This is a genomic window from Streptomyces prunicolor NBRC 13075 (genome assembly GCF_000367365.1).
GTDB classification, from domain to species: domain Bacteria; phylum Actinomycetota; class Actinomycetes; order Streptomycetales; family Streptomycetaceae; genus Streptomyces; species Streptomyces prunicolor.
Map to the genome: position 1 here is coordinate 57396 of NZ_BARF01000085.1, position 55901 is coordinate 113296.

At 70.8% G+C, this 55901-nt stretch carries 53 protein-coding genes (2 of these 53 cut by a window edge); 24 read left to right on the top strand and 29 right to left on the bottom strand.

Features of this window, described 5'->3' with window-relative positions; genetic code table 11:
- A protein-coding gene (locus tag SPR02S_RS36130) for an FAD binding domain-containing protein (protein ID WP_019061893.1) crosses the window boundary here: on the top strand, window positions 1–875 show its 3' portion. Its footprint begins 100 nt before the window's first position; 875 of the gene's 975 nt are visible here — the last part of the coding sequence; its start codon lies beyond the left edge, outside the window; the stop codon is at window positions 873–875.
- Window positions 875–3016, top strand: coding sequence for a xanthine dehydrogenase family protein molybdopterin-binding subunit (locus tag SPR02S_RS36135; RefSeq protein WP_019061894.1), 2142 nt, complete (start codon window positions 875–877; stop codon window positions 3014–3016). The genes SPR02S_RS36130 and SPR02S_RS36135 overlap by 1 nt, the downstream gene beginning before the upstream one ends.
- 85 nt (window positions 3017–3101) lie before the next feature.
- On the opposite strand, the gene SPR02S_RS36140 is transcribed toward SPR02S_RS36135, so the two are convergent.
- Window positions 3102–6020, bottom strand: a complete 2919-nt coding sequence (locus tag SPR02S_RS36140) for a CHAT domain-containing protein (protein WP_019061895.1) — start codon at window positions 6018–6020, stop codon at window positions 3102–3104.
- Window positions 6021–6153: 133 nt separating this feature from the next.
- Between SPR02S_RS36140 and SPR02S_RS36145 the strand changes: the two genes are divergently transcribed.
- From SPR02S_RS36145 to SPR02S_RS36160, 4 genes are all read left to right on the top strand, one after another.
- On the top strand, window positions 6154–6576 hold the full coding sequence (locus SPR02S_RS36145) for a hypothetical protein (RefSeq protein WP_019061896.1): 423 nt from the start codon (window positions 6154–6156) through the stop codon (window positions 6574–6576).
- Window positions 6573–7472, top strand: a complete 900-nt coding sequence (locus SPR02S_RS57150) for a hypothetical protein (RefSeq protein ID WP_019061897.1) — start codon at window positions 6573–6575, stop codon at window positions 7470–7472. Before SPR02S_RS36145 ends, SPR02S_RS57150 begins: the two co-directional genes overlap by 4 nt.
- A gap of 309 nt (window positions 7473–7781) precedes the next feature.
- Window positions 7782–8990, top strand: coding sequence for an AAA family ATPase (locus SPR02S_RS36155; RefSeq protein WP_019061898.1), 1209 nt, complete (start codon window positions 7782–7784; stop codon window positions 8988–8990).
- 20 nt (window positions 8991–9010) lie between these two features.
- Window positions 9011–10630: a vWA domain-containing protein gene (locus SPR02S_RS36160; RefSeq protein WP_019061899.1), complete on the top strand. Its 1620-nt coding sequence runs from the start codon at window positions 9011–9013 to the stop codon at window positions 10628–10630.
- 346 nt (window positions 10631–10976) lie between these two features.
- Here SPR02S_RS36160 and SPR02S_RS36165 read toward each other — a convergent pair whose 3' ends face one another.
- The 5 genes from SPR02S_RS36165 to SPR02S_RS36185 all read right to left on the bottom strand — a co-directional run bounded on the left by SPR02S_RS36165 (window position 10977) and on the right by SPR02S_RS36185 (window position 15215).
- Window positions 10977–11960, bottom strand: coding sequence for an AraC family transcriptional regulator (locus SPR02S_RS36165; protein WP_019061900.1), 984 nt, complete (start codon window positions 11958–11960; stop codon window positions 10977–10979).
- A 339-nt stretch (window positions 11961–12299) separates the two neighbouring features.
- Window positions 12300–12467, bottom strand: coding sequence for a DUF4235 domain-containing protein (locus tag SPR02S_RS61900; protein WP_019061901.1), 168 nt, complete (start codon window positions 12465–12467; stop codon window positions 12300–12302).
- A complete protein-coding gene (locus tag SPR02S_RS36175; protein ID WP_019061902.1) occupies window positions 12464–12844 on the bottom strand; it encodes a DUF3618 domain-containing protein in 381 nt (126 codons plus the stop codon). Before SPR02S_RS36175 ends, SPR02S_RS61900 begins: the two co-directional genes overlap by 4 nt.
- Complete coding sequence (locus SPR02S_RS66275) at window positions 12841–12990, bottom strand: hypothetical protein (protein WP_019061903.1); 150 nt, start codon at window positions 12988–12990, stop codon at window positions 12841–12843. Before SPR02S_RS66275 ends, SPR02S_RS36175 begins: the two co-directional genes overlap by 4 nt.
- 1055 nt (window positions 12991–14045) lie before the next feature.
- Window positions 14046–15215, bottom strand: a complete 1170-nt coding sequence (locus SPR02S_RS36185) for a magnesium and cobalt transport protein CorA (protein ID WP_026151167.1) — start codon at window positions 15213–15215, stop codon at window positions 14046–14048.
- Window positions 15216–15365: 150 nt separating this feature from the next.
- On the opposite strand from SPR02S_RS36185, the gene SPR02S_RS36190 reads away from it, so the two are divergent.
- The gene (locus SPR02S_RS36190) at window positions 15366–16517 is read left to right on the top strand and encodes a winged helix DNA-binding domain-containing protein (protein WP_019061905.1); all 1152 of its coding nucleotides are present in this window, start codon (window positions 15366–15368) and stop codon (window positions 16515–16517) included.
- Between the two features lie 60 nt (window positions 16518–16577).
- On the opposite strand, the gene SPR02S_RS36195 is transcribed toward SPR02S_RS36190, so the two are convergent.
- On the bottom strand, window positions 16578–17225 hold the full coding sequence (locus tag SPR02S_RS36195; protein WP_026151169.1) for a LysE family translocator: 648 nt from the start codon (window positions 17223–17225) through the stop codon (window positions 16578–16580).
- 65 nt (window positions 17226–17290) lie between these two features.
- Between SPR02S_RS36195 and SPR02S_RS36200 the strand changes: the two genes are divergently transcribed.
- Both SPR02S_RS36200 and dmpI read left to right on the top strand, forming a co-directional pair.
- Complete coding sequence (locus tag SPR02S_RS36200) at window positions 17291–18157, top strand: LysR family transcriptional regulator (RefSeq protein WP_019061907.1); 867 nt, start codon at window positions 17291–17293, stop codon at window positions 18155–18157.
- 91 nt (window positions 18158–18248) lie between these two features.
- The gene (gene dmpI, locus SPR02S_RS36205; RefSeq protein WP_019061908.1) at window positions 18249–18431 is read left to right on the top strand and encodes a 4-oxalocrotonate tautomerase DmpI; all 183 of its coding nucleotides are present in this window, start codon (window positions 18249–18251) and stop codon (window positions 18429–18431) included.
- A 105-nt stretch (window positions 18432–18536) separates the two neighbouring features.
- On the opposite strand, the gene SPR02S_RS36210 is transcribed toward dmpI, so the two are convergent.
- The 3 genes from SPR02S_RS36210 to SPR02S_RS36220 all read right to left on the bottom strand — a co-directional run bounded on the left by SPR02S_RS36210 (window position 18537) and on the right by SPR02S_RS36220 (window position 23331).
- A complete protein-coding gene (locus tag SPR02S_RS36210) occupies window positions 18537–19328 on the bottom strand; it encodes a S1 family peptidase (protein WP_019061909.1) in 792 nt (263 codons plus the stop codon).
- A 201-nt stretch (window positions 19329–19529) separates the two neighbouring features.
- Window positions 19530–22346 carry an ATP-binding protein gene (locus SPR02S_RS36215; RefSeq protein ID WP_019061910.1) on the bottom strand — a complete coding sequence of 939 codons (2817 nt, stop codon included), beginning with the start codon at window positions 22344–22346 and terminating at the stop codon, window positions 19530–19532.
- A 151-nt stretch (window positions 22347–22497) separates the two neighbouring features.
- The gene (locus SPR02S_RS36220) at window positions 22498–23331 is read right to left on the bottom strand and encodes a helix-turn-helix transcriptional regulator (RefSeq protein ID WP_026151170.1); all 834 of its coding nucleotides are present in this window, start codon (window positions 23329–23331) and stop codon (window positions 22498–22500) included.
- 124 nt (window positions 23332–23455) lie between these two features.
- Here SPR02S_RS36220 and SPR02S_RS36225 point away from each other — a divergent pair, with 124 nt between their 5' ends.
- Both SPR02S_RS36225 and SPR02S_RS36230 read left to right on the top strand, forming a co-directional pair.
- The gene (locus SPR02S_RS36225; RefSeq protein WP_019061912.1) at window positions 23456–25126 is read left to right on the top strand and encodes an AMP-binding protein; all 1671 of its coding nucleotides are present in this window, start codon (window positions 23456–23458) and stop codon (window positions 25124–25126) included.
- Window positions 25123–26736: an AMP-binding protein gene (locus tag SPR02S_RS36230; RefSeq protein ID WP_019061913.1), complete on the top strand. Its 1614-nt coding sequence runs from the start codon at window positions 25123–25125 to the stop codon at window positions 26734–26736. The genes SPR02S_RS36225 and SPR02S_RS36230 overlap by 4 nt, the downstream gene beginning before the upstream one ends.
- Before the next feature lie 454 nt (window positions 26737–27190).
- On the opposite strand, the gene SPR02S_RS36235 is transcribed toward SPR02S_RS36230, so the two are convergent.
- Window positions 27191–27910: a hypothetical protein gene (locus SPR02S_RS36235; RefSeq protein WP_026151172.1), complete on the bottom strand. Its 720-nt coding sequence runs from the start codon at window positions 27908–27910 to the stop codon at window positions 27191–27193.
- Window positions 27911–28082: 172 nt separating this feature from the next.
- On the opposite strand from SPR02S_RS36235, the gene gcl reads away from it, so the two are divergent.
- Window positions 28083–29867: a glyoxylate carboligase gene (gene gcl, locus SPR02S_RS36240; protein ID WP_026151173.1), complete on the top strand. Its 1785-nt coding sequence runs from the start codon at window positions 28083–28085 to the stop codon at window positions 29865–29867.
- A 175-nt stretch (window positions 29868–30042) separates the two neighbouring features.
- On the opposite strand, the gene SPR02S_RS36245 is transcribed toward gcl, so the two are convergent.
- From SPR02S_RS36245 to SPR02S_RS36260, 4 genes are all read right to left on the bottom strand, one after another.
- The gene (locus tag SPR02S_RS36245; protein ID WP_026151174.1) at window positions 30043–30279 is read right to left on the bottom strand and encodes a hypothetical protein; all 237 of its coding nucleotides are present in this window, start codon (window positions 30277–30279) and stop codon (window positions 30043–30045) included.
- 414 nt (window positions 30280–30693) lie between these two features.
- Window positions 30694–32157: a catalase gene (locus SPR02S_RS36250; RefSeq protein WP_019061917.1), complete on the bottom strand. Its 1464-nt coding sequence runs from the start codon at window positions 32155–32157 to the stop codon at window positions 30694–30696.
- A gap of 134 nt (window positions 32158–32291) precedes the next feature.
- Window positions 32292–33206 (bottom strand): 2-hydroxy-3-oxopropionate reductase, encoded by a 915-nt coding sequence (locus tag SPR02S_RS36255; RefSeq protein WP_026151175.1) that lies wholly within the window; start codon window positions 33204–33206, stop codon window positions 32292–32294.
- A 38-nt stretch (window positions 33207–33244) separates the two neighbouring features.
- Window positions 33245–34075, bottom strand: a complete 831-nt coding sequence (locus SPR02S_RS36260; protein ID WP_019061919.1) for a TIM barrel protein — start codon at window positions 34073–34075, stop codon at window positions 33245–33247.
- A 178-nt stretch (window positions 34076–34253) separates the two neighbouring features.
- Here SPR02S_RS36260 and SPR02S_RS36265 point away from each other — a divergent pair, with 178 nt between their 5' ends.
- The 7 genes from SPR02S_RS36265 (at window position 34254) to SPR02S_RS57160 (ending at window position 39985) form a co-directional block, all read left to right on the top strand.
- A complete protein-coding gene (locus SPR02S_RS36265; protein WP_078623106.1) occupies window positions 34254–34505 on the top strand; it encodes a YkoF family thiamine-binding protein in 252 nt (83 codons plus the stop codon).
- Window positions 34502–34870, top strand: a complete 369-nt coding sequence (locus SPR02S_RS36270; RefSeq protein WP_019061921.1) for a helix-turn-helix domain-containing protein — start codon at window positions 34502–34504, stop codon at window positions 34868–34870. The genes SPR02S_RS36265 and SPR02S_RS36270 overlap by 4 nt, the downstream gene beginning before the upstream one ends.
- A gap of 146 nt (window positions 34871–35016) precedes the next feature.
- Window positions 35017–35532 (top strand): 2-oxo-4-hydroxy-4-carboxy-5-ureidoimidazoline decarboxylase, encoded by a 516-nt coding sequence (gene uraD / locus SPR02S_RS36275; RefSeq protein ID WP_019061922.1) that lies wholly within the window; start codon window positions 35017–35019, stop codon window positions 35530–35532.
- A complete protein-coding gene (gene uraH / locus SPR02S_RS36280) occupies window positions 35529–35939 on the top strand; it encodes a hydroxyisourate hydrolase (RefSeq protein ID WP_019061923.1) in 411 nt (136 codons plus the stop codon). The genes uraD and uraH overlap by 4 nt, the downstream gene beginning before the upstream one ends.
- A gap of 7 nt (window positions 35940–35946) precedes the next feature.
- A complete protein-coding gene (gene pucL / locus SPR02S_RS36285; protein WP_019061924.1) occupies window positions 35947–36879 on the top strand; it encodes a factor-independent urate hydroxylase in 933 nt (310 codons plus the stop codon).
- Window positions 36880–37014: 135 nt separating this feature from the next.
- A complete protein-coding gene (locus SPR02S_RS36290) occupies window positions 37015–38394 on the top strand; it encodes an 8-oxoguanine deaminase (protein ID WP_019061925.1) in 1380 nt (459 codons plus the stop codon).
- 226 nt (window positions 38395–38620) lie between these two features.
- Window positions 38621–39985 (top strand): nucleobase:cation symporter-2 family protein, encoded by a 1365-nt coding sequence (locus SPR02S_RS57160; RefSeq protein WP_019061926.1) that lies wholly within the window; start codon window positions 38621–38623, stop codon window positions 39983–39985.
- On the opposite strand, the gene SPR02S_RS36300 is transcribed toward SPR02S_RS57160, so the two are convergent.
- Both SPR02S_RS36300 and SPR02S_RS36305 read right to left on the bottom strand, forming a co-directional pair.
- Window positions 39970–40788 carry a chitosanase gene (locus tag SPR02S_RS36300; protein WP_019061927.1) on the bottom strand — a complete coding sequence of 273 codons (819 nt, stop codon included), beginning with the start codon at window positions 40786–40788 and terminating at the stop codon, window positions 39970–39972. The genes SPR02S_RS57160 and SPR02S_RS36300 overlap by 16 nt on opposite strands.
- A 178-nt stretch (window positions 40789–40966) precedes the next feature.
- Complete coding sequence (locus tag SPR02S_RS36305) at window positions 40967–41758, bottom strand: helix-turn-helix domain-containing protein (protein ID WP_019061928.1); 792 nt, start codon at window positions 41756–41758, stop codon at window positions 40967–40969.
- 93 nt (window positions 41759–41851) lie between these two features.
- Here SPR02S_RS36305 and SPR02S_RS36310 point away from each other — a divergent pair, with 93 nt between their 5' ends.
- Window positions 41852–42715, top strand: a complete 864-nt coding sequence (locus SPR02S_RS36310) for an NAD(P)H-binding protein (protein WP_019061929.1) — start codon at window positions 41852–41854, stop codon at window positions 42713–42715.
- Here SPR02S_RS36310 and SPR02S_RS36315 read toward each other — a convergent pair.
- Complete coding sequence (locus tag SPR02S_RS36315) at window positions 42712–44202, bottom strand: MFS transporter (RefSeq protein ID WP_019061930.1); 1491 nt, start codon at window positions 44200–44202, stop codon at window positions 42712–42714. The genes SPR02S_RS36310 and SPR02S_RS36315 overlap by 4 nt on opposite strands.
- Window positions 44203–44304: 102 nt before the next feature.
- Here SPR02S_RS36315 and SPR02S_RS36320 point away from each other — a divergent pair, with 102 nt between their 5' ends.
- Complete coding sequence (locus SPR02S_RS36320) at window positions 44305–44697, top strand: winged helix-turn-helix transcriptional regulator (protein ID WP_019061931.1); 393 nt, start codon at window positions 44305–44307, stop codon at window positions 44695–44697.
- A gap of 15 nt (window positions 44698–44712) precedes the next feature.
- Here SPR02S_RS36320 and SPR02S_RS36325 read toward each other — a convergent pair whose 3' ends face one another.
- The 4 genes from SPR02S_RS36325 to SPR02S_RS36340 are packed head-to-tail and all read right to left on the bottom strand — an operon-like array spanning window position 44713 to window position 48344.
- A complete protein-coding gene (locus tag SPR02S_RS36325) occupies window positions 44713–45987 on the bottom strand; it encodes an ABC transporter permease (protein WP_078623103.1) in 1275 nt (424 codons plus the stop codon).
- The gene (locus SPR02S_RS36330; protein WP_019061933.1) at window positions 45984–46676 is read right to left on the bottom strand and encodes an ABC transporter ATP-binding protein; all 693 of its coding nucleotides are present in this window, start codon (window positions 46674–46676) and stop codon (window positions 45984–45986) included. The genes SPR02S_RS36325 and SPR02S_RS36330 overlap by 4 nt, the downstream gene beginning before the upstream one ends.
- Entirely contained in the window at window positions 46673–47830 is a 1158-nt protein-coding gene (locus SPR02S_RS36335) for a peptidoglycan-binding protein (RefSeq protein ID WP_019061934.1), read from the bottom strand. The genes SPR02S_RS36330 and SPR02S_RS36335 overlap by 4 nt, the downstream gene beginning before the upstream one ends.
- Window positions 47823–48344: a hypothetical protein gene (locus SPR02S_RS36340; RefSeq protein WP_019061935.1), complete on the bottom strand. Its 522-nt coding sequence runs from the start codon at window positions 48342–48344 to the stop codon at window positions 47823–47825. Before SPR02S_RS36340 ends, SPR02S_RS36335 begins: the two co-directional genes overlap by 8 nt.
- A 197-nt stretch (window positions 48345–48541) precedes the next feature.
- Here SPR02S_RS36340 and SPR02S_RS36345 point away from each other — a divergent pair, with 197 nt between their 5' ends.
- Together SPR02S_RS36345 and SPR02S_RS36350 are read left to right on the top strand one after the other, a co-directional pair.
- A complete protein-coding gene (locus SPR02S_RS36345; RefSeq protein ID WP_019061936.1) occupies window positions 48542–49198 on the top strand; it encodes a response regulator transcription factor in 657 nt (218 codons plus the stop codon).
- Window positions 49195–50616 (top strand): HAMP domain-containing sensor histidine kinase, encoded by a 1422-nt coding sequence (locus SPR02S_RS36350; RefSeq protein WP_019061937.1) that lies wholly within the window; start codon window positions 49195–49197, stop codon window positions 50614–50616. Before SPR02S_RS36345 ends, SPR02S_RS36350 begins: the two co-directional genes overlap by 4 nt.
- Here SPR02S_RS36350 and SPR02S_RS36355 read toward each other — a convergent pair.
- The 5 genes from SPR02S_RS36355 to SPR02S_RS36375 form a co-directional block, all read right to left on the bottom strand.
- Complete coding sequence (locus SPR02S_RS36355) at window positions 50537–50959, bottom strand: acyl-CoA thioesterase (protein ID WP_019061938.1); 423 nt, start codon at window positions 50957–50959, stop codon at window positions 50537–50539. The genes SPR02S_RS36350 and SPR02S_RS36355 overlap by 80 nt on opposite strands.
- Before the next feature lie 75 nt (window positions 50960–51034).
- On the bottom strand, window positions 51035–51709 hold the full coding sequence (locus SPR02S_RS36360; protein ID WP_019061939.1) for a hypothetical protein: 675 nt from the start codon (window positions 51707–51709) through the stop codon (window positions 51035–51037).
- A 60-nt stretch (window positions 51710–51769) separates the two neighbouring features.
- Entirely contained in the window at window positions 51770–52369 is a 600-nt protein-coding gene (locus SPR02S_RS36365) for a histidine phosphatase family protein (RefSeq protein WP_019061940.1), read from the bottom strand.
- A gap of 10 nt (window positions 52370–52379) precedes the next feature.
- Window positions 52380–52922 carry an HAD domain-containing protein gene (locus SPR02S_RS36370; protein ID WP_019061941.1) on the bottom strand — a complete coding sequence of 181 codons (543 nt, stop codon included), beginning with the start codon at window positions 52920–52922 and terminating at the stop codon, window positions 52380–52382.
- 48 nt (window positions 52923–52970) lie between these two features.
- A complete protein-coding gene (locus tag SPR02S_RS36375) occupies window positions 52971–54179 on the bottom strand; it encodes a pyridoxal phosphate-dependent aminotransferase (RefSeq protein WP_019061942.1) in 1209 nt (402 codons plus the stop codon).
- Between the two features lie 88 nt (window positions 54180–54267).
- Between SPR02S_RS36375 and SPR02S_RS36380 the strand changes: the two genes are divergently transcribed.
- On the top strand, window positions 54268–54897 hold the full coding sequence (locus tag SPR02S_RS36380; RefSeq protein WP_019061943.1) for a winged helix-turn-helix transcriptional regulator: 630 nt from the start codon (window positions 54268–54270) through the stop codon (window positions 54895–54897).
- Between the two features lie 61 nt (window positions 54898–54958).
- Here SPR02S_RS36380 and SPR02S_RS36385 read toward each other — a convergent pair whose 3' ends face one another.
- Window positions 54959–55768: a hypothetical protein gene (locus tag SPR02S_RS36385; RefSeq protein ID WP_019061944.1), complete on the bottom strand. Its 810-nt coding sequence runs from the start codon at window positions 55766–55768 to the stop codon at window positions 54959–54961.
- A protein-coding gene (locus SPR02S_RS36390) for a VWA domain-containing protein (protein WP_019061945.1) crosses the window boundary here: on the bottom strand, window positions 55768–55901 show its end. It continues 1132 nt past the right edge of the window; only the last 134 of its 1266 coding nucleotides appear in the window; its start codon lies beyond the right edge, outside the window; its stop codon occupies window positions 55768–55770. The genes SPR02S_RS36385 and SPR02S_RS36390 overlap by 1 nt, the downstream gene beginning before the upstream one ends.

A 55901-nucleotide genomic window follows, 5' to 3' on the forward strand; every position in this document is an offset into this window, starting at 1 on the left:
ACCTCATGAGGGAGACCGTCGAGCGCCCCGCGCACGTGGTCGACATCAACGCGCTGCCGTACAAGGACATCACCGTCACCCGACAGGGGCTGCGCGTCGGTTCCCTGGTCCGGATGAGCGAGCTCGCCGCGCATCCGGAGGTGCGCGTCACCTACCCCGTCCTCTCGCAGGCCCTCGAACTCGGTGCCTCGGCCCAGTTGCGCAACATGGCCTCCATCGGGGGCAACATCATGCAGCGGCCCCGCTGTCCGTACTTCCGGGACGTCCACTCCGCGTGCAACCGCCGTGACCCGGGCTCGGGTTGCGACGCCCGGGGCGGTGACAACCGTATGCAGGCGATCCTGGGGGCGAGCACCCACTGCGTGGCAACTCACCCCTCCGACCTGGCAGTTGCCCTCGTGGCACTGGACGCCGTGGTCGAGGTGCGAGGCCTCGACGGCCCTCGCTCCATCCCCGTCCAGGACTTCTTCCTCCGCCCCGGAGACACCCCGCAGAAGGAGCACTCGCTCAGGTCCGGCGAACTCATCACCTCCCTCACCGTCCCCGCCGGAGCGCACACCCGCCGCTCGGGCTATCTGAAGGTCCGCGACCGGCAGTCGTACGAGTTCGCCCTCGCGTCCGCGGCGGTGGCGCTGGACATCAGGGGCGGCGTGGTGCGGGGCGCCAGGGTGGCCGTCGGTGGTGTGGCGACCGTGCCGTGGCGGCTGCCCAAGGTGGAGGAGGCGCTCGTCGGCAGGCGGCCGGGGCGCCGGACGTGGACGGAGGCCGCGGCCCTCGCGGCCGAGGGTGCCGTACCGCTGTCCGAGAACGCCTTCAAGGTGAAGCTGGTCGAACGGACCGTGCGCCGCCAGCTCATGACGATCGGAGGACAGTGATGGCGACGCCCGTCGTCGGGCAGCGGCTCTCCCGCGTGGACGCCCGCCGCAAGGTGACCGGCGCGGCCACCTACTCGGCCGAGCACCGCGTCGAGGGCCTGTTGTACGGCGTGATCGTCAACGGCACGGTGGCCCGCGGCACGGTGAGCCGGATCTCGGTGGACGCGGCGCTCGGCCACCCGGGCGTCCTGCACATCCTGACCGACTTCGGCAGCCTGCGACTTGCCCACCCCGTCGATCGCATCGCCTTCTACGGCCAGCCCATCGCGGTCGTCGTCGCGGAGACCCTGGAGGCGGCGACCCACGGCGCCTCGCTGGTCGAAGCGACGTACGAACAGCAGGCGGCGGTAACCGACTTGGACGCCCCCGGCATCCCCTCGCAGACACCCGCCGACGAGCCCGACTACAGCCGCGGCGACCCGGCGGGCGCGCTGGCCTCGGCACAGGTGAAGGTGGACCTGGAACTCACCAGCGCCCGCGAGAACCACAACCCCATCGAACTGCCCTCGACCATCGCCCGCTGGCAGGGCGGACAGCTGACGCTCTGGGACAAGACCCAGTGGTCACAGGGCGCCGCGCGCACGGTGGCCGGCGCGCTCGGCATCGCCGTCGGCGACGTACGCGTGCACAACGAGTTCGTCGGTGGAGGCTTCGGCAGCGGCATCCAGACCTACGACCACGTCAGGCTGGCCGCGTTCGCCGCGCGAGAGGTGGGCAAGCCCGTGAAGGTGGTGCTGACGAGGCGTCAGTTCTATTACGGCGCCGGATTCCGGCCGGCCAGTCGGCACCGGATCGCCCTCGGCAGCAGCACGGCCGGGCGCGTCAACGCACTCGCCTACGACGTCCGGATCGAGAACGCGCGCTACCAGTCCTACACGGACGGCCTGACCGACCTCCCGCAGTTCCTCTACGGCGTCCCCAACACCCGTACCGCCTACCGGGTCACGCCCGTCGACGTCCACTCCCCGTGCTCCATGCGTGGCCCGGGCGTGGTGCTCGGCAACTTCGCCCTGGAAACCGCGATGGACCAGCTAGCGCACGAACTGGCCGTGGATCCGGTCGAGTTGAGGCTGCGCAACGAGCCGACCCAGGACGAGGTCAACCGAATCCCCTTTTCCACACGTAAGTTGCGCGAGTGCTACGAGACCGGCGCCCGTCGCTTCGGCTGGTCCCGGCGGCACGCCGAGCCCGGTTCGCGCACGGACGGCGACCTGCTCATCGGCATGGGGATGGCCACCGCGAGCTATCACAACAACCGGCGCGACTGCAGCGCACGGGCCCGGATGCACGCCGACGGCACCGCCGAAGTCTTCGCGGCCTCCGCGGACATGGGCCCCGGCACCACCACCTCGGTCATGCAGGTCGCCGCGGACGCCCTGGGGCTGCCCGCCTCGGCGGTCACCTTCCGGCTGGGCGACTCCAGCTACCCCACCGCGCCCCTGCACGCGGCGGCCACCACCATGGCGAGCGTGGGCTCGGCCGCGCACACCACCTGCAACGCGCTGAGGGCGGAGTTCATCCGCAGGGCGGTGGCGGACCCCAACTCGCCTCTCCACGGCGCGAATCCGGCGGACGTGCGGGTGCGGGACGGCCGACTGGAGACATCCGGTGCCCGGGACAGCTACCGGGACATCCTGCGCCGCGCCGGCCTGCCCAGCCTCGACATCACCGGCAACTGGGGCCCGGGCGACGCCGATTCGAAGATCTCCACGTACGGCTACGGAGCCGTCTTCGCCGAGGTCTCCGTCGACCCCCTGCTGGGCCTCGTGCGCGTACGGCGGATCTTCGCGGCGTACGACGTGGGGCGGGTGATCAGCCCCAAACTCGCCCACAGCCAGGCCATCGGCGGCATGGTCGGCGGCATCGGCATGGCCCTCCTCGAAGGCACCGTCACCGACCACCGCGACGGCCGTATCGTCAACGCGAGCCTCGCCGACTATCTGGTGCCGGTGAACGCGGACGACCCCGACCTCGACGCCGCCTTCATCAACACCGAGGACCCGCAGGCCGATCCGATCGGGGTGAAGGGACTCGGCGAGATCACCATCGTCGGGGTGGCGCCCGCCATCGGCAACGCGGTGTTCAACGCGACGGGCAAACGCCTGACGGACCTGCCGATCCGCCCTGAGGCGCTGCTCTGACCCGGTCACCGCGGGCCTGACACGACCGGACGTCGCGCCTGCGGACCTGGACCGAAGAGACGGGACGCGTCTTCGCCAAGGGCCTTCAGTGACCGACGTGGACATACCCGGCCCACAGTGCGGGGCTGGCCGGATACCGGTCGCGCAGGGCGCGTACGGCGCGGTGCAGGGCCCGGGCCGACAGCTCGGTGCGGGGTGGGGTGCTGCCGCCGTGGGTGAGGTCGGCGTAGGTCGCGCGGGTGATCTCCACCGAGGTGGTGTCGTCGACCGGCCAGAGCGTGCCGATGACGCGTCGGTATCCGGCGAGTTGGAAGGCCCCGGTGATGTGCAGTGCCTCGTCGGCGTTGTCGGGGTGCGTGTGGGAGGTGCTGCAGGCGGACAGGTAGGCGAGGTCCGCGTAGGGCAGCTCCATGGCGGAGAGCTGTTCCACGGTCAGCGGCCGGGTGAGGTGGTCGTGGAGCAGCAGCATGCCCGCGGCGGGGTTCTCCCAGGACGTGAGGCCGTGGCAGGAGAGATGGGCGACGGGGTGGGCGGGCAGCGCGCGGACGACGTTCTCGTACGTGGCCTGCGCGCCGGACAGGATCAGGGAGTTCGGCAGCAGTTCCGCGAGCGCCGCGGCCTCCGCCGCCGCGCCCGGCAGCGAGGGGGCGTTCTCCGCGTCGGGCACCGCCACGACCAGCGTGTGCGGGGTCGTATCGGCCGCCTGGGGACCGAACCGGCCGGCCAGGGCGCGCACGGTGGTGGTGTAGGAGGAGACGGCCCGGTCCATCACCGTCGCCCTCCCGGACTGCGCGCCGCTGTCGTGACGGCCGGCCGCGTGGAGCGGGAAGTACGCCATCAGGCCGACGGGGCACCACCAGATGCGGGGCGGGGGCCGTGTGTCGGAGGACGGGGCGGTGAGGCCCAGCGCGTCCAGCACGGGTGAGGTGACCCGGTCCCACAGCCAGCGCAGGATCGCGTCCAGCTCCCGCTGGGCGTTCCGCCGGGCGAGCAGCGACGGGTCGTTCGGGGCGGCGAAGACGGCACGGGTCAGGCGCAGGAGGTGGGTGATGACGTCGGCTTGGGTCAGGCCGGTCAACGGGACCGTCAGGACGGGCTGTTCGCCGTCCGCCCGCAGAATGAGCGCGTCGCAGCGGCGCCCGGAGACATTCACGATCACTACGGGACCCTGCTCGGCATGGCGGCGCAGCGCCTGGACGGAGGGCGCCCGCAGGAAGCCGGCCATGCCGTCGAGGTTCCGGATCCGGCCCATCAGGTCGGCCCAGCTCTCGTCGTTCCCGTCTATCCCGTCGTTCCCGTCGCGAGCACCGGAGTTGAGGACGGTGCGCAGCCGCAGGAACTCGGTGTGGAGCTCGGGTGACCGGTGCCGCAGCAGCCTGAGGTCACGGGCCTCCAGTGTCCGGCCGTGCAGGATTCCGCGCGACAACTCCAGGAGTTCCAGGGCCCGTTCCGGTCTGCCGAGCTCCAGTGCGGCGGCAGCGGCACCTTCCGACAGTCCCTCGATCTGTCTGAGTCCGATGATGTTGCCCCGGTAGGACAGCCAGTCCGGGGTGAGCTGCGGCAGCAGGGCGACTGCGGCTTCGTAGGCGGCGAGTGAGGCGTGCGGGTCGCCGAGGGCGGCCTCCGTGGCGCCCAGCTGCTGGTAGTTCTTGATCCGTACGATGGGCGGTCCGGCGGCGGACGCGGCCTCGGCGAAGACAAGCCGCGCCTGGCGCCGCCACGCGGCGGTGTCGCCGTCGCCGTGCTTGGCCAGGTCGTTCAGGGTGACGCCCAGAAGCCACAGGCGATAGCCGCGTTCCCCGTGGTCGGGCGGCGTGGCAGCCGCCACGTGCTGGAACAGCCCCAGCGCCTCGTGCAGTGCTACGGCGTCCGTGCCGCGCGCGTGCACGCTGGAGCGGTACAACAGGGCCTCTGCCAGGGCGAGTTGAGCCTGCGTGCGCCAGGGGCCGGGGTCGGGCGCGGCGGCCAGGGCCGTGCGGGCGGTCAGTTCCGCGTCCCTGAGCGCGAGCGGGTCGTCGGTCATGGTGTGCAGGGAAGCCAGCGACTGAATGAGGTCGATGAGAGTGTCGGCGTGCTCGTCGGCGGCCGACGGCGTCTCGATCGTCGCCCGCATCAGGTCGATGGCCCGACGCATCAGGTCGGGGTCCCTGCGGTCCTGGGCGAGCAGCCTGACGGCGGAGGCGAGACGTGCCCGACGCTTGTCGAACTCGGGATCGCGCCGCGGTGTGGCCGCGAGGCACTGTTCGCTCAGGTCGACCGCCTCGACCAGCAGTCGCGCGTCGGTCGTCGCGTCGTACAGGGCCCGCAGAGCGCGTACGAGATCGAACTGTGCCCCGGCACGGTCGGAGGTGCTGCCGGCCTCGGACAGTGCCTCGCGCGCGAGGCCGACGGCTTCCTGGAGCGGTTCGACCTGTGCGGTGGCGCCCGCGAGATGCCGCAGCGAGGTGATCAGGACTGTCCGGAACATGGGGCTGAGCTCGTCGCCGGGCGGGACGGTGGCGTAGCCCTCGCGTGCCACCTGGACGGCCTCGACGGGGGCGTCCCGGTCCCCGCTCCGCTCGAAGAGGTCACCGAGCTGGACCGCCAGAAAGAACTGGTTCACCTGGCGCATTCTGTCGCCGTGCGGCGTCGCCGCCACGGCCTCGCGGAAGGCGAGCACCGACTCGGCCACGGGCTCGGGGGAGTCGGTGCCCTGTGCGACCAGGAACAGCCGCTGCCCCAGACTGTTGAAGACCCGCCAGCGGTCGTAGTCGCCCGGCGGCACCAGCGGAACACAGCGATGCAGCAGGGCGATCGAGGCCGCGAGGTCCGCTTCCCGCGCCGTGCCGGTTCTGCGGCCGGCGCGGTCGGAGAGCAACTCCGCGGCGGCGAGCAGCACTTCGAGATCGTACGGATCCTCGGCCGCCAGTTCGTGCAGCCCGGCCAGCACTTCGGACGGGTCGGTGCCCCGCCACTCATGCACGTCCGCCATGAAGAGCAGTCTGCGGCGCTTCCATTTGCTCATTGCTCAGTTGCTTCCTTCTGGTCCCCCGCGGCGCCCCGGCATCACACTGGCGCCGCACCGCCGACCACCGTAGCGGGATGCGCCGGATCCCGGGGCCCCGTAGAGTCCCCAACTCCGGGATCATGCAAAGAACATGGCGATCGCGAAGGCAGGGGGCCTCTCGGTGGACGAACTCGCGGAACGGCTCAGTCGCGTGTGCACATTCATGGGTGCGGGCGAGCTGGAGGAGACGGCGCGTGCGGCGGGAGCGGCGGAACTCGTCGCGGCGGTGCTCGCGGCGCTGCGCGGAGACGAACCCATGGCACGCTCCGTGCTGGAGCGCCGGCTGGACACCCTGGACGACCGGATGGCCGCGGCCGGCTTCGGCAACGTGACCAGGGGGACGAGGGGCATGCCGACCCTGCCGGGGAACAGCCCCGGCCATCCGGTGGCGCACCGGTGGAACTGCCCCGCCGCCCACCCCTGCGAGCTGTTGGCGCACCCGGAGTCGCACCCGGAGGCCCCCGTGTGCGCGATGACGGGCCGTCCCTTCGTCTATGGCCCGTCCCGGCTGTGACCACCTTCCTGTCCGCCCTCGCCGGCAAGGCCGCCGAGAAGTGGCTCGCCCTGCTCGTCCTGCCCGGGGTGGGCTACCTCGCCGCTGTCGCCGCCGCCGTCGTACTGGGCCACACCCACGCCCTGGACCTGGCTGAACTCCAGTCCGCCGTCGACCGGTTGGCCACCCACCCAGGAGCCTCCAACGCCGGTGCGATCCTCCTCGTGGCGGCCGGTGTACTGGCGGCGGCCACACTGGCCGGACTGTGCGCGAGAGCGTCGGCCGTCGTCGTGGAGCGCCTGTGGACCAGCCGGGGCGACCGGTGGCCCGGGCGCCTTCTCGTACGACGCCGGGTCCGCCGCTGGCGGCAGGCCGACGCGGAATGCGAGGCGGCCGGCACCCGCGGCGAACTGGCCAGGGCCATCGAACGGCGCGACGCCATCGCCCTCGTCCGCCCCCGGCGCCCCACCTGGATCGGCGACCGCCTCCACGCGGTCGACCAGCGGGTGTACGACGCCTACGATCTGGACCTCGGCGCCGCCTGGCCCCGGCTCTGGCTGACGGTGCCCGACGCCGTCCGGGCCGAACTCCTCGCCGCCCGCGAGGCCTACGGCGCCGCCTTCGGGCTCGCCGGATGGGCCGCGCTGTACCTGCTGTTGGGCGCCTGGTGGTGGCCGGCGCTGCCCGCCGCCGTGGTCGTCGCGGCCACGGCATGGATCCGGGGCCGCGCGGCGACAGCGGTGTTCGCCGATCTCGTCGAGGCCACCGTCGACCTGCACGCCATCACCCTGGCCCAGGAACTCGGCCTGACCGGCGAACGCCCCACCCTCACCCGGGAGATCGGCGACGCCATCACCACCACCCTGCGCAAGGACCCGCCGCCCGATCCACCCCGCGATCAGCCGGGCGCCGTCTGATCGCGACGCCCCGCCTCCCGTCCCCGACGCCAAGGACCACACCGGCCGCTCCGGCATCGGCCTGAGTTTCAAGGAGCGCGACGGCCGCACGGTCTGGGTCTTCGACAGGAAGTCCCTCGACTTCCTGGGGTCGGCGGACGAGGCGCTGCTGGACGTCGGGGTCGCGGACAAGGCGGGCGAGACGCCGGCCGCATGACTCCCTGTTCCTGGAGAGCCGTCCCGTCACTCGGCTACCTTGCACCTCGTCGTGGCCTCGCAGGAAGGGCCGTCTCGTCAGCCCAACAGGGCATCACAGGCTAGGAGTTGACAATGGGCCAGCTGGGCGCGCCAGGCGTGCAGGACACGGCCATGAGGCTGCGGGCGATCAGCGACGAGTTGTCGGACCGCTTCTACGAGCGCGCCGACGTGGTGCGGACGCTGATCGTGACGCTGCTGGCCGGACAGCACTCGTTGCTGCTCGGCCCGCCCGGAACGGCCAAGTCCGAGCTGGCCCGGGAACTCACGGGCAGGTTCGAGGGGGCGTCCTACTGGGAGATCCTCCTCTCGAAGTTCACCGCGCCGACGAGGATGTTCGGCCCCATCGACGTCGCGGCGCTGGCCCGGGGCGAGTACCGACAGGTCTACGACGGTCGCGCCACGACCGCGCACATCGCGTTCATCGACGAGATCTTCAAGTGCTCCACAGCCGCGCTGAACGAGACGCTGGGCTTTCTCAACGAGCGGATCTACCACCCCGAGAGCGGCGGCGAGCCGATCCACTGCCCCCTCATCGGCGCCATCACGGCGAGCAACGAACTGCCCAGCGGGGACGACACGGCCGCGATCTACGACCGGCTGCTGGTGCGGATCGAGGTCGGGTACCTGGAAGACCCCGCCCATTTCGCCGCGCTGGTCCGCTCCGCCGTCAGCCGCCCGGCGGCACCGACGCGGACCACGGTCGAGCTGGCCGCGTTGCGGCAGGCCGTGACCGAGGCCGTCCCGGCCGTGGACGTCCCCGACGTGATCGTGGACGCGGTGTGCACCCTGCGGGCAGCCCTGCGCCGCAGGGAACTCGTCGCCTCCGACCGCCGCTGGCGGCAGGCGGTGGGCCTGCTCCAGGCGTCCGCGTACCTCGACGGCCGCCCGGCGGTCGCCGAGACCGACCTGTCGGTGCTGACCCACGTGCTGTGGGACTCCCCGGCCCAACGCCCCACCGTCGAGCGCGAGGTGCTGCATCTGGTCAACCCCGACGCCAAGGAGGCACTCGACCTGGCCGACACCATCGACGAGCTGGAGGCCCAACTCGACGCCATGGCAGGGCAGTCCCGCGAGGCGCTGAGCGAGTGGGTCATCAAGAAGGCCCACAACCAGCTCGCCACAGCGGGCAAGCGACTGGAGAAGCTGCGCGCGGAGGCGGCGGGCGCCGGCCGCTCCACCGCCGCCATCGACCGGGTCACCGGCCGCCAGCGCGCCGTCCGCGCCCGCGTTCTCACCGAAGCGCTCGGCATGGACGCGAGCATGGTGCAGGCGCAGCTCTGAACACCGGGGGATCAGGACCCATGGACGAGACACGGGGCAGACTCGACGAGCTGGCGAGCCGGGCCGGGAGGTGGCTGGGCGGATCCGCCGCCGCGTCCGAGCAGCACACCACGGCCGTGGTCGCGGACCGGTTCGACCGGTTCACCTGGCAGGACACCTATGGGCAGTCGGCCGGACTGCGGGACCTGGCCGAGGAGTTGAACCAGCGCTACGACCACACCACCGACCTCCTGACCGACGCGTTCCTGGCCGCCTACAAGGTCGGACCGCGGTTGCGTGAGCGCGCGGAGATGGACCCCTCCAGGCTGGTCAACCACCAGGTCATCACCTCGCTCCTGGACTCACCGGAGTTCGCCGAGCTGCACCGGGAGACGGCCGGCGACCCCTACGCCGCAGCCATGGCCGTGCTCGCCCAGGCCACCGCGCTGCGCCGGATACTGGAGCGCTCCCGGGATGCCCAGGAACAGGCCGAGCAGGCGAAGAAGGCCCGGCAGGCCGCCGAGGGCGCGGCGACCGCCGTGGGCGAGGCGCTCCAGGCGGCCGTCGACCAGGCCGACGAGGACGGCACCGTGCCGTCCCCCGCCGACGATGCCGTACGACAGGCGGTCGAGGCCGCCGGCGCCGCCGAGGCCACTGCGCGGCAGGCCGCCCGGGACGCCGCGCAGGTCCGCACGGCGGCGGCCCCCGGTATCCGTGCCGCCGCGCGGAACGCGGTGGCGAAGGCCGCCGAGGGCGCACGGCAGGAGACCGCGCTGATGCGGGCATGGGGAGTCGGTCCCGGCGAGCTGGAGCGGATGCCGTTCGATCAGCGGGCCCGGCTCGCCGAGCGGCTGCGCACCGGCCGGCTCGCACAGTGGGCCCAACTGATCGGCCGTTTCCGGCAGATGGCCGACGGCGAGCGCGCCCACAAGGTCGACAACGCCACCGGAGAACTGGTCGGCGTCACCCTCGGCAACGACCTCTCCCGCGTCATCCCCTCCGAACTGGCCAACCTCGGACTGCCCGCCCTGCGCGCCGTGTTCGCCGCGCGCTACGCCGCCGGGGAGCTGATGCTCTACGACAGCCAGGGCGAGCAGCGCACCGGCCAGGGCGCCGTCATCGCGTGCGTCGACACCTCGCACTCCATGTACGAGGCGGGGCCCGGCGGAGTCACCCGGGAGGCGTGGGCCAAGGCGTGTGCCCTGGCGCTCCTCGACCAGGCCCGCCACGCGGGACGGGACTTCGTCGGCATCCTGTTCTCCGCCGCCGACAAGCTCCAGGTCTTCCGCTTCCCGGCCGACCGGCCCGCCGGCCTCGCCCAGGTCCTCGACTTCGCGGAGACCTTCCTCGGCGGCGGCACCAGCTACCAGCGGCCGTTGTCGGCGGCCGGCGAACTGCTGGAGGCGGAGTTCAACGACACCACCCGCGCCCGCGGCGACATCGTGATGCTCACCGACGACGACTGCGGCGTCACCGAGACATGGATGCGCGGCTGGAACGAGGCCAAGCACCGGCTGGGCTTCCGTGTCTTCGGCCTGGCCATCGGTGCCCCGCGCGTCGCCGAAGCCGACTCGGTCCTGGACGCCCTGTGCGACAACCTGCGCTCCGTCGAGGACCTCACCGACGTCCACGCCGCCGCCGACCTCTTCCGCGTGATCTGAAGCCCCAGGCCGCTCACCTGAGGCTTCACAAAGAGCGGGTGACGAGATCGGTACGGTCAAGGTCCGGGCCGGCGCCGACCCCGGCCCGGACCTTGACCGGTGTTGGGCAGCACACCGTGGCGGGGTACAGGCCACATGTGCGCTGCCGACCCGCCCGCGGCTGTTGGGGGGCGCCAACGGGCGGTGACCGGCCCGAAGGGGTGGAGATCGGCCGGCCGATGTCCGCGCGGCGGACCGAAGAGGCGGACGCGCGAACACCAGAAATCTACGACGTGGTGGCCGCCGTGCACGATCCACTGAGCGCGGCTGTTGTCCGCACAGCGCGGGGCGATGGCGTGGGCCGTGGTCACCCGGAACGCAGTGTCTGCGAGGGCAACTCGCCGAAGCGGGCTCGATAGCGGGACGCGAAGCGGCCCAGGTGGTCGAAGCTCCAGCGATGGGCGACCTCGCTCACGTTCACCTCGCCCGGCGTGCCGCGGCGCAGCTCGTCGTGGGCGCGGGTGAGGCGGACGTCGGTGAGGTAGGCCAGCGGGGTCATGCCGACGTACTGCTGGAAGGCTTCTTGGAGTCGCCGCACGCTCACTCCGGCGAGCCCGGCCAACTCTCCTACCGTGAACGGGTGTTGCGGCATGCTGTGGATGGCCTCGACAGCACGCTTGACGGGGCCCGGGCGCAGGGCGGAGTTCGGTCGGTCGAGCTCGTCGCGATAGCGGTGGCCGGTGGCGAGGAGGAGCCCGGTCAGCAGGGCCTCCTGGAGCGGGCGGGCGACCATCGGCCGGGTGAGCAGCCCGCCGTCCTGTATCTGGTCGAACACCGCGCGGATCATCCGTACCCAGCTCAGGCCCGCGCCGTGCGCGACGTCGAGTTCGGGTGTGAGGACGACGGGGGTGCGCAGCGGTCGGCCGAGAAGGCGTTCGAGTTGACCGTTGAGGGCCTTGGGATCGATCTTCACGGCCAGCATGGAGCAGTCGGTGCTCACGCGGTCCAGGGCCGTGTCGCCGTGCGGCTGGAAGACGGCCGCGTTCGCGGCGGTCGCTACCGCGTTGGTGTGCGTACCTTGACGCCAGGTCAGGTGGCCGCCCATGGGGATGTCCACGTGGTAGGAGCCGAGTTCTCCGAACCGTATCCGCACCTCCGCGCCGAAAGAGAGTCGTCCGAGGGTGAGCGGACCGAGTGCGGCGATGTCGTACCGGGCCGTGAACTCGGCACTGCCCTCGGGCACGTCGATGAAGTTGGCGTAGAAGCGTTCTTGGAGGACCTGCCGAGCCTCGTCCACATCCGTCGTCCGGAACTTCAGCACATCCTGGCCCTGGTTGGGCGAGTGGTGCATACCGCAACCTCCTGCGCCGTTGGACCGTACGAGAAACGGTGCACATTATCGCCACCCATTGCCTGCCGCCGTGTCCCTGATCTTCTGCCGCACGGCAGATTTGGCCGGAACGAGACGTCGCCTCGGGCTGAACCTCTCGGAGATCTCGGCTCGGAGGCGCAACGATTCCCTCTGGGCGGCGGGCGGGCGGCCGAGACCTGGAAGCGGGTGTTGCCGGCAACCGAGGGCGGAGCACGACGAACGCCCGCCGGAGGAGGTGAAGGGTGTCTCCGCCCGGAAAGGCGGCTGCCTGTCGGCGCCCGGCGGGGTTCGGCTCGTGGGGGACGCCGACAGGAGTGATCAGCCGGGCCAAGTGCCGGTCAGCCGACGGGTGGCGGTGGCGTCGGGGGTGCCCTCGTCATGGCCGAGCCGTTTCCAGACCTGCTTGAACGCCGCACCGGCCGGCATGCCGCTGAGGGCGCCCATGGCCAGGCCGAGTGGTTTGTCAGCGATCCTGCTCGCTTTCATCGGTGCTTCCTGGAGCGGCGGATGAACAGCAGCGCGATGAGCGCACCGGCCGCGGCGAGCAGCGGGGCGCGATTGGCCCGTGCCGCCTGTAGGCCCTGGCCGGCCTTCTCGCGTACCGGCTCCGGGGTCTTTTCCTGCACCACATGAACCACGTGTGCGGCCGTGTCCCGCAGTTGGGCCTTGGCCTGTGTCGTCTTCTCCTCGACCTGCTGCTTGACGGTGTCCGTCTTCTCCTGGGTGCGGGCCTTGACGTCGGCCTTCGCCGCGAGCGCCTCGACGGTCTCGCCGAGTTCCTCGCGCGTCGCCTCGACCTGCTCACGGAGTTCCTCCGTGGAGGGTGTTGCCTCATCGCCCGTGTGCGGTTTGTCCTCGGTCATCGCTGTGCCCTCTCCTTGATTTCGGCCACGTAGGCCTTGACGCTGTCGATGGTCTGTTCCGGCGTCGGCGGGGACGCCTTGCCGATCTCGGCGTTCTCGGCAGGCCCTGTGGCGTTCGGCGTTCGTTCGTGCTCGCCGGAGGTCATGGACTGTCGTGGACGGCGATCAACCGGCCTTCTCCTGCCACCGTCTGATCGTGTGTCCGTGTACCCGGGCAAGGACGCCTCACCGCTTGTCGGAGCAGACGTCACCACAGCGGCCGGGACGGAGAGGTGGTGCGCGCCGCTGCGTACCCGCTCCGCAGTCGGTCCAGTTCGGCGCGTTCATGGTTCCGGACGTCCAGCGGGTGACGGGAAAGCCATGACCGGCGCCCTCGCCGCTTGACGGACGGCACGTGGTCAGTGCTGGGTTTCGTCGCCGTGGCTGCGCAGGAGTTCCTTCATCTTGGCCGGTAGTCAGGTGCCGGGACTGCTGTTGCGGCACGACCAAGGTGTCGGGCGTCGGCCCAAGGCGCCGGAGGACCAGAGGGAAGCCTGGCCGCTGGAGACCGCGCAGCGCGTACGGGAGGCGATCAACGCGCGCTCCGCATCGCCGTCATGCTCGCGCTTGGCTGCAGGTTGCCGCAGGGCGAGGTCTTCGGGTTGTCGCCGGAAGACGTCGACTTCGCCCGTGGAGTCCTGCGCATCCGCCGACAGGTCCAACTCCTCGGCGGGCGGCTGTACTTCACCTTGCCGAAGGGCGGCGGCGCGGTCCGGAGCCCGACCAGGAGACGAGGAAGTTCCCGCTCGCCATCACCACGACGTACGGCAACGCCCTTCGCGCGAACATCCTCAACGCAGAGGTGTGGAAGCCGGCCCTGGCAGCCGCCGGCGTCATCCCCATGCGACAGAAGGGCGAACAGCGGAAGGCGTCGCGCAAGGACGGCTTCCACGTGCTTCGGCACACGTACGCCCCGGTCATCCTGGAAGCGGGCGAATCCCGGAGGTCGGAGGCAGGGGGCGCGGGGCCATCGACGCTCTGCTCAGCCAGCCTGCGCTTCAGCGGCGAGTCGTCCGCGGGTCAACGCCCGCGATCGCAGGAGACCGCGCGCATCGGAGCGCGGCTCATTCTCCCCGGATTCTCCCCAGCGGCCTCGGAAGCGCCGTCGGAGCCCGCGTTCCGGGCCGCAGCCACTCCCGGGAAAACCTCCGGGGGTGATTACTCAAAGCCAGTCTTTCCGCTTGAAGATGACGTACAAACTGGTGCATACGACCGCCATCAGGATGATCGCGAAGGGATACCCGAGCACCCAGTGCAACTCCGGCATCCGATCGAAGTTCATCCCGTAGATCGTCCCGACCAACGTCGGCGCGAACAGAATCGCCGCCCAAGACGAGATCTTCTTGATCTCCTCGTTCTGCTCGAACCCCGCCTCCGCCAACGCCCGCATCTCCGCGTTCTGTTGCTGCGTGACCAGCGTCGCGTTCACCGTGAGGATGTCCGTGAGGGCCTGGCGGAAGCCGTCGACTCGTTCGCTGGTGTGGGTGACGTGGTCGGCGACGTCGCGGAGGTAGCGCTGGAGTTCCTCGTCGGTGCCGTACTTCGCGAAGCCGGCCATCAGGCTGTGCAGCATGCCCACCAGGGGACGGGTGGCGCGCTGGAACTCGACCATTTCGCGGGAGAGTTCGTAGATACGGCGGGAGACCTGCGGTTCGCTGCGGAAGACCTCCGTCTCGATCTCGTCGATGTCGATCTGGACGCCGGCGACCACGGGCGCGTAGCCGTCGACGACCGCGTCGAGGATGGCGTACAGCACCGCCTCGGGGCCGAGCCTCAGCAACTCCGGTGATTCCTCCATGCGTTGGCGGACCGCCGAGAGGTCGGGGGCCGCGCCGTGCCGGACCGTGATCACGAAGTCCGGGCCGACGAAGACGTGGAGTTCGCCGAAGTCGACCTCCTCCGTCGTGTCCAAGTAGCGGGCGGCGCTCAGGACCACGAACAGCGTCTCGCCGTAGCGCTCCAGTTTCGGGCGCTGGTGGGCCTCCATCGCGTCCTCGACCGCCAGCGGGTGGAGGTCGAACTCCTCGGCCAGGGAGAGGAGTTCACTTTCGGTGGGGCGGGCGAGGCCGATCCAGGCCATGCCGGAGGGCTGTTCGCGCAGCTCGCGGAAGGTGTCGGCGAGGGTGTCCGGTGCCGAGACCCGCACGCCGTCCCGGTACAGGGCGGCCTGGACGACGCTGCCCGCGTCGGACGGTTCCAAGGGGGGTGTGTCGGCGGCCGATGCAGAGGGCTTCGGCGCGGGCGGCGGGGGCGGGGCGGGCGTGCGGCGCCAGCCGGATGTCCTGCCGTTCCCGTCGTTCTTCGAGGTAGGGCGGGCGCGCCGCTGGGGCATCGCGGTGCCTCTCGATCGAGCCTACGTCTGCGTGATCACGGAGCACGAGCAGGATATACGGGGCAAACGACCTGGGCGTGTGAACCGGATCCCGGATTCGGTGAGAGTTGCGGACGGAAGGTGTCCGCAACCGCCGCTAGCGTGCGGAGCATGACGACCAAGGCAGCCAAAGCGACCAAGGTGGCGAAGGGGACGGCCATGGCGAAGGCCGCCCCCGTACTCGACATCCGCGCCCTCAACCGCGCCACCCTCGACCGGCAGCTCCTCCTGCGCCGCTCGCCGCTCTCCGCCCGCGCCGCTGTCGAGCATCTGCTCGGCCTCCAGGCCCAGAACGTCAAGCCGCCGTACTACGCCCTCGCCGCCCGCCTCGCCGGATTCGTACCCGAGGAGCTGTCCGGGCTGATGGCCGAGCGGGAGGTCGTCCGGATCGTCACCATGCGGTCCACCATCCACACCCACACCGCCGCCGACTGTCTCAGCCTCCGCCCGCTCGTGCAGGCCGCCCGTGACCGTGAGCTGGGCAATTTCCGCAAGGGGCTCGTCGGCGTCGACCTGGACCGGCTCGCCGTGCGCGCCCGTGAGCTCGTCGAAGTCGAGCCGCGCACCATGAAGGAGTTGCGTGAGGCGCTCCTCGTCGAGTGGCCGGACGCCGACCCGCAGGCTCTCGCGATCGCCGCCCGTTGCAAGCTCCCGCTGGTCCAGGTCACCCCGCGCGGGCTGTGGGGGCGCAGTGGTCAGGTCGCGCTCACCACCGCCGAGCACTGGCTGGGCCGGTCCGCCGAGCCCGCGCCCGCACCGGACGAGACCGTGCTGCGCTACCTCGCCGCCTTCGGCCCGGCCTCCGTCAAGGACATGCAGACCTGGGCGGGCCTGACCCGGCTGCGGGAGGCCTTCGAGCGGCTGCGCCCGCAGCTCGTCACCTTCTCCGACCCGAACGGCGTCGAACTCTTCGATCTCCCGGACGCGCCCCGCCCCGCCGCCGACACCCCGGCCCCGCCGCGCTTCCTGCCCGAGTTCGACAACCTGCTCCTCTCCCACGCCGACCGCACACGCGTCGTACCGCCCGAGTACTGGGGCCGCGCCTGGCAGGGCAACGTCGCCCACCGCACGTTCCTCGTCGACGGGTTCCTCGCCGGGGTCTGGAAACTCGACGACGGCGACGGCCACCTCGTCGTCGAGCCCTTCGGCAAGCTGACCAAGGCCCAGCAGCGCGACGTGGTCGCCGAGGGGGCGCGGATGCTCGGCACCATGCACACGGGGACGTCGTACGACATCCGGTTCGGGACGGTCGTACAGCCGTAGAACCCAAGGACCCAAGGACCCAAGGACCCAAAGACCCAAAGACCCTGGAACCGTGAAGGCTCAGTCCGCGCGGCCCGTCACCGCGACCGTCACTCCCAGGCCGATCATCGTGAAGCCGCCCGCGCCGCCGATCAGGGACAGGCGGCGGTCGGAGCCGGCGAACCAGGTGCGGGCCGCCGAGGCGGTCAGGCCCCACAGGGTGTCCGTGACCAGGCCGATGGAGATGGGGATCAGGCCGAGCAGGAGCATCTGGAGCGGGATGTGTCCCGCCGAGTGGTTGACGAACTGGGGGAGTACGGCGGCGAAGAACACCACGCCCTTGGGGTTGGTGACGCCGACGAGGGCGCCGTCGAGGACCGTGCGGAGGTCGCCGCGGGGCTCCGTCGTGGGGCCCGCCCGCATCGCCGAGGCCTTGAATTCCTTGCGGTGGCGGAACGCCTGGACGCCCAGATAGATCAGGTAGGCGGCGCCCGCCAGTTTCACCGTCAGGTAGATCGTGACCGACCGTTCGACCAGCGCGCCGATGCCGAACGCCACCGCTGTCACCAGGACATACGAGCCGAAGACGTTGCCGAGTGCCGTCGCCACCGCCGTACGGCGGCCGTGGGCGAGTGCGCGGCCGATGACGAACAGGACGCTGGGCCCCGGGATCACGATCACCAGCAGCGACATCGCCGCGAAGGCGAGACAACGGTCCGTGGACACCATGCGTATCACTCCCATCCGCCGGTCATTGAAACAGGCGTCAAGGAGTCCCCTCTAGAGTCGGGGCCATGGAACTGCGGCAGCTCGGCTATTTCGTGGCGGTCGCCGAAGAGCTGCACTTCGGGCGGGCGGCCGAGCGCCTGCACATCGTGCAGTCGGCGGTCAGTCAGCAGATCCAGCGGCTGGAGCGGGAGTTGGGCGCCGAGTTGTTCGACCGGTCGCCCCGGCGGGTGCGGCTCACGGGGGCGGGGGAGCGGCTGCTGCCGGAGGCACGGGCCGTGCTGGCCGCCGCCGAGCGGGCACGGGCAGCCGTCGCCCCGCCGTCAGGGCTGCGGATCGGCACCAGTACCGGGCTCGGCGCGCATCTGGACCGGGTGCTCGGCGCGTTCGCAGAGCGGGCGCCGGACGTGCCCGTCGAGCTGTTCTCGCTGCCGGTCGGTGAGCGGCTCGCGCGGGTCGCGGGTGGGCAGTTGGACGCGGCGTTCGTCCGGGCGGTGGAGCCGGTGCCGGGTGTGCGGGTGCTGCCGCTGTGGGCCGATCCGCTGGTGGCGGCTGTCCCCGCCTCGCATCCGTTGGCCGCGCGGGCGGAGATCCGCGTCGAGGAACTCGCCGCGCTGCCGTTGGCCATCACCGAGCGGCGGAACAATCCCGCACTCGTCGATCTGGTCGTCGGCGCCTGCCACGAAGCCGGGTTCGAGCCGCCGCACGGACCGGTGAGCGGCTCACTCCAGGACACACTCGCGAGCATCGGCGCGCGTCCGCTGTGGACGGTCGTCTACGCCGCCCACGCGCGCGTGCTGCACAGCCCGCGTGTGGCCTTCGTGCCGTTCGCGGCGCCGGGCCTCACGCTGTCGACGGGCCTGGCCGTGCATGCCACCGACCAGCCTCCGCATCTGGACGCCTTGCTGCTGGCCTGCGGCGATCACGAGAACTGATCGCTGCGGTCGCCGACTGCTTCTTGGTCGGGGACGTCCGACGCGATGGACTGGAGTCACCCAACAGGCAGATCAATCAAGGGAGTCCAGCATGCCCATCGTGACCGTCCAGCAGGGTCCGCGTGACGTCGAGCTGAAGCGGGACCTCGTCAAGCGGGTCACCGACGCGTTCGTCGACGCGTACAAGATTCCCGCCGAGAGTGTGCAGGTGTGGATCCACGAGGTGCCGGCCGACAGCTGGGGCGCGGCGGGGAAGCTCACCGCCGACAAGTAGCGGAACCGTTGCCCCGCACATGGATAGGGTGCGTTGCGGGCTGCTCGTGGAAGCCCGCAACGCACCCTGGTATTTCCCTGAGGGATGCTCAGGAGTTCTTCCGGGTTACGAGTTGACCTGTGTGGTCACCAGGCTGGAGAACTTGGTCAGCCGGGAGTAGACCCCCGGGTAACCCGCCTCGGCACAGCCCTCGCCCCAAGAAGTGATCCCTGCCAGGACGCCCCCGATGAGCAGGGGACCGCCGCTGTCGCCCTGGCAGGTGTCTACGCCGCCGGATGTGTATCCGGCGCAAACCATGTCGGTCGCGATGAAGTCCGAACCGTAGGAGCTCTTGCAGCTGGTGTCGGACACGATCGGGACGGTCGCGGTCCGCAGCTGGTTGGAGGAGCTGCCGTTCTCCGAGGTGGTGCCCCAGCCGAGGATGCGGGCCGTGGCGCCGGTCGCGTACACGGAGGTGTCCGTGGAGGCGACGTACTTCGCCGTGGTGTACGGCATCGACGTCGACAGCGTCAGCACGGCCACGTCATTGCCGTTGGTGGCGTCCGTGTAGCTGGGGTTGATCCAGATCTTGCTGACCTTGCTGACGGTGCCGTTCGTACCGTTGAGGTACGTGCGGCCGCCGACCACGCGGACGCTGCTGGTGGTCTCGCCGACCATACAGTGGGCGGCGGTGACCACCTTGGTCGCGGAGACGAGCGTGCCGCCGCAGAACTGGTTCTGCGAGGCGTCCGTGATCTGCATGACGAACGGGTACGCCGTCGTCGTGGTCGTGGAACCGCCGACGATGGGCTGGGGGGCTGCCACAGCGGTGGGGGCGCTGAGCAGTGCGGTCGCTGCGGCAGCGGCTGCTGCTGCGACGACTGCGGTGGTTCTCTTGGCGCGGTTGAGCCCGAACATGAGTCTCCTCATTGGCTTGCCGGTGGGGGTCGCGCGGGTGTGGGGGGTGCAACGGGGGTCGCGGGACCGACCCCCGTATGCCCGGGCGAGCGGCACACCCATAAGCTAGAACCCGGAACACCCAGCTCCCAATGAGGGAACCCCCTAGGGGAGTTGGGCAGGGAAAACCCTCGGTCGCCGCACAGTAAACCCGTAGGGTCCTCAGTTCGGACGGCGCCCCGCCGCCAGTCGGACGATATCCACCCGCGAGCGGATCCCCAGCTTGCGGTAGACCCGGGTCAGGGTCGCCTCCACCGTCTTGACGCTGATGAACAGCCGGGCGGCGATCTCCCGGTTGGTGGCGCCCTCCATGACGAGCGCGGCGACCTGACGCTCCATCGAGGCCAGCCCGTCGAGCCCCTCCAGGGTGGGCGTGGGTGTGGGCACGGGCGTCGGCTCCGGCGCCCTGACGACGGTGGCCTCGTCCACCTGCCGCAGCCAGGGCAGCGCCCGGCAGCGCCGGAACAGCCGGGTCGCCTCGTCGTACGACGTCGGTCCGGGCTGTCCGGTGCGCAGCGACGCCAGCGCGAAGGCGGCGCGGGCCTCCTCCAGGCCGTAGCCCAGCTTGGCGAGGCGGTCCTGGACGGACGTCAGTTGGGCGACGGCCTCGTCGTGTTCGCCGCGGGCCGCCCGGACGAGTGCCTCGGCGCGGTCGAGTACGGCGAGGACGCTCTCGCGGCCCAGGCGCAGCGCCCGTTCACGGGTCACGTCGATGACGTCCTGGGCCTCGGTGATCTCGCCGATCCGGACGAGGGCCTCGGCGAGGTCGCCGTGCCAGCGACCACGCGCCGGGTCGGTCACCCCTAGGGCCTGCTCCAGTTCCCGTACGCGGCGCAGCGAGCGGACGGTGCCGTGCGCGTCCCCGGCGACCAACTGGGCGTATCCCAGGGCGCCGAGGGCACGGGAGAGATACATCTGGTCGCCGTCCTCCTCGGCGTGCTCGACCGCCTCCCGGGCCAGCGCGAGGGCCTCCTCGACGTCACCGCCGGAGGCCTCGGCGAGCGCGGTGAGCATCGCGGACGCGGTCTGGCCGATGCCGGAGTCGCGGGCCAGGCGCAGGCCTTCGCGGGCCAGGTCGAGGGCGCGGCCGCAGTGCCCGGAGCGCAGTTCGGTCTCGGCGAAGCCGCGCAGGAAGTGCACCTCGCTCTCCACCGAGCCGCGCCGCCGCACCTCGCGCAACAGCGCGGTGATGGTCGCGCGGGCCTCGGGCAGCTGATCGCTCATCACCAGCCAGCGGAACCGGGCCGAGCCCGCGCCGTTGTGATGGCACGCCACCCTCGGATCCTGGGGCTCCTTCAGCGCGCGCTTGATGGTGAGGGGCGCGTCAGGGTGGCCCATCAGGGTCTCGGTCTGTGCCTGGAAGGAGAGCGCGAGGAGTTCGGTGCGCCGGTCGCCGGCGCGCGCGGCGAGTTCGGCCGAGCGCGCTGTCTCCGCGCGGGCCTCGGCGAAGTCGCCCTCAACCAGTAGGGCGCGCCAGGCCAGTTGGTAGCGGACCAGGGCGAGCAGCCGGGGGTCGTCGCCCGCGTCGGCGAGGGCCTGCGGGAAGACGGCGTCGACGTCCGCCATCGAGTGGCCGGCCGTGTCGATCACGATGATCCAGGCCCGCACCCGCTCGGCGGGCACCGAGGTCCGGGTCAGCACCTCGCGGGCGATGTCCCGGGCGAGGTCCAGCTCGCCCGCGGTGATCGCGTCCTCGGACGCCTGCAACCGCCGCTCGTCGGGGCCCGGCACGCTGTCGGCCGGGGTGTGCCGGGCGGCGAGCAGTCCGAGCGAGGCGGCGACCGAGGGCGCCCCGCGGTCGCGGGCCAGGGTGGCGGCCTCGGCGAGCCGGGCGGCGACCTCCGGGTCGGTACCGGTGGTCGCGAGGGCGAGATGCCGGGCACGCTCGATGGGGTCCGAGGCGGCGGTCGACAGCGCGGCGTGCGCGGCCCGCCGCTCCTGCGCGGGGGCCTCGGCGTACAACGCGGCCGAGATCAGCGGGTGCGCGAACCGTATGGCGGGCGCCTCGGGTTCCGTTGCCAGCAGGCCGAGTTCGGCGGCCTGGGCGGTCTCGGCCTCGGCGTTCTCGCGGCCGGCGTTCTGCAGCAGGGACACTGTCGGGCGGGCGCCCGCGCTCGCGACCAGGAGCGTGCGGCGGGCCTCGGCAGGCAGCATGTCCAGCCGGCTCAGCACCAACGCGCGTAGCGAAGTGGGCACCGGCAGCGGCTCGCCCGGTCTCGGCGGGGTCGGGTTCTCGGCCAACGCGCGCCCCAACTCCAGCGCGAACAACGGGTTTCCGCCACTCGTACGGTGGATCTCGCGGACCGTGGAACGCGGCAGCCCGGTGTACCCGCGATGGTCGAGCAGCGCCGACACCTGCGCCCGGGACAGCGGGCTGAGCCGGAACGCGAGGGTGTCCGGCGGCGACGCGCTCAGATACCGGTCGTACTCCTGGCCCTCGGTGCGCACCGCGAACACCATCTGCACCTGGGTGTCCCCGAGCCGCCGCGCGGCGAACCCGAGCAGCTCCGCGCTGGCCGGGTCCAGCCACTGCAGATCATCGGCTACGACGAGGACGGGACCGTCGGCCGCGAGGGCGCGCAGCGCGGACAGGACGGCGAGGCGCAGGGCGAGGCCGTCGCGCTGGAGGGAGGACTCGCCGCGGCCGGTGAGCGCGGATTCCAGTGCCGTGCGCTGGGCCACGGGCAGCCGCTCGGACACCTCGTCCAGGACCAGACCAAGGAGGTCCGCGAGGGCCAGGAAGGGGAGATGGGATTCGGACTCCGTGGCCGAGCAGCGCAACACGGTCCGCGCCGTCTCGCCGTATTCCGCGGCCAACGCCCGCAGGACGGTCGACTTTCCTATTCCGGCGGGCCCGTGGAGCAGCACACTCCCGCCCTCGGCGAGCTGGTCACGGGCGGCGTTGAACATCTCCTCCCGGCCGATGACCAGGTCGGGGCGCGTTCTGGCAGGCTCCTTGAAGTCCCGTCGCACGGTCACCGCTCCCCTCGTGTGTCGTGTCCGGGCCAATATTAGGCAATCAGTCCTTGAAATTCGGATGGACGGGGTCGTGAGGGAAATAACAACTGTGCAGCATCCGGAAATTCAAAGCTCCGATGAATGAATAGCCGGTCGCCAACGGGGGCTCTCCTCACGGCAGTACCCCCGCCCGCCGCGCCGCCACCACGGCCTCCCCGCGGGTGTGCGCCCCGAGCTTCCGCATCGCCGAGCGCAGATACCCCTTGACCGTCTCCGCCCGCAGCCCGAGCCGCTCCGCCGCCACCGCGTTCGTCGCCCCCGCCGCCACACACGCCAGCACGTCCAGCTCCCGGGGCGCCAGCTCCACCTCCCCGGTGGCCGCCTCCGCCGTCAACAGCCCGCAGGCGTCCAGGAGTTCGGCCCGCAGCGCCGGGTCCGGGATGCGCGGGGCCAGTGCCCGCAGCGCCGCGTGCGCCTCCCGCACCTGCTCCCACACCGCGCTCGTCGCCGGGTCGGGGGCCGGCGCCGGACGCGCCGCGCTCAGCAGCTCCCGCACCTCCTCCCGTACCACCAGCGCCTGTTCCACGTCCCGGGCGGCCGCCATCGCCGCGCTCAGCATCCGGTCGCCCAACGGCTGGGCGGTGCGCAGCGCGCCGTAGAGGACACCGCGCACCCGGCGGCGTACGACGACCGGGACCGCGAGGATCGCGCGCAGGCCCTCGGCGGCCACCGGGGCGTCGTACTCGTGGCTGATCTGACGGGACGCGGAGTAGTCCAGGACGGCGCACGGGCGGGCGAGGGCGACCGCCTTGCCGCCGAGACCGTTGCCCGAGGACACCGCGAGGGCGCGCAGCGACGGGGTCAACGTGCCGCTCAGTTCGCTGATGCGCATCTGCTGGCGGCCGGTCTCCACCAGGCCGCCGAAGGCGACCGGCAGCCCCGTGCCGCGTCGCAGCCGTACCAGCGCCGCCTGAATCTCCACCATCCCTGCCGCGTCCGTAGCCACCCGCTTGCCCCTTCATTGCGGCCGCCCTGCTGCACACACCCCCGTACGGGGGTAGTGAGACCTGCATCACCGATTACACGATGTCAGAGAGCCGCCCGGAATGGTCCGGTACCTAGGAGGACAGATGACGACGGCGAGTGAGTCGTTCCGTAGTGCGCGGGACTTTCTGCTGGCGCACCGTACGGACTATGCCACGGCCTACGACGGTTTCTCCTGGCCCAGGCCCGAGCACTTCAACTGGGCGCTCGACTGGTTCGACGTCATCGCGGCCGGCAACGACCGCACCGCCCTGCGCATCGTCGAGGAGGACGGCACCGAGGCCGCCCTGTCCTTCGCCGAGATGTCCGAGCGCTCCAACCGCGTCGCCAACTGGCTGCACGTCCAGGGCGTCGGCCCCGAGGACCGGATCCTCGTCATGCTCGGCAACCAGACCGAGCTGTGGGAGACGGCCCTCGCGGCGATGAAACTGCGCGCCGTCGTCATCCCCGCCACCCCGCTGCTCGGCCCCGCCGACCTGCGGGACCGTGTCGCCCGCGGCCGGGTCCGGCAGGTGATCGTGCGCTCCGAGGACGTCGACAAGTTCGACGAGGTGCCCGGGGACTACACGCGGATCACGGTCGGCGGCGCGGTCGAGGGCTGGCGGACGTACGAGGACGCGTACGCCGCGTCGGCCGAGTTCACGGCCGAGGCCCCGACCCTGGCCGACGATCCGCTGATGCTCTACTTCACCTCGGGCACGACCGCCCACCCCAAGCTGGTCGAGCACACCCACACGTCGTACCCGATCGGCCACCTCGCCACCATGTACTGGATCGGTCTGCGCCCCGGCGACGTGCACCTCAACATCTCCTCGCCCGGCTGGGCCAAGCACGCCTGGTCCAACCTGTTCGCGCCCTGGAACGCGGAGGCGACCGTCTTCATCCACAACTACACGCGCTTCGACGCGGCCCGGCTGATGGCCGAGATGGACCGCGCGGGCGTCACCACCTTCTGCGCCCCGCCGACCGTGTGGCGCATGCTCATCCAGGCCGACCTGAGCCAGCTGCGCACCCCGCCCCGCGAGGCCCTGGCGGCGGGGGAGCCCTTGAATCCCGAGGTCATCGAGCAGGTGCGGCGGGCGTGGGGCGTCACGATCCGGGACGGCTTCGGCCAGACGGAGACCGCCGTGCAGGTGTCGAACAGTCCTGGCCAGCCGTTGAAGACGGGTTCGATGGGGCGGCCGAGTCCGGGTTACCGGGTCGAGTTGCTCGACCCGGTATCGGGTGCGCCCGGTGCGGCCGAGGGCGAGATCGCGCTCGACCTGTCCGATCCGCCGGTGGGTCTGATGACCGGTTACCACGGGGACCCGGACCGTACGGCGGAGGCCATGGCCGGCGGCTACTACCGCACCGGCGACATCGGCGCCCGGGACGCGGACGGCTACATCACCTACGTCGGCCGGTCCGACGACGTCTTCAAGGCCTCCGACTACAAGATCTCCCCGTTCGAGCTGGAGAGCGCCCTGCTGGAGCACGAGGCGGTGGCCGAGGCCGCCGTGGTACCCGCGCCGGACGAGCTGCGGCTCGCCGTGCCGAAGGCGTACGTCGTGCTCGCGGCGGGCTGGGAGCCCGGACCCGACACCGCGAAGGTGCTGTTCGAGCACTCGCGGGACGTCCTCGCCCCGTACAAGCGGATCCGCCGCCTGGAGTTCGCGGACCTGCCCAAGACCGTCTCCGGCAAGATCCGCCGGATCGAACTGCGGGAGGCGACGGCCGCGGGGTCGGTTGCCGAGTACCGCGAGGAGGACTTCCGATGACCTTGCCGACCAAGTCGCCGGTGAACTCGTACAGCCATGGGACCGGCGGGACTTCACTCCTCGGTGACACCATCGGCTCCGACCTCGACCGGGCGGTGGCCGCGTGGCCCGACCGTGAGGCGCTCGTCGACGTGCCGTCCGGGCGGCGCTGGACGTACGCCGAATTCGCCGCCGACATCGAGGAGTTGGCGCAGGCGCTGCTCGCGAGCGGGGTGGTGAAGGGCGACCGGGTGGGGATCTGGGCGATCAACTGCCCGGAGTGGGTGCTGGTTCAGTACGCCACCGCGCGGATCGGCGCGGTCATGGTGAACATCAACCCGGCGTACCGCACCCACGAGGTGGAGTTCGTCCTCAACCAGGCGGGGATCTCGGTCCTGTTCGCCTCGGTCAGCCACAAGGCGAGTGACTACCGGGCGATGGTCGACCAAGTGCGGGGCGGGTGCCCGGAGTTGCGTGAGGTCGTGTACATCGGCGACCCGAGCTGGGGGGAGTTGCTCGGCCGCGGTACGGGTGACGCGCCGTACGCCGAGCTGTCCTGCGACGACGCGATCAACATCCAGTACACGTCCGGCACGACGGGCTTTCCCAAGGGCGCCACGCTCTCCCACCACAACATCCTCAACAACGGTTATTTCGTGGGGGAGTTGATCGCCTACACCGAGCAGGACCGGGTCTGCATCCCGGTGCCCTTCTACCACTGCTTCGGCATGGTGATGGGCAACCTGGCGGCGACCTCGCACGGCGCGTGCATGGTGATCCCGGCGGCGTCCTTCGACCCGGCGGCGACGCTGAAGGCGGTCGAGCAGGAGCGCTGCACGTCGCTCTACGGCGTACCGACCATGTTCATCGGGGAGTTGAACCTCGCCGACTTCGCGTCCTACGACCTCTCCTCGCTCCGCACCGGCATCATGGCGGGCTCGCCCTGCCCGGTCGAGGTGATGAAACGGGTGGTATCCGAGATGCACATGGCGGAGGTGTCCATCTGTTACGGCATGACGGAGACGTCCCCGGTGTCCTTGCAGACGCGGGTGGACGACGACCTGGAGCACCGCACCGGCACGGTCGGCCGCGTCCTCCCGCACCTGGAGGTCAAGGTCGTCGACCCGGCGACGGGTGTCACCCAACCCCGGGGCACGGCAGGGGAGTTGTGCACCCGCGGCTACAGCGTGATGCTCGGCTACTGGAACGAGCCCGAGAAGACCGCCGAGGCGATCGACGCGGGGCGCTGGATGCACACGGGTGACCTGGCGATGATGCGTGAGGACGGTTACGTCGAGATCGTCGGCCGCATCAAGGACATGATCATCCGGGGCGGCGAGAACATCTACCCGCGCGAGATCGAGGAGTTCCTCTACACCCACCCGAAGATCGCGGACGTCCAGGTGGTGGGGGTGCCGCATGAGCGCCACGGCGAGGAGGTGCTGGCCTGTGTCATCCCGCGCGACCCGGGGGATCCGTTGACGCTGGAGGAGCTGCGGGGGTTCTGCGAGGGCAGGTTGGCGCACTACAAGATTCCGAGTCTGCTTCAGATCATGGATGCCTTTCCCATGACGGTGTCGGGGAAGGTGCGGAAGATCGAGCTGCGGGAACGCGCTGTTCGGGGGCGGTGAGGTGGGGGTGGTGGTGGCGGTGGCTGTCGTTGGGGGTTGTCGGGAGAGGTGATCGGCGGGGGTGATCGGCGGGGGTGATCGGTGGGGGTTGGTGCGGTTCGGGGCGTCGGGGCGTCGGGGCGTCGGGGTGCTCGGGAGCGAGGGCGCGGAGTCGGCTGGATGCCCTGCGACGGCTCCCCGTTACGCCGTTCCGGCGGCGCAGCCGCTTGGTGTCGTGACGCCGGCAGCGACGACCGCGAGATCCCCAGTTCCGTCTGCTGCTCGCCGATCCGGCAGGAGGTGTGCGGGACCGGTCGGGGACGCGCGCCTTCTACGACCGCTGCGCTGCTGACGGCGGTCATGGCCGACGTGAGGTTGCGAGCCTGGGCCTCGGACCGGCCTCGGACCGCCTGCGGACCCCGGCCCGCCCACTGTCTGCCGCCACGAACCCAATGCGATCGCGCCGACCGCCCGACTAACCCCCCGTCGCGTCGAGTTGATCCGCCAGCTCGTTCATCGGCTGGGGCGTGCCCGTGAGGTCGAGGACGAACAGGGGGACGCGGAGGGCGTCCGCGCGGGCGCGGGCGTCGTCGGCGTATCCGGCGAGGGAGAAGTAGACGCAGTCGGTGGATTCCGTCATGGCCGTCAGCCACAGGCACTCCACGTCGCGCAGTGAGGCCGGCCGCACGGTCGGGTCGACCTGCGCCAGGATGCCGCGGGCGGCGAGGCCGATGCCGGACGGAGGCCGCTGGTCGGCGCGGCGGATGTCCCGGTAACCGAGCCAGCGCAGATACAGCGCGGCGGCGGTGACCGCGTCGCGCGCGGTGCGGATCGTGACGGGTTGGAACGCCGGGCGGCCCCTGACATCGGTGCCGGTTTTGGCGGCCCCCGCGGCCGGTGACGCCGGCGGCTCGGTCGGCGCTTCCTCGCCCGCGACCGGAATCCGCAGCAGCGTCCCGCACGGGCAGCCCAGTTCCGGGTACGGCCACTCGTCGAGCCGGCCGCAGGCCGCACAGCGCACCGCGATCCAGTCCTCGTCCCACACCCGGTGGTTCACGACCGTCGCCACGCCGCGCCGATCCAGCGGCGGGGCCACAGGGGCTCCGCACACACAGGGATACGACGGTGCGGCGTAGACGTGCTCACGTCGGCAGGCCGGACAGCGCACCGGCACGCTCTCGGACATGCGCCCCATCGTCCTCCTGAAAACCCCTGCTCGTCCCTCTCTTGACGGCCTTGCCCCCTCCACTTACATTACTTCCAGATAGCAGAAGTTAAAGTCCACAATGCGGAAGTTAAGTAATCGAGGAGTTTCACCGCGGGGCGCGACGGTGATGCGAATCCGACAGCCGAAGCAGGAGTACTCCATGGCTCGTATGACCGCTGCCCGCGCGGCAGTCGAGATCCTCAAGCGCGAGGGCGTCAGCGACGCGTTCGGCGTCCCGGGTGCGGCGATCAACCCCTTCTACGCCGCACTAAAGGCCTCCGGCGGTATCCACCACACCCTCGCCCGCCATGTCGAGGGCGCCTCGCACATGGCCGAGGGCTACACCCGTACCCGCCCGGGCAATATCGGCGTCTGCATCGGCACCTCGGGCCCGGCCGGCACAGACATGATCACCGGCCTCTACTCGGCGATCGGCGACTCGATCCCGATCCTGTGCATCACGGGCCAGGCCCCGACCGCCGTGATCCACAAAGAGGACTTCCAGGCCGTCGACATCGCCTCGATCGCCGGGCCGGTGACGAAGATGGCGGTGACCGTCCTGGAGGCGGCCCAGGTCCCCGGCGTCTTCCAGCAGGCGTTCCACCTGATGCGCTCAGGTCGCCCCGGCCCGGTCCTGATCGACCTGCCGATCGACGTGCAGCTCACCGAGATCGAGTTCGACCCGGAGACGTACGCGCCGCTGTCGGTCTACAAGCCGACCGCGACCCGCGCCCAGATCGAGAAGGCGATCACGCTCCTCAACGCCTCCGAACGCCCGCTGATCGTCGCCGGCGGCGGTGTCATCAACGCCGACGCGGCCGAACTCCTCGTCGAGTTCGCCGAGTTGACCGGCACCCCGGTCGTCCCGACCCTGATGGGCTGGGGCGTCCTCCCCGACGACCACGAACTGAACGCCGGCATGGTCGGCCTCCAGACCTCGCACCGCTACGGCAACGCGACCTTCCTGGAGTCCGACTTCGTCCTCGGCATCGGCAACCGCTGGGCCAACCGCCACACCGGCAAACTGGACGTCTACACCGCCGGACGCACCTTCGTCCACGTCGACATCGAGCCCACCCAGATCGGCAAGATCTTCGCCCCCGACTACGGCATCGCGTCCGACGCGAAGGCGGCGCTGGAGCTGTTCGTGGAAGTGGCAAGGGAGTTGAAGGCGGAAGGCCGACTCCCGGACCGCTCGGCGTGGGCGGCATCGGCCCAGGAGCGAAAGTCAACTCTCCAACGCCGCACGCACTTCGACGACATCCCGATCAAGCCCCAGCGCGTCTACGAGGAGATGAACAAGGCCTTCGGCCCGGAGACCCGGTACGTCTCCACGATCGGCCTCTCGCAGATCGCCGGCGCCCAGATGCTCCACGTCTACCGCCCCCGCCACTGGATCAACTGTGGCCAGGCGGGCCCTCTCGGCTGGACGATCCCGGCCGCACTCGGCGTCGCCAAGGCCGACCCCGAGGCGTCCGTCGTCGCCCTCTCCGGCGACTACGACTTCCAGTTCATGATCGAGGAGCTGGCGGTCGGCGCACAGCACCGGATCCCGTACGTCCATGTCCTCGTGAACAACGCCTACTTGGGCCTGATCCGCCAGGCGCAGATAGCGTTGGACATCAACTTCCAGGTCAACCTGGAATTTGAGAACATCAACTCCCCTGAGCTGGGCGTCTACGGCGTCGACCACATCAAGGTCGTCGAAGGCCTCGGCTGCAAGGCCATCCGCGTCACCGACCCCACCGAACTGGCCACGGCCTTCGAACAGGCCAAGAAGCTCGCGGCGGAGTTCCGGGTCCCGGTCGTCGTGGAGGCCATCCTGGAACGCATCACCAACATCGCGATGAGCAAGACGAACGACATCAGCGCGGTGGTCGAGTTCGAGGAGATCGCAACCGAGCCGGGCCATGCACCAACGTCGATCAGGCCCCTGAAGGTCTGAGACGCAGCAATCGAAATAGGGGTGGCCCATCCAGGGAGGATGGGCCACCCCTATTTTTTGTAGGCGCGAAGCGCCACAAAAAAGGGGCGCGGGGAACTGCGCGACCAGCCCCACGCAACCCGCACTCCGCAACCAACAGAGCCCGGCAGGACCAACCCGGCCCCAAACCCGAGGTTCACTGACCATGGTGCTCAGACAACCCGGGCCAATCCTCCGGCCCACCCCCCTCCCACTCGATCAGATCACTCTCCTCGACCTCGATCCGATCCAGATCGGCCAGCCGCAGAATCTCGACGACATCATCGAGGTGCGAGGCGATACCAAGGGTCTCCGCGCCACTGGTCACCCGGCGGGAGCCGTCCAGCGCCGGCGGGTGCACCACGACGCGCGGGAATTCCGGTGGATGTGCCATGCCTCCAGGCTGCTGCGCGCACAGCGGTTCCGCACCCGGAAACACCGAAGAGCGCCGGATACGGAACCATCCGTACCCGGCGCTCATCGTGGTGGCCGTCCGACAGCGCGAGGCTGGGCGCGACAGGACGTTCGCGCCGCCGGACGGAGTCTGTGGCCTCGACGGTGAGGCCTTCAGGGAGCTCCTCAGGGAGCCCCTCTATAGAGGCGTTCGGCTGGGACCGCGGCGGTCGCGACGGGACCGGGGTCTCCTTCCCTCAGGTCGAGAAGGAGGCCTCGGAACCTTCACCACCGCACTGGCTCGCACACCGCCGCGGTCCTGGCCCCGCCCGCGCGGTGCCGCCGACCACCCCTCATCCGGGTCGTCCGGCACACACGGGCCGTCTGTGGAACCTTCCGGTTCTTCGGCCCCGGCTCAGTCCTCGTGCAGGGCGTGGACCGCCTCCTCCACGCGTCGGCCGTACTCGGGGTCGGCGGCGTGGAAGTGGGCGAGGTTCTTCTCGATCACGTCGTCGCGGGAGACCTGCGCGAGGCCGCCGGCGATGTTCGCGACGAGACGGGACCGCTCCTCGGACGACATCAGGCGGTACAACTCGCCCGCCTGGAAGAAGTCGTCGTCCTTCGTGTGTTGCGGAGCCTCGTGCGTGCCCGTGTAGCCGGTGACCGCCAGCGGGGCCGACAGGGCGCGGCCGGTCTCGGTCGGGCCGTCGTAGGAGTTCGGCTCGTAGTTCTTCGCCGCGCGGCCTTGGGAGGTGGCGTTGGACGCCATGAAGCCGTCGCGGCCGTAGTTCTGCGCGGTCGTCGCCTTCGGGGCGTTCACCGCGAGCAGGGTGTGGTTGACGCCCAGGCGGTAGCGGTGCGCGTCCGCGTAGGCGAACAGGCGGCCCTGGAGCATCTTGTCGGGCGAAGGGCCGATGCCCGGCACGAAGTTGTTCGGGGAGAACGCGGCCTGCTCGACCTCGGCGAACACGTTGTCCGGGTTGCGGTCCAGCACCAGGCGGCCCACGCGCCGGAGCGGGTAGTCGCGGTGCGGCCACACCTTGGTGACATCGAACGGGTTGAAGCGGTACTCCGCCGCGTCGGCCGCCGGCATGACCTGGACGTGCAGTGTCCAGGACGGGTTCACGCCCCGCTCGATGGCCTGAAGCAGGTCCGTCTGATGGGAGTTGGGGTTCCTGCCCGCGAGCTCCGCGGCCTGCTCACTGCTCAGGCTGCGCACGCCCTGGTTGGTCTTGAAGTGGTACTTGACGAAGAAGGCCTCGCCCTCCGCGTTCGTCCACTGGTAGGTGTGCGAGCCGTAGCCGTTCATGTGGCGGTACGACGCCGGGATGCCGCGGTCGCCCATCAGCCAGGTCACCTGGTGCGTGGCCTCGGGGCTGTGCGCCCAGAAGTCCCATACGTTGTCCGGCTCTTGGCGGCCCGTGAAGGGGTCGCGCTTCTGCGAGTGGATGAAGTCTGGGAACTTGATGGGGTCCTTGATGAAGAACACCGGGGTGTTGTTCCCGACCAGGTCGTAATTGCCCTGCTCCGTATAGAACTTGACCGCGAAGCCGCGCGGGTCGCGCACCGCGTCCGCGCCGCCGAGCGAGTCGGCGACCGTGGAGAAGCGCAGGAACACCTCGGTGCGCTTGCCGACCGTGCTGAGGAAGCCGGCGTGGGTGAAGTCGGTTACGTCGTCGGTGACTTCGAAGTAGCCGTACGCGCCGGAGCCCCGGGCATGCACCACTCGCTCCGGTATGCGCTCGCGGTTGAACCGGGCGAGCTTCTCCAACAGATGCTGGTCCTGGAGGAGGAGCGGGCCGCCGATGCCGGCGGAGGCGGAGTTCTGGTTGTCGGCGACCGGGGCGCCGGACTCGGTCGTGAGCACGCGCTTCGACATGGAGAGCAATCCTCGATGATTCGTTGAACTCGTTGAGTTCGTTGAACTGGCGGGTGTGGTTCCGGGCGGCGCCAACGCCTGGGCGCGACAGGACAGTTGTCAGCGACGGCGCCGCCCGGGGTCTGGGGGGAGGGCTAGAGCTGCGCGCCCGACAGGCGTTCCACGGAACGCAGCAGCGCCGAGTGGTCGAGTCCGCCGTCGCCCTGCGCACGCAGGCTCGCGACCAGCTGCGCCACCACCGCACCCACGGGCAGCGCGGCGCCGACATTGCGGGCCGCGTCCGTGACGATGCCCATGTCCTTGTGGTGCAGGTCGATCCGGAAGCCCGGCTTGAAGTCGCGGTTGAGGAAGTTGTCCTTCTTCCGCGTCAGCACGGTGGAGCCCGCGAGCCCGCCGTTGAGGACATCGAGGGCCGCCGCCAGGTCCACGCCCGACTTCTCCAGGAAGACCACGGCCTCGGCGCACGCCTGGATGTTCACGGCGACGATCAGCTGGTTGGCGGCCTTCACGGTCTGGCCCGAGCCGTGCGGACCGCACAGCACGATGGTCCGGCCGAGCGCGTCGAAGATCGGCTCGGCCTCCTCGAAGTCGGACTGTCCGCCGCCGACCATGATGGACAGCACGGCCTCGATCGCACCGGCCTCACCGCCGGAGACGGGGGCGTCCAGGACGCGAATTCCCTTTTCTACGGCCGCCTTTGCGAGGTCGACCGAGGTCTGCGGGGTGATCGACGACATGTCGATCAGGAGGGTGCCGGCGCGGGCGTTCTCCAGGATGCCGTCGGGGCCGTAGGCGATGGCCTCGACCTGGGGGGACGCGGGGACCATTGTGATCACCACGTCGGCGTCCCGTACGGCCTCGGCGATCGAACCGGCCGCGGTGCCGCCGGCGGCGGTCAGGCGGTCCAACTTGTCCTGTTCCAGGGTGAATCCGGTGACGTCGTAACCCGCCTTGATCAGGTTCTCGGACATGGGGGAGCCCATGATGCCGAGGCCTATCCAGGCAACCGCCGGGCGGGTCGGGTGGGCAGAGTCTGCGTGCTTGCTCATGCGGGTGCCTCTCTAACTGCTGTGCTGCGTCGGGGAGTTCAGCGCGCTGCGCGCGGGAGCCAGTCGAAGGCCTCGGCGCTCGGGCGGTCGCCGGGCTTGTACTCCAGGCCCACCCAGCCGTCGTAACCGGCCTTCCTCAACTGGTCGAGCAGGTCTTCCAGTTGGAGCGTGCCGGTGCCGGGGGCGCCGCGGCCCGGGTTGTCCGCGATCTGCACATGGCCGGTCTTCGCGGCGAACTGCTCGATCACGGACGGGAGTTCCTCGCCGTTCATGGACAGGTGGTAGAGGTCCATGAGGAAGCGCGCGTTGCCGAGGCCGGACGCGGCGTTGACCTTGTCGACGACTCCTACGGCGGCGGGCGCGCTGACGAGCGGGTACAGCGGCGACTCGGGCTTGTTCAGGGCCTCGATCAGCAGGACCGCGCCGATCCGGTCGGCGGCGCGGGCCGCCAGGACCAGGTTCTCCAGCGCGAGCGCGTCCTGCTCGGCCGGGTCGACGCCGGCCACGCGGTTGCCGTAGAGCGCGTTGAGGGCCGTAGCGCCGAGCGAGTGGGCGAAGTCGGCGGCCACGTCGATGTTCGCGCGGAACCTCTCGGACTCCTCGCCGGGGAGCGACAGGGCGCCGCGGTCCGGGCCCGGCAGCTGTCCTGCGTAGAAGTTCAGGCCGGTGAGCTGGACGCCCGCGTCCTCCAACGCCCGCTTCAGCGCGTCGAGTCGGGACTGCTCGGGGGTGGGGGAGTCGACCCAGGGCCACCACAGCTCGACCGCGGTGAAGCCGGCCGCGGCGGCGGCCGCGGGGCGCTCCAGGAGCGGGAGCTCGGTGAAGAGGATCGACAGGTTGACGTTGAAGCGCTGGTCTTCGAATCCCATGGGGGCCGCGCTCCCTTCCGTATCGAGGGCGTTGAGAGTGTCGAGGGCGATGTCGCGAGCCAGTGTCGTAATTCCGTATTGTGGAAGTTCGTTTCTGCCTAATGGAAGATTGCCGTCGGGTGTCGGAGCTTGTCAAGAGGGCTCGTGGGAAAACGGCGCCACGCGTTAGGTTGTGCGCGTGCGATTGCGAGTGGAGTTCACGACAGAGCCCTTCGATCTCGACGAGGCGCCCGCGCATGCGGTGGTCGCCAGGGAGGTCATCGAGGCGGCGGAGCTGGACTCCGTGGATGTGGGGCCGTTCGGCAATACGGCCGAGGGCGGTACCGACGCGGTGCTCACCGCCGTCGACGCGCTGCTGCGCAGGACCCTGGAGGCCGGCGCCACCCGGGTCTCGCTCCAGCTCAACGTGATCGGCGAGGGCGACCGGTGACCGGCGTCGGGGACGAGCCGTTCATCACGGCCGTGAAACCGCTGGTCGACGCCATGGGCGGCGAGATGCTCCCGCCCGGCGAGGCGGGCCCCGACGACGTCGTGCTCGCCTGGGAGGGCGCCGACGTGATCGCCGTACGCCTGCCGCAGCTCGCGGACTCGCTGGACCACATCCTGGCCGCCATGGAACGCAAGAAGGGCAAGCCCCTCGCGGACCTGGACCGCAAGGCCAAGCAGGAGGTCGTACGGATACTGGAGGCGCGCGGCGCCTTCTCCGTGCGGCACGGGGTGGAGACCGTGGCGAGCGCGCTCGGGGTCAGCCGGTTCACCGTGTACAACTACCTGAACCGTGAGAAGGACGCCTGAGCTGGACTGTCGGAAGGGTGCCCGGCGCGGGCTTCCGGGTGGCCGTGGGCTCTGTTACCCGGAATTTTCAACAAAGTGTTGACGTGGTGTTGTCGAGGGCGTTAGCTACTGGGCAGCCCGTTCGACACAAGGCCACGGAGGCTCCCGTGACTACGACTTCCACGCCGCCGGGGCTCGTCCGGTTCAACGTCCTGGAGGAGCATGCGGCGCTCGCCGCCCTCCTTGAGGCGTGTGCCTCCACGGCGTGGGCGCGGCGGCTGCTCGCCGCCCGTCCGTACGCCGGCCCCGAGGACCTGTACGCCGCGAGCGACTCCGCGATGGCGGAGCTGACCGCCGATGACCTGGCCGAGGCGATGGCCGGCCACCCGCCGATCGGCCGCCCCAAGCCGGGCGACCCGACCTCCAGCCGGGAGCAGCGCGGCATGGCGGGCGCCTCCGAGGAGCTCAGGGCGGAGATGCTGGAACTGAACCTGGCCTACCAGGAGCGGTTCGGCCATGTCTTCCTCATCTGCGCCACGGGCCGGACCGGCGAGCAGATGCGGGACGCGGTCAAGGAGCGGATCGGCAACTCGCCCGAGCAGGAGCGCGAGATCGTCCGCGCCGAACTCGGCAAGATCAACCGCATCCGGCTCGGCAACCTCGTACAGGAAGAGCAGGCATGAGCACGAGCACCACCGCCTCCGTGTCCACCCACATCCTGGACACCTCCGTCGGCCGTCCCGCCGAGGGCGTCGCCGTCCAACTCGCCGCCCGGAACGGCACGTTGGGGGAGTGGCGGCCGCTCGGAGGTTCGGCCACCGACGCGGACGGGCGGTGCAAGGACCTCCCCGCGCTGCCGGCGGGCACCACACACGTACGGCTCGACTTCGAAGTGGAGCCGTATTTCCTGAAGTTCGAGAACCAGCAAGCCGATGCGCAGCAGGACGCCCCCGCGAATCGGGACAGCGGTGCGACGACCGGAGTGTTCTTCCCGGAAGTGGCGATCACCTTCGCCGTGAAGCCCGGCGAGCACTACCACGTACCGCTGCTGCTCAACCCGTTCGGCTACTCCGTATACCGAGGGAGCTAGCAGACACATGCCTACGATCCTGGGCCAGAACCAGTACGGCAAGGCCGAGAACCGAGTCGTCAAGATCACGCGGGACGGCGCCACCCACCACATCAAGGACCTCAACGTCTCCGTGTCGCTGAGCGGCGACATGGACGAGGTCCACTACTCCGGCTCGAACGCCAACGTGCTGCCGACCGACACCACCAAGAACACGGTGTACGCGTTCGCCAAGGAGCACGGCATCGAGTCCGCCGAGCAGTTCGGCATCCACCTCGCCCGGCACTTCGTGACCAGCCAGGAGCCGATCAAGACCGCGCGCATCCGCATCGAGGAGTACTCCTGGGAGCGGATCGACACCTCCGACGCCAACTCCCGGTTCATCGGCGCCGACGAGGTCAAGCACTCCTTCGTCCGCAAGGGCCAGGAGACCCGGGTCACCCAGATCACCTACGACGGTGAGAACTGGGAGGTCATATCCGGGCTCAAGGACCTCGTCGTGATGAACTCGACCAACTCCGAGTTCTGGGGCTACGTCAAGGACAAGTACACGACCCTCCCCGAGGCCTACGACCGCATCCTCGCCACCCAGGTCTCCGCCCGCTGGCGCTTCAACTGGTCGGACGACGAGCAGAAGATGCCGAGTTGGGAGAAGTCCTACGAGCAGGTGAGGAAGCACATGCTCCAGGCCTTCGCGGAGACGTACTCGCTGTCGCTCCAGCAGACCCTGTACCAAATGGGTTCGCGGATCATCAACAACCGCAGCGAGATAGACGAGGTGCGCTTCTCCCTCCCCAACAAGCACCATTTCCTTGTGGACTTGGAGCCGTTCGGTCTGAAGAACGCCACCGAAGACGGTGCTGTGTACTTCGCCGCCGACCGGCCCTACGGCCTGATCGAGGCGACGGTCCTGCGGGACGGCTGCGAGCCGAAGATCCCGGTGGATCTCACCAACCTCTGAGCAACTCCCTTTGAACCGGCGCCTGTTGGACCGGTTCACTCTGCGGCACCCGTGGCCCGCCCGTCCCGTGCGGGCCGCGGTACTCAAATCCCCGGGTCCTGCCGTGCCCATTCCATACAGTGAATAGGACGAACCATGGCAGCAGTTCAGCGCATCGTCATCGAGAACTGTTCGATCGCGACGGTGGACGCCCACGACACCGAGTACGCGAACGGGTACGTCGTTGTCGCCGGCAACCGCATCGAGTCGCTGGGCGCGGGCAGCGCGCCCGAGGGCCTGGAGAACGTCGTACGCCGTATCGACGCGTCGGGCCACCTGGTGACCCCCGGTCTGGTCAACACCCACCACCACTTCTACCAGTGGATCACCCGGGGTCTGGCCACCGACCACAACCTCTTCAACTGGCTCGTCGCGCTGTACCCGACCTGGGCGCGCATCGACGAGCCGATGGTCCGCGCCGCCGCGCAGGGTTCCCTCGCGATGCTGGCCCGCGGCGGGGTGACCACCGCGCTGGACCACCACTACGTCTTCCCCAAGGGCTCCGGCGACCTCTCCGGCGCGATCATCGGGGCCGCTCGTGAGATGGGCGTCCGCTTCACGCTGGCCCGCGGCTCCATGGACCGCAGCGAGAAGGACGGCGGGCTGCCGCCGGACTTCGCCGTCGAGACCCTGGAGGGTGCCCTCGCGGCGACCGAGGCGACGGTACGGGAGCACCACGACGCCTCCTTCGACGCGATGACCCAGGTGGCCGTCGCGCCCTGCTCGCCCTTCTCCGTCTCCACCGAACTCATGCGTGAGGGCGCCGAGTTGGGCCGTCGGCTCGGCGTACGGCTGCACACGCACGGCTCGGAGACGGTCGAGGAGGAGCAGTTCTGCAAGGAGCTGTTCGGCATGGGCCCGACCGACTACTTCGAGTCCACCGGCTGGCTCGGCGAGGACGTGTGGATGGCGCACTGCGTCCACATGAACGACTCCGACATCGCCGCCTTCGCCCGCACGAAGACCGGTGTCGCCCACTGCCCCTCGTCCAACGCCCGGCTCGCCGCCGGTATCGCCCGCGTCCCCGACATGCTCGCCGCCGGCGTCCCGGTCGGCCTCGGCGTCGACGGCACCGCCTCCAACGAGTCCGGCGAACTCCACACCGAACTGCGCAACGCGCTCCTGATCAACCGCCTCGGCGCCCACCGCGAAGCGGCCCTCAACGCCCGCCAGGCCCTCCGTCTCGGAACGTACGGCGGTGCCCAAGTCCTGGGCCGCGCAAGCGAGATCGGCTCCCTGGAGCCGGGCAAGCTCGCCGACCTGGTGCTGTGGAACCTGGACACCCTCGCCCACGCCTCGATCGCCGACCCGGTGACCGCGCTGGTCTTCGGCGCGGCGGCCCCGGTCACCGCGTCATTCGTGAACGGTCGTCAGATCGTCGAGAACAACCGCCTGTTGCACGTCGACGAGGACACGATCGCCCGCTCCACGCGGGAAGAGGCCCAGCGCCTGGCGCGGATCGCCGCGCAGGGCTGACCACGCTCAGTATGAATCGCCGTGTGGCGTCGCTGAGTTGAAGAGCTCCGGTTGAGGGGGACGGCCCTCGACCGGTGGCCGTGGCCGGGGCGTGCATGGATCATGCGCGCCCCGGAACGGCCGTACCCACTCCTTTTGCTGGGTTCCGTCCCGGTCCCGCACGACCGCACACCACCTCCTGAAACCCACGTCAGAGCCGACGTGTTACCCGCCCGGAGGAGCCGCCGTGACCACCCATCCCGTTGATGAAAAACTCCCCGCACTCAAGATGGCCACCACGGGCTTGCAGCACGTGGCCGCCATGTACGCGGGCGTCGTCGCCCCGCCGCTCATCGTCGGGGCGGCCGTCGGCCTCTCCGGCACCGAACTCACCTTCCTCACCGGCGCCTGCCTCTTCACCGCGGGCCTCGCGACCTTCCTGCAGACCATCGGCATCTGGAAGATCGGCGCCCGGCTGCCCTTCGTCAACGGCGTCACCTTCGCCGGGGTCGCCCCGATGACCGCGATCGTCGCCTCCACCAAGGACAAGTCCGACGCGCTGCCCGTCATCTTCGGCGCGGTGATCGTCGCCGGCCTTCTCGGCTTCCTCGCCGCCCCCTTCTTCAGCAAGGCGGTCCGCTTCTTCCCGCCGGTCGTCACCGGCACCGTGATCACCCTGATAGGCGTGTCCCTGCTGCCCGTTGCCTTCGGCTGGGCGCAGGGACCCGACCCCTCGGCACCCGACTACGGTTCGCGGACGTACCTGGGCCTCGCCGCCGCCACGCTCGTCATCGTCCTGGTCCTCCGCCGCTTCACCCGGGGCTTCGTCAAGCAAATAGCCGTGCTGCTCGGCCTGTTGCTCGGCACGCTCCTCGCGATCCCCTTCGGGGCAACGGACTTCAGCCCCGTCGCGGACGCGGACGTGATCGGCTTCCCGAGCCCCTTCCACTTCGGCGCACCGCAGTTCCAGCTCGCCGCGATCATCTCGATGTGCGTGGTGATGGTGGTCTCGATGACCGAATCCACCGCGGACATGCTGGCGTTGGGCGAGATCGTCGACCGCCCCGCGGACGAACGGACCATCGCCGCCGGCCTGCGCGCCGACACCCTCGGCTCGGCACTCAGCCCGCTCTTCAACGGCTTCATGTGCAGCGCCTTCGCCCAGAACATCGGCCTGGTCGCCATGACCCGCATCCGCAGCCGGTACGTCGTCGCCACCGGCGGCGGCTTCCTGGTGCTGATGGGCCTGTGCCCGATGGCCGCGTCGCTCATCGCCGTCGTACCGCGCCCGGTGCTGGGCGGAGCGGGCGTCGTCCTGTTCGGCTCGGTCGCCGCCAGCGGCATCCAGACCCTCGTCAAGGCGGGCTTGGACCGGGACGACAACATCCTGATCGTGGCGGTCTCGCTGGCTGTCGGCATCATCCCGATCACGGCGCCGGACTTCTACCACGCCTTCCCGCAGACCGTACGGATCGTCCTCGACTCGGGCATCTCCACGGGTTGCGTCGCCGCGGTGGCCCTGAACCTGGTCTTCCACCACCTCGGCCGGGCCCGCGCACAAGCTGGGGGTACGACCGGAGCCGTACCCCTCGCCCGTCAGTCGATCTCGTAACTGTCCCCGTACACCTTCCACTTGAGCGGTGTGTCCAGGTCGAGATTGCCCTTCTTCAGGAACACCCGTTGTGCCGTCTCGACCCGGGTCACGTCGCTGTGCGCCTCCTCCTGCTTCATCGCCCAGACGCGGGCGTCGAGGAAGGCGCCCAGATACGTCGTCTCGTCGCCGCCGTCGGTGGGAGTGGCCGCGTGCTTGCGGGCCCGGGCGCGGATGCCGCCGAAGCAGAGGGGGTCCGTGCCCGGGCCGTGCATCACCATCGCGTCGTAGTAGACGAACTGCCCGAGCGTGCCCACCCCGTCCTTCTTCGCGCGCGCCACGGCCGGGTCGAAGTAGCCGCGGTCCCGCTCGTCGCGCTGCGCCTTGCGGAACGCGGCGGACGTGTGCGCGGCCTTCCGCCAGGCGGAGGGGAAGCCGGAGGCCAACCCCTTGTGCGAGGCAGTGCCGTCGACGGCGCGCAGCGCGGGCAGATAGCCCGCGAGGACATTGCCCGGGGCCCGCTCCGTGTACAGCTCGACGAGCGCCAGCATGTCGCTGGTGCCGGAGCAGAAGCCGATGATCCCGCCGGTGTAGCCGCGGCCGTCGCCGATGTCCTCGATGTACGCGTACTGCGCCTCCCAGTCCAGGGAGGAGTTCTCCGCGCTCGACACCAGCCGCATCGCGATGTCCTTCTTGGCGGGCGCGTCGAGCCCCGCCCCACCCGACGTCGCGGCGTCCGCGGACGGCCACTGGCTCGCGATCGCCGCCGTACCGAACGCTGCGAGCAAGGTGCGGCGGGTGGCTTTTCTTCGGAAGAACGGCACGTCATCTCCAAGGCGGGCGCGGTACACAGCAATGCTGAAAGGCAGCTGAGACTCGCTCGTCAACTTGGGAGGTCCATGGGGTGGCGTTGGCAGGGAACTGTGAATTCCCGTGCCACACCACGAGGTTGGGGGAGCGCGTGCCGACGCCTGAGGCACGAACTCCTCGCCGCATCCGGACTCAGCCGCCCCGGACCACCTGGCAGGGGCTGACCGCGGGCAGCCGGCCGGTCAGGAACGAGCGGGGCGGGACACCCATCAGGGCCCGGAAGTCGGTCGTCATGTGCGACTGGTCGAAGTAGCCGGTGGCGGCGGCCAGTTCGGACCAGCCGGCGCTGCCCGCCCGGGCGGCGAGGGCGCGGACCCGGTCGATACGGGCGTAGTGCTTCGGGGAGACACCGACACCGTCGGTGAACAGGTTCCGCAACTGGCGTTCACTGACGGCCAGTTCCCGGGCCACGTCCCGTACCTGTGCGGGCGCCCGGTCCATCCGTACTGACAACTCCTCGACGGCTGCCCGCAGCAGTGCTGTCCGGGCTGGATCCGGCGGCTCTGCCAGCAGCCCCGGAAGCACCTCGGCGATGCGTGGCAGCGCCTCCCGCGGGTCCAGCCACCGCATCTCACGTGCGAACCGGCGGGCCGCGCCGCCCGGCAGGTCGTCCAGCGGCACCACCCGGCCGACCAGTCCGGCGGCCGCGACGCCCAGCAGGGGCCGGGCCGTACCCGGTGCGAGGCGCAACTCCACGCACTCGATGTGGGCCTTCCCCTCGTGGTAGGCCGCCCGCACTCGTGGTCCGACGGCAAGGACGTCACGCCGCCCCTCTCCCGTCGCCCGCAGGACCACCTTGATCACCGCGTCCGGCAGTTGGACGAACGTCCCCTCGGGCGGCTCGCTGAAGGACATGGTCCGCACCTCGGCGACCCACGGGCGCAGCGCCTCGGGCACGGTCGGGAGCGGCTCGGCGATGGTCATCGGCACCTTTCCACCGTAAGCGACCGGGGCCGCCGTCCGAGCGGGCCGGCCGTGCCGGAATTTCCAAGAGCCGAGCGCCCCGGCGGGCCCACCGTGGACCACATGATTCTGGTGACGGGTGCCACGGGCACCATCGGAAGTGACGTCGTACGACAGCTGGCCGAGCGTGGTGCGAAGGTGCGCGCGCTGACCCGTGACCCGGCGCGGGCGCGGCTGCCCGCCGGTGTGGAGGTGGTGCGCGGGGCCTACGGCGAACAGGCGTCCCTGGACGCCGCGTTGGCCGGTGCGACGGCCGCGTTCCTGCTCCGTCCGCCCGGCCCGGACGAGGGACAGGACGCTGCGCTGGTCGCCGTGGCGCGGGCAGCGGGCGTGGACCGGCTGGTGAAGCTCTCCGCCATCGGCACCGGCGACTCCGCTTCCGGGCCCTCCGGACAGTGGCACGCGGACGGCGAGCGGGCCGTGCGGGACAGCGGGCTCGGCTGGACGGTGCTGCGGCCGTCGTCGTTCGCCTCCAACACACTGACCTGGCTCCCGGCCCTCCGGGCGGGCGAGCCGGTGCCCAACATGACCGGGGACGGCGCGTCGGGCGTGATCGACCCGCGGGACATCGCCGAGGTGGCGGTGCGGGCGCTGCTCGACGCCGGGCACGAGGGGCGGAAGTACACCCTCACCGGTCCCGAGGCGATCACGGTCCCCGGCCAGGCCGCCGTGCTCGCCGAGGTTCTCGGCCGCCCGGTCCCGGTCCGGAACCTGTCTCCGGACGGGACCCGCGCGTTCCTCCGTACGGCCTGGGGCATGGACGAGATCCGGGCGGACGGAGTGCTGACCGGCCTGGCGTTCGTCCGGGCCGGCGGCAACGAGGTCGTCACCGATGACGTACGCGAGGTCCTGGGCCGCCCGGCGCGGACCTACCGGGAGTGGGCCCAGGACCATCGGGGGGCGTTCGGGGAGGGTTAACCGGTGACTTGGGCCGGGGCGGGGGCAGGGGCGTCGTCCTGCCCCGGCTTCTTGCCCGACCTCAGGACCACCGCGGCCAGGGCCAGGGCGGCCACCGCGATCAACGCGCCCGTCCGAAAGGCCAGTTGGTACCCCTGCGCAGTCGCCAGGATCAACTCCGTACCCTTGGCGAGCAGTTCATCGGTCCGCCCCGCCGCCAGCGTCGACAGCACCGCAAGACCCAGCGAACCACCCACCACCTGCGTCGTGTTGAAGAGCCCCGAGGCCAGTCCCGCGTCCTCCTCCCGCGCCCCCGACATGGCCAGCCCGGTCAGCGCGGGCATCGCGGCGGCGAACCCGGCGGCCAGCAGGAGCAGCGGCGGCAGTACGTCGGTGAGGTACGCCCCGTCCGCGGGCACTCGGCTCAGGAGAGCCATTCCTACGACGATGAGGACGAGTCCGGCCAGCAGTATCCGGTACGCGCCGAAGCGGCCGATGGTCCGTGCCGACAGGCCGAGCATCAGCACGCCGATCGCGACCGGCGCCGGCAGGAAGGCCGTCCCGGTGAGCAACTCGCTGTAGCCAAGCACCCGTTGGACGTACAACGCGCCGATGAACTGGAAGCCGAACATCGTGCCGATCATCAGGATCTGCACGGCGTTCGCTCCGGTCAGGAGGCGGGAGCGGAACAGCCGGAGGCGGAGCAGCGGGCGGGCGGTCCGGGCCTGGCGGACGGTGAACGCCACGAAGAGGGCCAGGGCGAGGGCGGCCAGGAGGAGGGTCGAGGTGAGGGAGCGGTCGCCGGTGCCGATGATGACGTACACCGTGAGCATCAGCGCGCCGGTGACCAGCGCGGCCCCGGGGTAGTCGGCGCCCTTGTCCAGTCCGGTGCCCTGCTCCGGGGCGAGGACGCGGACCGCCGCGAGCCATGCCACGATGCCGATCGGCAGGTTGATGAGGAAGATCCAGTGCCAGTTCAGGGCCTGGGTCAGCGCCCCGCCGAGGAAGGTGCCGAGCGCCCCGCCTCCGGCGCCGACCGCGCTGAACACCGCGATGGCGCGGGCCTGTTCACGCGGTTCCGGGAAGAGGGCGACCAGCATCCCGAGGACCACCGCCGAGGCCATCGCCCCGCCGATGCCCTGTACGGCCCGGGCCGCGATGAGCATGCCCTGGCTGGTCGCGACCCCGCACAGTACGGAGGCCGCGGTGAACACGGCGAGCCCGGTGGTGAACATCCGCTTGCGACCCACCAGGTCGCCCAACCTGCCGATGAGCAGGAGCAGTCCGCCGAACGGGATCAGATACGCGTTCACGACCCAGGCGAGGCCCGGCCCCGAGAAACCGAGGTCGCTCTGGATCGCGGGCATGGCGACGGTGACGATGTTGCCGTCCAGGATCGTCATCAACGTCCCCGCACACAGCACGACGAGGGACGCCCAGCGGGAGTACGTTCGGGGCGACGGGCGCGTCCGTGAAGTCTTCGACTCGGACCCGGTGAGTGCCGTCATGACGGTCTGACCTCCGTGGCTATCCATAGGAACCATAGGTGCACGACTTGTAACGGGGTACATCGTGAGGAACCATGGAGGTCGTCGTAAGGAGGCACTTGGATGTCCCAGGGGAACACCGGTGTTACCGCGCAGGTCGTGAACGCGCACGCCTGCCCGGTGCGTGAAGTTCTTGACAGGGTCTCCGGCAAATGGAGCGTGCAGATCCTGGTCGCGGCGGCCCACGGACCCATCCGCTTCACCGAGTTGGAGCGCAGCATCGAGGGCATCAGCCGCCGCATGCTGACCCTCACCCTGCGCAACCTGGAGCGCGACGGACTCGTCACCCGCACCGTGCACCCCACGGTGCCGCCGAAGGTCGAGTACGAACTCACCCCGGTGGCCCGGGAGTTGCACGAGACCCTGCTCCGGCTGACGGACTGGGCGGAGCGCAACCGTGTCTACATCGCGGAGTCCCGGGCGACCTACGACACCGAGCGCAGTCCGGAGTCGTAGGCCGCCGCGGGCACGTCACGGGGTGGCGAGCGCCTCCGTGGGTGAGAGGCGCGCCGCGCGGATCGCCGGATACAGCCCCGCCATACCGCCGATCAGCAGGGTGGCCGCGATGCCGCCCGCCAGCGCCCAGGGCGGGACGACCGCGGGCCAGCCCTGGTAGACGGCGTAGCCGACGGTGACGGCAAGCCCCAACAGTGCTCCGCCCGCCCCGCCGAGCGCCGACAACAGCAGTGACTCCGCGAGGAATTGGGAGCGGATCTGGCCACGCGTCGCGCCCAGTGAGCGGCGCAGCCCGATCTCGGCCCGGCGCTCCAGCACCGAGATCACCATCGTGTTCGCCACCCCCACACCGCCCACGAGCAGAGCCACCGCGCCCAGCCCGAGCAGCAGCCCGGTGAACGCCTGGCCGGCCGCGCGCTGTGCGGCCAGCGCGTCCGAGGGACGCGACACCTGGACCTCGCTCGGCGCCTCGGGGGCGGCGGTCGGGCCCAGCAGCTCCCGCACCGACTCCACCTTCGCCTCCGCCGAACGCGTGTACACCGTGGTCGCGTGCCCGTCGAAGCCGAGCCGGTCCTCGGCGGCCGACCAGCCGACAAGGGCCGCGGTGTCCAACTCCGGGGCCAGCGGCGCCGGTTCGAGGACACCCACCACGGTGAACCAGGTGCCGTCGACCAGTACCTGCGCGTTCCGGTCCGCCCGGCCGATGCCGAGCCGGTCGGCGGCCGTCGCGCCGAGCACCACGGCCGGATACCTGGCCGTCGCCGCGTTCAGCCACACACCGCTCGCCAGGCGGGCCCCGATCGCGCCGCGCAGCGAGGTGCGGACCGCGTAGGCGGCGAGCCCGTTCGTCTCCACCTTCGGGATGCGGTCGGTGCGGTACACCTTCGCGCCCGCCACCTTGCCGACCGCCGACACCGACCGCACCCCGTCGATCCTGGCCACCATCTGCTCGGCCGTGGACGGGAGTTGGGCCTGTCCGCCGGTGAGCGTGCTGCCCGGCGAGACGGTCAGCAGATTGGTGCCCAGGGCCGCCAGCGTGCGGTCCAGGTCGGCCCGCGAGGACGAGGAGATCCCGACGACCGCCACCATCGCGGCGATCCCGATCGCGATGCCCAACGCCGACAGGAACGCCCGCAGCGGGCGGGTGCGCAGCCCCACCGCGCCGACTCTGACGACATCGGCGGGGCCCAGGCGGGCCGGCCGCAGTGCCTCTCGAATCGTGGCCGGAGCGGCCCGAACATCCGCTGTCCGTGCATCCGTTGTCTGTGCATCCGTTGTCCGTACGGTCATCGGACCACTCCCGTCGTGATCCGGTCCGCCGTCGAGTCGTCGACCACCCGACCGTCCCGCATGCGCACCTGCCGGGGCAGTGACTCGGCGATCTCCTGGTCGTGCGTGATGATCACGACCGTGGTTCCGGCGGTGTTGAGTTCCCGCAGCAGCGCCATCACACCCGCCCCGGACGCCGAGTCCAGCGCACCGGTCGGCTCGTCGGCGAGCAGCAGCGCGGGTTCCCCGGCCACCGCGCGGGCCACCGCGACCCGTTGCCGCTCACCGCCGGACAGTTCGTGCGGCGCGTGCCGCATCCGGTGCCCGAGACCCACCCGGTGCAACGCGTCGGCGGCCCGTTCGCGTCGCCGGGCCGGCCGCAGCCCGGAGTAGAGCAACCCGTCGGCGACATTGGCCAACGCCGAAGCCCCGGCGGTCAGATGGAACTGCTGGAACACGAACCCGATCCGCCGCGCCCGCAACGCCGAGAGCCGCGCGTCCGACAGGGCCCCCGCGTCGTACCCGTCGATCCGTACCCGGCCCGCGGTGGGCCGGTCCAGGGTGCCGAGCATGTGGAGCATCGTCGACTTGCCGGAGCCCGACGGGCCGACGACGGCGACGAGTTCGCCGCGCGCCACGGACAGCGAGACCCCGGCCAGGGCGGTGACCCCGCCCGGGTAGACCTTGGTGACATCGGTGAGGGCGATCACGCGGGCATCCCCACCTTCGTGCCCGCGCTGATCCCGGTACCGCTGATCTCCACCCGCCCGTTCGCGAACAGGCCCGTCCCGACCGGGACATACGCACTGCCCGTCCCCCTGACCACCTGCACCCCGAAGCCGCCGTCCGACAGCGCCACCAGCGCGGCGACCGGAACCGTGAGCACGTCCTCGCGCTCGCCCGCCGTGAACGACACGTGCACCGACGCCAGGACGTAGGACGCGGCGGCCCGCTGCGCCTTCGTCCCGTCGAGGGCGACGAGCACCTTCACCTTCGTCGTGGGGTCCTCGTCCGGGCCGCTGCCCGGGATGATCTCCGTCGAGACGTCCGAGACCCGGCCGTCCACCACCGTCCCGTCCGGCAGCTCCACCGTCACCTTGGAGTTCTGCCGCGCCAACCGCTGGTCGGCGGTGTCGAGTTCGACGGTGACCGCCTGCGCCGTGGCGGTATACGACAGCACCTTCTGACCGGGGCCGATCGCCGCGCCCTCCTCCGCGTCCAGTGCGTCCACGCGCACGGCGGACGACGCGAACACCACCCGGCCGAGCTCCACCGCACCCGTCTGGTCCAGGCACTGGTCGTCCTGCCACTCCTTCACCGCGTCGGCCGTGGCGTCGGTGAAGGAGCCGTCGACGGTGAAGCCGCCGTAACCGAGCGCCTTGAGGTTGCGCTCCAACTCCTTTACGTCCGCGCCCTCTTCGCCCGTCCGCAGCGCCCGGTAGGCGGGCACCGCGCCGTACATCAGCACCACCGGATCGTCGTCCACGCGGTACAGGGCCCCACCGCGGGTGATCCGCTCGCCGGTCTCCGGGAGGTGGGTGACCGTGCCGGGAACGCGGCCGACCGCCGAGGTCGAGGTGCCGTAGCCGAGCGAACCGTCCTCCGTGCGGCTGTCCTTGAGCGTCTGCCGGGTCACCGTGCCGGTGGCCGGAGGGAGTTGGGGCTTCGTCCCCGCGTCGGAGGCGCGGTCGCCGAGACCGAGACCGGCCGCCGCCGCGCCCGCGACGGCGGCCAGGACGGCGAGGGCGACGAGCAGCCGGCGGGTACGGCGTGGACGGCGTACCGCACGGGTGGTGACGACGGTGCTGTCACCGCGCTCCCCCTCGGAGGTCTCCTCCTCGTGCGCGAGGGCCGGCTCAGCCATTGCCATCACTGTCCGTGGACCGCTGACCGCCCGCCGGCGCGTACTTCTGGCACTTCTTGTCGGCCGCCGCGAAGTCGGGGTCGTTCGCCACGCTGCCGTCGATCTGGATGCCCTTGCCCGGCTCGGGGTCAGGGAAGTTCTCGACGCCGTTGTCCCGCATGCACTGCGCCATCCTGCGCAGCTTCGCCTCGGCCTGCGGGTCCACGCTCGCCCCGCTCTGCTGCATGGGGTCGTACTTGCGGCAGGCCTCCATCGCCGCGTCCACCGTCGACTTGGGTGTGCCCCCGGTGATCTGGATCCGGATGCCCTGGCCCGGCTCCGGGTCGTCCACGTCCACCCCGTGCTCGCGCAGACACTGGGCGAACTTCACGCCCTGGGCGTCCTTCGCGTTCTTGCTCGCCGCCGGGCTCGTCGTCGAGACGCTGTCGTCGCCCGACCCGCAGCCGCCCACGGTCAGGGCCAATGCCGTCAGCAGCACCGCGAGGGCGCCGCCCTTCCGTATCCGTATCAGCATGGTGCCGTCTCCTCGTGCGGGGGACCGTCCAGGACCGGACGTCCGGCAACGAAGGCAAACCGACGGGCCGTTTCCCCGGCGTTTCCACGGCGGCGGACGGGCTCACTAACGGCGAGGAAACACCCGCCCCGGCACGCTGTCCCCGTGCGGTGCTCCGCCCCGCCGGTCACTCCGGCGCCCACAGGAAGGTGTCCCGGATGCGGGTCCTGGTCGTCGAGGACGAACCGATGCTGGCCGACGCGATCGCCGAGTGGCTGCGCGGCCGGGCCCACGCCGTCGACCTCGCGTACGACGGGGCGGCGGCCCTCGAACGCGTCGGCGTCGTCGACTACGACGTGATCGTCCTCGACCGGGACCTGCCACGCGTGCACGGCGACGACGTGTGCCGGGAGGTCGTCGCCGCCGAGACCTCCGTACGCGTCCTCATGCTGACGGCCGCCGCGGAGGTCACCGACCGCGTCGAAGGCCTCGGTCTCGGCGCCGACGACTACCTGGTCAAACCCTTCGCCTTCGCCGAACTCGCCGCCCGGGTCCTGGCGTTGGGCCGCCGCTCCCGGCCCGCCGCGCCACCGGTGCTGTGCCGCGCGGGCCTCACCCTCGACCAGGCGCGCGCCGAGGTGTTCCGGGGCAGCCGCTATGTGCCGCTGTCCAAGAAGGAGTTCGCCGTCCTGGCCGAACTGCTGCGCGCGGAGGGCGCCGCGGTCTCCGCCGAACAGCTGCTGGAGAAGGTGTGGGACGAGAACGCCGACCCTTTCACCGGCGCCGTCCGCCTCGCCGTCCTCAAACTCCGCCGCAAACTGGGCGAACCACCCCTGGTGGAGACCGTGACGGGAGTGGGGTACCGCATCCCGTGAGCCGCACCGAGCCGACGGTCCGTCACTTCCGGCTGCTGCCCCGCCGGATGACCCTCAGGGCCCGCCTCACCCTCACCTACGGCGGTCTCTTCCTCGTCGGCGGGATGCTGCTGCTCGGCGTCACCTACGCCCTGCTCGACCAGCAGTTGGGGCGCACCGGCACGAAGGTCCTCTCGCGCACGTCGGTGTCCGGGCAACCGTCGTACGACCACGGGGCTCCTGGAACCGAGGGGGCCCAGGGGGCCGAGGGGGCCGGCACCCCCGCACCGTCCGCCGTACCGAGCGGCTCGCCCCAGGAGAGTCGCACCGTCGTCGGCGGATTCGGGGAGACCCCGCCGCCCGGCGCCGACCTGGAGAAGTGGATGGACGTCCAGCGGGACCACTGGCGGGCGGAGGCGGGTACCTCACTGCTCACCCAGGGCGGGATCGCCCTCGGCGTCGTCGGCTGTGCCGCGGCCGGGTTCGGCTGGCTGGTCGCGGGCCGGGTGCTGGCCCCGCTGCACCGGGTCACCGACACCGCCCGCCGGATCGCCGGCGCCCCGGCCGCCGACCGGGGCCTGCACGAACGCATCGCGCTGCGCGGCCCCGACGACGAGGTCAAGGATCTCGCCGACACCTTCGACACGATGGTCGAACGGCTCGACCGCTCCTTCGACGGCCAGCGCCGCTTCGTCGCCAACGCCTCGCACGAACTGCGCACCCCGTTGACCCTGGGTCGGGCCCTGGTCGAGGTCGCCATGCACCGGGAGTCCGCCTCGGACGACGTGAAACAGCTCGGCGAGAACCTGCTGGAGATCAACGCCCGGCACGAGCGGCTGATCACCGGGCTTCTGCTGCTGGCCAGTTCGGAGAACGAGCTCGCCGACCGGATGCCCGTCGACCTGGCCGACGTGGTGGCCCATGTGGTCGGCCAGACCACGGCGGAGGCGGACCGTGCCGGAGTCGCCGTCGAGGACAAGTCCGCCGAGGCCACGACACTCGGCGACGCCCTCCTCCTGGAACGGCTTGTGCACAACCTCGTCGAGAACGGCATCCGCCACAACATTGGCGAGCGCGGCTGGGTCCGGGTGACCAGCCGGGCCCATGACACCGACCGGGTGGAACTGGAGGTCACCAACTCCGGTCCACCGGTGGCGGCGTACGAACTCCCGTTCCTCTTCGAGCCGTTCCGCCGACTCGGCGCCGACCGTGTGGTCACTGCCAAGGGTGCGGGACTCGGGCTGTCCATCGTCCGGGCGATCGTGCGCGCCCACGGCGGCGAGGTCACCGCCCGACCACGGCCGGACGGCGGCCTCCGGGTGACCGTCACGCTGCCGCGGGCGCCGGAGCAGCCCTGGCTCAGAGACCGAACAGCCCCGGATCCGTCGTCAACTTCCGGAAGAAGTCCTGGGGTTGGGCGACCAGCCGGCGCTCCTTGAGGTCCAGCAGTCCGCCGACCGACGCTGCCTCGGCCGAGACCGTGCCGTCCGCCTTGGCTATCGTCTGGAGGACCCGGAACGTCTTGCCCTCGCCCCACTCGAAGACGCAACTCACCTCGACGTCCTCGCCCGCGCGCAGCTCGCGGAGATAGCGGATGGTCGTCTCCAGGACGACCGGCGCGACCCCCTGGGCGAGCAACTCGGCCTGGCCCACGCCCGCGGCCTGCAACAGCGCCCAGCGGGCATGCTCCGCGTACTGGAGATACACGCTCTGATTGAGGTGCCCCAGGCTGTCGGTCTCGTATCCGCGGACGGTCACCGGGACGGAAAACGGCTCGCTCACTGCGTTCCCTTCTCGCACTGATGGACGATCTGCCGCACCGATCTTGGCATGTCCGTCAGGTCCGGTCGGGTCCGCTCACGTCCGTCGCGGCGAGGCAAGCAGATAACTCGCCTCCGTACGCGGCTCCTTGTGCTCGCTCACCTGCCAGCCCGCCCGCTCCAGCGTCCCCGCACAGGCGCGCAGCGCCTCCCCGTCCGGCTCGCGCACGGCGACCGCCTCGGGCTGCGGGGTCGCGCGCACCCGGTAGCCCTCCGCGTCCAGTCCCGTGGCGGGCCGGTGTCCGGCGGCCTCCAGGGCGAGCGCGGCGGCCTGCACCAGATGCGTCCGCTCCCAGCCGCACGGCCGCTCCACGGAACCGTCCGCGTTCGTCATCCGGCGCAGCTCCAGCAACCCCTGCCAGGCGCTGTGCACTTCACGGGTGCGGGCAGCGGGGGAGGTGCCCGTCCTCTCCTCGCCACCGATGCGCGCGGCGAACACCCCGGAGGTCGTAGTGGAGTTGGAGGCCGTGGTGGAGTTGGAAGTCGCGGTGGCTTCGGCAGCGGCGGCGGGCTCGGCGACCTCCGGTTCGGACTCCCGTGTCCGATGCCCCGCCGGCGTCAGAAAGTGGTCGTGCGGCGGTCGCGGGTGCCGGAACGCCAGCCCCCGCTTCACCAGCGCGGCGAGCTGCGCCTCCGTACCCCGCAGCCGCCCGGAGACAGGATCGGCGGCGTCGATGACACGCCGCTGCGCGGCGGTCGGCGGTCGTGTCACGGCGTGCTCCTCCCCGTCCGGCGGTCCACCGGTACCCCGTATGTGCGCTCCATTCGAAGGCTACGACGGGGGTCTGACATTCCACGCGGCGATGACCGGCCGTCCATGCTCCGTGCTCAGCCGGCCCAGCGTCCCGGTCGCGAGCTGGAACAACGCACCCTTCGCCGCCGGCAGCCCGAGCCACCGCGCGGTGAGCACGCGTAGAAAGTGGCCGTGTGCCACCAGGACGACCACGCCCTCGGTGTTGGCGAGGGCCGCGTCCACCTTGGCCAGCACGCGGTCGGCACGCTCGCCCACCTGCTCCGGGGTCTCCCCGGGATGGTCCGGCGGCCCGGGCGCGACCCCGTCGGTGAACAGGAACCAGTCCGGCCGGGTGCGCTGGATCTCGACGGTCGTGATGCCCTCGTAGCCGCCGTAGTCCCACTCCCGCAGATCCACATCGATGCGGACGTCCGTGAGCCCGATCAGCTCGGCGGTCTCCCGCGCCCGCTGCAAGGGGCTGGCGAACGCGGCGCCGACCCGGTGCGAACGGATCAGCGGCACCAGCCCGCGCGCTTCGTCCCGCCCCTTCGCGGTCAGCGGGACATCGGTCCAGCCGGTGTGCCGCCCCGACCGGGACCATTCGGTCTCTCCATGCCGTACGAGGAAAAGATCGCCCATAGCTCACAGGCTAGGGGCCCGACAGACTATGGGCCCACTGCTCCAACGTCGCGAAATCGCCCTCCCGTAGGCCCCTGCGCGGGTCCACCTTGAGGAGGAGAGCCGGCCCGTCGTGGTGTGCCTCGACATGCCGTACGTCCAGGTCGGTGATCAGGTCGTCGACCCATACGAAGGGGCGGCCGGCCGCCCAGGCCACGATCTGGCGGGTCTTCCAGTAGAGGCCGTCCGGGGCCTTGGCGAACAGCTGAGTGAACTCGATCACCGGCAGGTCGCCGGGGAGCCCGACCGCCGGCGCGATCAGCTCGTTGGCCTGGTGCATCCAGGTGGTGGCCCAGGCGGGCTCGTACGGCAGCGCCAGTATTCGTTCGCCGTGCCCCGGGTGCAGGCGTACCCGCAGCCCGCGCCGCAGCCGCCGGGAGCCCGGCGGCTGCCGGGCCGACCAGTTCGACGGCCACAGCCGGTGGGTGACATAGCCGCGGTGGCGCAGGAACCGGGCGCCGTACGGGTTGAGGGGACCGTCGACGTCGAGGAGCAGCAGGGGGCGGTCGGTCATGCGGAGGAGCTACCCAGGGCGGAGCGCCCGTAGCTGTCTGATGGGCTGCTACTGCCGATACCCGCCCAAGAACCGGCCGATCCGGCCGATCGCCGCCTCCAGGTCGTCCGCGTACGGCAGCGTGAGGATGCGGAAGTGGTCGGGGGTCGGCCAGTTGAAGCCGGTGCCTTGGACGACCTGGATCTTCTCCCGGAGCAGGAGGTCCAGGACGAACTTCTCGTCGTCGTGGATCTTGTGCACCTTGGGGTCCAGACGGGGGAACGCGTACAGGGCGCCCTTCGGCTTCACGCACGAGACCCCGGGGATCTCGTTCAGCTTTTCCCACACCACGTTGCGCTGTTCGTGCAGTCGCCCGCCCGGGACGGTCAGGTCGCGGATGGACTGGCGGCCGCCGAGCGCGGCCTGGATGGCGTACTGCGCGGGCGCGTTCGGGCACAGCCGCATGGAGGCCAGCATCGTCAGGCCCTCCAGGTAGTTCTTGGCGTGCTGCTTCGGGCCCGTGACCACCAGCCAGCCCGAGCGGAAGCCGGCCACCCGGTACGTCTTCGACAGGCCGCAGAAGGTGAGGACGACCAGGTCGGGGGCGAGCGCGGCGGCCGAGTGGTGCACGGCGTCGTCGTAGAGGATCTGGTCGTAGATCTCGTCGGCGAAGACCATCAGGCCGTGCCGGCGGGCGAGGTCGAGGATGCCCTCGATGATCTCCTTGGGGTAGACGGCGCCAGTGGGATTGTTCGGGTTGATGATGACGACGGCCTTGGTGCGGTCGGTGATCTTCGCCGCCATGTCGTCCAGGTCCGGGTACCAGTCGGCCTGTTCGTCGCAGAGGTAGTGGACCGCCTTGCCGCCGGAGAGTGTTGTCACCGCCGTCCAGAGCGGGAAGTCCGGGGCGGGGATGAGGATTTCGTCGCCGTCCTCCAGCAGTGCCTGTACGGCCATGGAGACCAGCTCGGAGACGCCGTTGCCGAGGAATACATCGTCTACGTCCACCTCCAGACCCAGGGTCTGGTAGCGCTGGGCGACCGCGCGGCGGGCGGAGAGGATGCCGCGCGAGTCCGTGTAGCCGTGTGCTTGGGGGAGCATCCGGATCATGTCCTGGATGATCTCCTCGGGCGCCTCGAAGCCGAAGAGCGCGGGGTTGCCGGTGTTCAGGCGCAGGACGCTGTGGCCTGCCTCCTCCAGTGCGTTGGCATGCTCGATCACCGGACCGCGGATCTCGTAACAGACCTCACTGAGCTTGCTCGACTGCCGGAACTCCATTGCGCCCTCGCCCCATCGGCTTCGTGTGTTGCTTGGTTTTACCAAGTGTGAGCTTGGAAAGTCCAACAACATGTCTAGACTGCGTCGCATGTCACCTCGCCGAAGCTACGACCAGTACTGTTCCGCGGCCCGGGCGCTCGACCTCGTCGGCGACCGCTGGACCCTGCTGATCGTCCGCGAACTCCTCGCCGGCCCGCGCCGCTACACGGATCTGCACGCCGATCTGCCGGGTGTCAGCACGGACGTACTCGCCTCACGGCTGAAGGACATGGAGCGGGACGGGCTCACGACGCGGCGGCGGCTGCCGCCTCCCGGTGCCGCTTTCGTCTACGAACTCACCGGTCGGGGGCGGGAGTTGCTGCCCGTGCTGCAAGCCCTCGGCGCCTGGGGCGCGCCCGAGTTGGGGGAGCGGCGGCCCACCGACGCGGTGCGTGCGCACTGGTTCGCGCTGCCGTTGCTGCGGGCGCTGGAAGGGGAGGGGCTGGTCGAAGTCCGGCTGGAGGAGGGGGAGTTCCACCTGTGGGTGGGGGCGGAGGAGGACGGGCCGGTCTACGGCGAAGGGTCCGCGCCCCGGGAGCCCGACGCCCGGCTCGTGCTCGGTGTCGACACGTGTACGGCTGTCGCACAGGGGGAGTTGAGCCTTCCCGACGCGGTGCGTGCCGGGCGCGTCGAGGTGAGTGGTGACGGGACGTTGGCGAAGGCACTGCGGGAGGCGTGAGTCAGGCCTGAAATGGCAGAAGGCCCGCTGTGTGCGGGCCTTCTGACGAGACGTCACGGAGTTACATGCCGGGCGGCGGGACCCGCCTCGGTCGTCCCGAACCCCGGGTCAGCGCATACCCGCCGATCCCCGCGAGCGCGGCCAGCACGCCACCCAGGCCCGTCCACACCCAGCGGTCGGACCACCAGCCGGAGGACCAGCCGCCGTCGGGCTCGATGCTGGGCAGCGCCGCCGAAGTCGACGACGAACTGTCGTCATCGGACGCCGACTTGGCCGCGATCCCCGGCGTCAGCGGCTGCGCCAGCGAACCGTCCACCGCCGCCGAACCGCCGATGTCCTTGGAGTCCACCCGCACCTCGGTGCTCACCGGGAGACCCAGGTCGGACGACTGGAGATCCACGACCGTGAGCCGGACGTAGTACGTGCCCGGCAGCGGGTCGTTGGCCCAAGTCTCCGACCAGGCGCGGACGGTGCGCAGCGTGCACGCCAGGTCCAGGGAGGTCGCGTCCTGCGCGGCGGTGCGCGTCGACGCCCCGTACTGGCAGGCCTGGCGGCGCCGCAGCCCGTCGTACACGTCGAGCTGCCAGGTCTCCCCGGCGTGCGTGTCCGGGAGCTTCACCGTCGCCTTGACGGTGGGGCGTTGGCCGGCGTCCGCGGCGAACGACCAGTACAGGTAGTCACCCGTGGAGCCGCTCGCGGTGCCTGCCTGACCCTGGTCGAGCTCCGTCGCCGTACGGAACGAAGTGCCCGCCTGGGTGGGTGCTGAACTGTCGTCGGAGGGGCTCGCGGAGGGGGAGGAGTCCGCCACCGCGGGCGTCGCCGCCAGTCCTGCCAGCAGCAGGGCCGTGCTCAACACACGTGTGATCCGCATCAGTTGGTCCTCCAGACCGCGAGACGCCAGCGGGACAGCCAGCCCCAGAGCAGACCCGCGACGAAGCCGGTCAGCACGAGGGCCGCGAGGAGCCACCAGCCCCGGCCGAGGCCGAAGGAGGCCACGTCGCTCG

Coding starts and splice junctions, on each gene's coding strand:
- dmpI (WP_019061908.1), top strand. CDS start 18,249: ATGCCCATCGTGACCGTCCAGCAGGGTCCGCGTGACGTCGAGCTGAAG.
- SPR02S_RS61900 (WP_019061901.1), bottom strand. CDS start 12,467: ATGAAAGCGAGCAGGATCGCTGACAAACCACTCGGCCTGGCCATGGGC.
- pucL (WP_019061924.1), top strand. CDS start 35,947: ATGCCTACGATCCTGGGCCAGAACCAGTACGGCAAGGCCGAGAACCGA.
- SPR02S_RS36380 (WP_019061943.1), top strand. CDS start 54,268: ATGTCACCTCGCCGAAGCTACGACCAGTACTGTTCCGCGGCCCGGGCG.
- SPR02S_RS36160 (WP_019061899.1), top strand. CDS start 9,011: ATGGACGAGACACGGGGCAGACTCGACGAGCTGGCGAGCCGGGCCGGG.
- SPR02S_RS36230 (WP_019061913.1), top strand. CDS start 25,123: ATGACCTTGCCGACCAAGTCGCCGGTGAACTCGTACAGCCATGGGACC.
- SPR02S_RS36365 (WP_019061940.1), bottom strand. CDS start 52,369: ATGGGCGATCTTTTCCTCGTACGGCATGGAGAGACCGAATGGTCCCGG.
- SPR02S_RS36250 (WP_019061917.1), bottom strand. CDS start 32,157: ATGTCGAAGCGCGTGCTCACGACCGAGTCCGGCGCCCCGGTCGCCGAC.
- SPR02S_RS36325 (WP_078623103.1), bottom strand. CDS start 45,987: ATGACCGTACGGACAACGGATGCACAGACAACGGATGCACGGACAGCG.
- SPR02S_RS36185 (WP_026151167.1), bottom strand. CDS start 15,215: ATGCCCCAGCGGCGCGCCCGCCCTACCTCGAAGAACGACGGGAACGGC.
- uraH (WP_019061923.1), top strand. CDS start 35,529: ATGAGCACGAGCACCACCGCCTCCGTGTCCACCCACATCCTGGACACC.
- SPR02S_RS36145 (WP_019061896.1), top strand. CDS start 6,154: ATGGCGATCGCGAAGGCAGGGGGCCTCTCGGTGGACGAACTCGCGGAA.
- SPR02S_RS36200 (WP_019061907.1), top strand. CDS start 17,291: ATGGAACTGCGGCAGCTCGGCTATTTCGTGGCGGTCGCCGAAGAGCTG.
- SPR02S_RS36195 (WP_026151169.1), bottom strand. CDS start 17,225: ATGGTGTCCACGGACCGTTGTCTCGCCTTCGCGGCGATGTCGCTGCTG.
- SPR02S_RS36335 (WP_019061934.1), bottom strand. CDS start 47,830: ATGGCTGAGCCGGCCCTCGCGCACGAGGAGGAGACCTCCGAGGGGGAG.
- SPR02S_RS36375 (WP_019061942.1), bottom strand. CDS start 54,179: ATGGAGTTCCGGCAGTCGAGCAAGCTCAGTGAGGTCTGTTACGAGATC.
- SPR02S_RS36305 (WP_019061928.1), bottom strand. CDS start 41,758: ATGACCATCGCCGAGCCGCTCCCGACCGTGCCCGAGGCGCTGCGCCCG.
- SPR02S_RS36190 (WP_019061905.1), top strand. CDS start 15,366: ATGACGACCAAGGCAGCCAAAGCGACCAAGGTGGCGAAGGGGACGGCC.
- SPR02S_RS36225 (WP_019061912.1), top strand. CDS start 23,456: ATGACGACGGCGAGTGAGTCGTTCCGTAGTGCGCGGGACTTTCTGCTG.
- SPR02S_RS36175 (WP_019061902.1), bottom strand. CDS start 12,844: ATGACCGAGGACAAACCGCACACGGGCGATGAGGCAACACCCTCCACG.
- SPR02S_RS36155 (WP_019061898.1), top strand. CDS start 7,782: ATGGGCCAGCTGGGCGCGCCAGGCGTGCAGGACACGGCCATGAGGCTG.
- SPR02S_RS36135 (WP_019061894.1), top strand. CDS start 875: ATGGCGACGCCCGTCGTCGGGCAGCGGCTCTCCCGCGTGGACGCCCGC.
- SPR02S_RS36210 (WP_019061909.1), bottom strand. CDS start 19,328: ATGTTCGGGCTCAACCGCGCCAAGAGAACCACCGCAGTCGTCGCAGCA.
- SPR02S_RS36165 (WP_019061900.1), bottom strand. CDS start 11,960: ATGCACCACTCGCCCAACCAGGGCCAGGATGTGCTGAAGTTCCGGACG.
- SPR02S_RS36315 (WP_019061930.1), bottom strand. CDS start 44,202: ATGACGGCACTCACCGGGTCCGAGTCGAAGACTTCACGGACGCGCCCG.
- SPR02S_RS36345 (WP_019061936.1), top strand. CDS start 48,542: ATGCGGGTCCTGGTCGTCGAGGACGAACCGATGCTGGCCGACGCGATC.
- SPR02S_RS36255 (WP_026151175.1), bottom strand. CDS start 33,206: ATGAGCAAGCACGCAGACTCTGCCCACCCGACCCGCCCGGCGGTTGCC.
- SPR02S_RS36320 (WP_019061931.1), top strand. CDS start 44,305: ATGTCCCAGGGGAACACCGGTGTTACCGCGCAGGTCGTGAACGCGCAC.
- SPR02S_RS36385 (WP_019061944.1), bottom strand. CDS start 55,768: ATGCGGATCACACGTGTGTTGAGCACGGCCCTGCTGCTGGCAGGACTG.
- SPR02S_RS36290 (WP_019061925.1), top strand. CDS start 37,015: ATGGCAGCAGTTCAGCGCATCGTCATCGAGAACTGTTCGATCGCGACG.
- SPR02S_RS36340 (WP_019061935.1), bottom strand. CDS start 48,344: ATGCTGATACGGATACGGAAGGGCGGCGCCCTCGCGGTGCTGCTGACG.
- gcl (WP_026151173.1), top strand. CDS start 28,083: ATGGCTCGTATGACCGCTGCCCGCGCGGCAGTCGAGATCCTCAAGCGC.
- SPR02S_RS36235 (WP_026151172.1), bottom strand. CDS start 27,910: ATGGGGCGCATGTCCGAGAGCGTGCCGGTGCGCTGTCCGGCCTGCCGA.
- SPR02S_RS36370 (WP_019061941.1), bottom strand. CDS start 52,922: ATGACCGACCGCCCCCTGCTGCTCCTCGACGTCGACGGTCCCCTCAAC.
- SPR02S_RS36140 (WP_019061895.1), bottom strand. CDS start 6,020: ATGAGCAAATGGAAGCGCCGCAGACTGCTCTTCATGGCGGACGTGCAT.
- SPR02S_RS36260 (WP_019061919.1), bottom strand. CDS start 34,075: ATGGGATTCGAAGACCAGCGCTTCAACGTCAACCTGTCGATCCTCTTC.
- SPR02S_RS36245 (WP_026151174.1), bottom strand. CDS start 30,279: ATGGCACATCCACCGGAATTCCCGCGCGTCGTGGTGCACCCGCCGGCG.
- SPR02S_RS66275 (WP_019061903.1), bottom strand. CDS start 12,990: ATGACCTCCGGCGAGCACGAACGAACGCCGAACGCCACAGGGCCTGCC.